This is a genomic window from Sporosarcina sp. P2 (genome assembly GCF_002743255.1).
In the GTDB taxonomy this organism is placed as follows: domain Bacteria; phylum Bacillota; class Bacilli; order Bacillales_A; family Planococcaceae; genus Sporosarcina.
Genome location: NZ_PDYY01000008.1, coordinates 114,917 through 162,414, shown reverse-complemented (window position 1 = coordinate 162,414; position 47,498 = coordinate 114,917). Strand labels below are relative to the sequence as shown.

The 47,498-nt window shown below is 40.6% G+C and carries 44 protein-coding genes, 1 riboswitch and 1 other annotated feature (1 of these 46 cut by a window edge); of the genes, 10 read left to right on the top strand and 34 right to left on the bottom strand.

The window, feature by feature from the left end; all coding sequences use genetic code 11:
• Positions 1–180: 180 nt before the first annotated feature.
• Positions 181–2,595, bottom strand: coding sequence for a leucine--tRNA ligase (gene leuS / locus CSV67_RS10320; protein ID WP_099631505.1), 2,415 nt, complete (start codon positions 2,593–2,595; stop codon positions 181–183).
• Between the two features lie 79 nt (positions 2,596–2,674).
• Positions 2,675–2,892 (bottom strand) — a binding site (T-box leader).
• Between the two features lie 146 nt (positions 2,893–3,038).
• Here leuS and mnmL point away from each other — a divergent pair.
• Positions 3,039–3,992 carry a tRNA modification radical SAM protein MnmL/YtqA gene (gene mnmL / locus CSV67_RS10315; protein WP_099631504.1) on the top strand — a complete coding sequence of 318 codons (954 nt, stop codon included), beginning with the start codon at positions 3,039–3,041 and terminating at the stop codon, positions 3,990–3,992.
• 10 nt (positions 3,993–4,002) lie between these two features.
• Entirely contained in the window at positions 4,003–4,602 is a 600-nt protein-coding gene (mnmM, locus tag CSV67_RS10310; RefSeq protein WP_099631514.1) for a tRNA 5-(aminomethyl)-2-thiouridylate-methyltransferase MnmM, read from the top strand.
• Positions 4,603–4,641: 39 nt separating this feature from the next.
• Here mnmM and CSV67_RS10305 read toward each other — a convergent pair whose 3' ends face one another.
• The 6 genes from CSV67_RS10305 to CSV67_RS10285 all read right to left on the bottom strand — a co-directional run bounded on the left by CSV67_RS10305 (position 4,642) and on the right by CSV67_RS10285 (position 10,417).
• Positions 4,642–5,367: an SDR family NAD(P)-dependent oxidoreductase gene (locus CSV67_RS10305; RefSeq protein ID WP_099631503.1), complete on the bottom strand. Its 726-nt coding sequence runs from the start codon at positions 5,365–5,367 to the stop codon at positions 4,642–4,644.
• A gap of 17 nt (positions 5,368–5,384) precedes the next feature.
• Positions 5,385–5,528 (bottom strand): hypothetical protein, encoded by a 144-nt coding sequence (locus CSV67_RS16675; protein WP_158231554.1) that lies wholly within the window; start codon positions 5,526–5,528, stop codon positions 5,385–5,387.
• 109 nt (positions 5,529–5,637) lie between these two features.
• Positions 5,638–6,303: a 3'-5' exonuclease gene (locus CSV67_RS10300; RefSeq protein ID WP_099631502.1), complete on the bottom strand. Its 666-nt coding sequence runs from the start codon at positions 6,301–6,303 to the stop codon at positions 5,638–5,640.
• Positions 6,304–6,371: 68 nt separating this feature from the next.
• On the bottom strand, positions 6,372–8,300 hold the full coding sequence (locus tag CSV67_RS10295) for a DUF294 nucleotidyltransferase-like domain-containing protein (RefSeq protein WP_099631501.1): 1,929 nt from the start codon (positions 8,298–8,300) through the stop codon (positions 6,372–6,374).
• A gap of 229 nt (positions 8,301–8,529) precedes the next feature.
• Positions 8,530–10,077 carry a solute symporter family protein gene (locus CSV67_RS10290; RefSeq protein WP_099631500.1) on the bottom strand — a complete coding sequence of 516 codons (1,548 nt, stop codon included), beginning with the start codon at positions 10,075–10,077 and terminating at the stop codon, positions 8,530–8,532.
• A 13-nt stretch (positions 10,078–10,090) separates the two neighbouring features.
• The gene (locus CSV67_RS10285; RefSeq protein ID WP_099631499.1) at positions 10,091–10,417 is read right to left on the bottom strand and encodes a DUF485 domain-containing protein; all 327 of its coding nucleotides are present in this window, start codon (positions 10,415–10,417) and stop codon (positions 10,091–10,093) included.
• 445 nt (positions 10,418–10,862) lie between these two features.
• On the opposite strand from CSV67_RS10285, the gene CSV67_RS10280 reads away from it, so the two are divergent.
• Positions 10,863–11,528 (top strand): GntR family transcriptional regulator, encoded by a 666-nt coding sequence (locus tag CSV67_RS10280; protein ID WP_099631513.1) that lies wholly within the window; start codon positions 10,863–10,865, stop codon positions 11,526–11,528.
• Positions 11,529–11,578: 50 nt separating this feature from the next.
• On the opposite strand, the gene brnQ is transcribed toward CSV67_RS10280, so the two are convergent.
• The 10 genes from brnQ to CSV67_RS10230 form a co-directional block, all read right to left on the bottom strand.
• Positions 11,579–12,961, bottom strand: coding sequence for a branched-chain amino acid transport system II carrier protein (brnQ, locus tag CSV67_RS10275; RefSeq protein ID WP_099631498.1), 1,383 nt, complete (start codon positions 12,959–12,961; stop codon positions 11,579–11,581).
• A 298-nt stretch (positions 12,962–13,259) separates the two neighbouring features.
• Positions 13,260–16,334 carry an SbcC/MukB-like Walker B domain-containing protein gene (locus CSV67_RS10270; RefSeq protein ID WP_099631497.1) on the bottom strand — a complete coding sequence of 1,025 codons (3,075 nt, stop codon included), beginning with the start codon at positions 16,332–16,334 and terminating at the stop codon, positions 13,260–13,262.
• The gene (locus tag CSV67_RS10265) at positions 16,331–17,485 is read right to left on the bottom strand and encodes an exonuclease SbcCD subunit D (protein WP_099631496.1); all 1,155 of its coding nucleotides are present in this window, start codon (positions 17,483–17,485) and stop codon (positions 16,331–16,333) included. Before CSV67_RS10265 ends, CSV67_RS10270 begins: the two co-directional genes overlap by 4 nt.
• 106 nt (positions 17,486–17,591) lie before the next feature.
• Positions 17,592–18,311 (bottom strand): NAD-dependent deacylase, encoded by a 720-nt coding sequence (locus CSV67_RS10260; protein WP_099631495.1) that lies wholly within the window; start codon positions 18,309–18,311, stop codon positions 17,592–17,594.
• A gap of 126 nt (positions 18,312–18,437) precedes the next feature.
• Positions 18,438–19,442, bottom strand: coding sequence for an aliphatic sulfonate ABC transporter substrate-binding protein (locus CSV67_RS10255; RefSeq protein ID WP_099631494.1), 1,005 nt, complete (start codon positions 19,440–19,442; stop codon positions 18,438–18,440).
• Between the two features lie 27 nt (positions 19,443–19,469).
• Positions 19,470–20,225, bottom strand: coding sequence for an ABC transporter permease (locus CSV67_RS10250; protein WP_099631493.1), 756 nt, complete (start codon positions 20,223–20,225; stop codon positions 19,470–19,472).
• A complete protein-coding gene (locus CSV67_RS10245) occupies positions 20,158–21,000 on the bottom strand; it encodes an ABC transporter ATP-binding protein (RefSeq protein ID WP_099631492.1) in 843 nt (280 codons plus the stop codon). The genes CSV67_RS10250 and CSV67_RS10245 overlap by 68 nt, the downstream gene beginning before the upstream one ends.
• Positions 21,001–21,247: 247 nt before the next feature.
• Positions 21,248–22,174, bottom strand: a complete 927-nt coding sequence (gene cysK, locus CSV67_RS10240) for a cysteine synthase A (protein WP_099631491.1) — start codon at positions 22,172–22,174, stop codon at positions 21,248–21,250.
• Between the two features lie 42 nt (positions 22,175–22,216).
• Positions 22,217–23,428 carry an MFS transporter gene (locus CSV67_RS10235; protein WP_099631490.1) on the bottom strand — a complete coding sequence of 404 codons (1,212 nt, stop codon included), beginning with the start codon at positions 23,426–23,428 and terminating at the stop codon, positions 22,217–22,219.
• A gap of 33 nt (positions 23,429–23,461) precedes the next feature.
• Positions 23,462–23,941 carry a PaaI family thioesterase gene (locus tag CSV67_RS10230; RefSeq protein WP_099631489.1) on the bottom strand — a complete coding sequence of 160 codons (480 nt, stop codon included), beginning with the start codon at positions 23,939–23,941 and terminating at the stop codon, positions 23,462–23,464.
• A 167-nt stretch (positions 23,942–24,108) separates the two neighbouring features.
• Here CSV67_RS10230 and CSV67_RS10225 point away from each other — a divergent pair, with 167 nt between their 5' ends.
• Complete coding sequence (locus CSV67_RS10225) at positions 24,109–24,561, top strand: hypothetical protein (RefSeq protein ID WP_099631488.1); 453 nt, start codon at positions 24,109–24,111, stop codon at positions 24,559–24,561.
• Between the two features lie 80 nt (positions 24,562–24,641).
• On the top strand, positions 24,642–26,453 hold the full coding sequence (pepF, locus tag CSV67_RS10220) for an oligoendopeptidase F (protein ID WP_199173167.1): 1,812 nt from the start codon (positions 24,642–24,644) through the stop codon (positions 26,451–26,453).
• Between the two features lie 54 nt (positions 26,454–26,507).
• Here pepF and CSV67_RS10215 read toward each other — a convergent pair whose 3' ends face one another.
• The 4 genes from CSV67_RS10215 to CSV67_RS10200 form a co-directional block, all read right to left on the bottom strand.
• Positions 26,508–27,524 (bottom strand): LLM class flavin-dependent oxidoreductase, encoded by a 1,017-nt coding sequence (locus CSV67_RS10215; protein WP_369803172.1) that lies wholly within the window; start codon positions 27,522–27,524, stop codon positions 26,508–26,510.
• A gap of 5 nt (positions 27,525–27,529) precedes the next feature.
• Positions 27,530–27,889, bottom strand: coding sequence for a winged helix-turn-helix transcriptional regulator (locus CSV67_RS10210; RefSeq protein ID WP_099631486.1), 360 nt, complete (start codon positions 27,887–27,889; stop codon positions 27,530–27,532).
• 153 nt (positions 27,890–28,042) lie between these two features.
• Positions 28,043–28,870, bottom strand: coding sequence for a bifunctional hydroxymethylpyrimidine kinase/phosphomethylpyrimidine kinase (gene thiD, locus CSV67_RS10205; RefSeq protein WP_099631485.1), 828 nt, complete (start codon positions 28,868–28,870; stop codon positions 28,043–28,045).
• A gap of 186 nt (positions 28,871–29,056) precedes the next feature.
• On the bottom strand, positions 29,057–30,403 hold the full coding sequence (locus CSV67_RS10200) for a dihydrolipoyl dehydrogenase family protein (RefSeq protein ID WP_099631484.1): 1,347 nt from the start codon (positions 30,401–30,403) through the stop codon (positions 29,057–29,059).
• A gap of 142 nt (positions 30,404–30,545) precedes the next feature.
• Between CSV67_RS10200 and CSV67_RS10195 the strand changes: the two genes are divergently transcribed.
• Positions 30,546–31,061, top strand: a complete 516-nt coding sequence (locus tag CSV67_RS10195; RefSeq protein WP_099631483.1) for a cupin domain-containing protein — start codon at positions 30,546–30,548, stop codon at positions 31,059–31,061.
• Between the two features lie 374 nt (positions 31,062–31,435).
• On the opposite strand, the gene CSV67_RS10190 is transcribed toward CSV67_RS10195, so the two are convergent.
• From CSV67_RS10190 to CSV67_RS10160, 7 genes are all read right to left on the bottom strand, one after another.
• Entirely contained in the window at positions 31,436–31,816 is a 381-nt protein-coding gene (locus CSV67_RS10190; RefSeq protein WP_099631482.1) for a DUF3887 domain-containing protein, read from the bottom strand.
• On the bottom strand, positions 31,752–32,408 hold the full coding sequence (locus CSV67_RS10185; protein ID WP_099631481.1) for a class I SAM-dependent methyltransferase: 657 nt from the start codon (positions 32,406–32,408) through the stop codon (positions 31,752–31,754). Before CSV67_RS10185 ends, CSV67_RS10190 begins: the two co-directional genes overlap by 65 nt.
• A 267-nt stretch (positions 32,409–32,675) precedes the next feature.
• Entirely contained in the window at positions 32,676–33,002 is a 327-nt protein-coding gene (locus CSV67_RS10180; protein WP_099631480.1) for a monothiol bacilliredoxin BrxC family protein, read from the bottom strand.
• Positions 33,003–33,166: 164 nt separating this feature from the next.
• A complete protein-coding gene (locus CSV67_RS10175) occupies positions 33,167–33,388 on the bottom strand; it encodes a small, acid-soluble spore protein tlp (RefSeq protein WP_099631479.1) in 222 nt (73 codons plus the stop codon).
• Positions 33,389–33,473: 85 nt separating this feature from the next.
• A complete protein-coding gene (locus tag CSV67_RS10170; protein WP_099631478.1) occupies positions 33,474–35,486 on the bottom strand; it encodes an acyltransferase family protein in 2,013 nt (670 codons plus the stop codon).
• A gap of 239 nt (positions 35,487–35,725) precedes the next feature.
• Complete coding sequence (locus tag CSV67_RS10165; protein WP_099631477.1) at positions 35,726–38,905, bottom strand: hypothetical protein; 3,180 nt, start codon at positions 38,903–38,905, stop codon at positions 35,726–35,728.
• Positions 38,906–39,330: 425 nt separating this feature from the next.
• A complete protein-coding gene (locus CSV67_RS10160; RefSeq protein WP_099631476.1) occupies positions 39,331–39,858 on the bottom strand; it encodes a D-glycero-alpha-D-manno-heptose-1,7-bisphosphate 7-phosphatase in 528 nt (175 codons plus the stop codon).
• Positions 39,859–39,912: 54 nt separating this feature from the next.
• Here CSV67_RS10160 and CSV67_RS17075 point away from each other — a divergent pair, with 54 nt between their 5' ends.
• Entirely contained in the window at positions 39,913–40,317 is a 405-nt protein-coding gene (locus CSV67_RS17075) for an MFS transporter (RefSeq protein WP_099631475.1), read from the top strand.
• A 357-nt stretch (positions 40,318–40,674) separates the two neighbouring features.
• Here CSV67_RS17075 and CSV67_RS10145 read toward each other — a convergent pair whose 3' ends face one another.
• The 3 genes from CSV67_RS10145 to CSV67_RS10135 all read right to left on the bottom strand — a co-directional run bounded on the left by CSV67_RS10145 (position 40,675) and on the right by CSV67_RS10135 (position 42,377).
• A complete protein-coding gene (locus tag CSV67_RS10145; RefSeq protein WP_099631474.1) occupies positions 40,675–41,190 on the bottom strand; it encodes a QueT transporter family protein in 516 nt (171 codons plus the stop codon).
• A gap of 154 nt (positions 41,191–41,344) precedes the next feature.
• Positions 41,345–42,100, bottom strand: coding sequence for a 3-oxoacyl-ACP reductase (locus tag CSV67_RS10140; RefSeq protein ID WP_099631473.1), 756 nt, complete (start codon positions 42,098–42,100; stop codon positions 41,345–41,347).
• 55 nt (positions 42,101–42,155) lie between these two features.
• Complete coding sequence (locus tag CSV67_RS10135) at positions 42,156–42,377, bottom strand: DUF2829 domain-containing protein (RefSeq protein ID WP_099631472.1); 222 nt, start codon at positions 42,375–42,377, stop codon at positions 42,156–42,158.
• Between the two features lie 191 nt (positions 42,378–42,568).
• A riboswitch (purine riboswitch) is annotated at positions 42,569–42,668 on the top strand.
• 51 nt (positions 42,669–42,719) lie between these two features.
• On the opposite strand from CSV67_RS10135, the gene CSV67_RS10130 reads away from it, so the two are divergent.
• Both CSV67_RS10130 and CSV67_RS10125 read left to right on the top strand, forming a co-directional pair.
• On the top strand, positions 42,720–43,883 hold the full coding sequence (locus tag CSV67_RS10130; RefSeq protein WP_099631471.1) for an MFS transporter: 1,164 nt from the start codon (positions 42,720–42,722) through the stop codon (positions 43,881–43,883).
• Between the two features lie 46 nt (positions 43,884–43,929).
• Positions 43,930–44,265 carry a DUF3784 domain-containing protein gene (locus CSV67_RS10125; RefSeq protein ID WP_099631470.1) on the top strand — a complete coding sequence of 112 codons (336 nt, stop codon included), beginning with the start codon at positions 43,930–43,932 and terminating at the stop codon, positions 44,263–44,265.
• 15 nt (positions 44,266–44,280) lie between these two features.
• Here the strand turns inward: CSV67_RS10125 and CSV67_RS10120 are convergent, their stop codons facing one another.
• On the bottom strand, positions 44,281–44,805 hold the full coding sequence (locus tag CSV67_RS10120; protein WP_233192593.1) for a hypothetical protein: 525 nt from the start codon (positions 44,803–44,805) through the stop codon (positions 44,281–44,283).
• Between the two features lie 83 nt (positions 44,806–44,888).
• On the opposite strand from CSV67_RS10120, the gene CSV67_RS17005 reads away from it, so the two are divergent.
• Positions 44,889–45,017, top strand: a complete 129-nt coding sequence (locus tag CSV67_RS17005) for a hypothetical protein (protein ID WP_255397318.1) — start codon at positions 44,889–44,891, stop codon at positions 45,015–45,017.
• Positions 45,018–45,073: 56 nt separating this feature from the next.
• On the opposite strand, the gene CSV67_RS10115 is transcribed toward CSV67_RS17005, so the two are convergent.
• Positions 45,074–45,451: a PH domain-containing protein gene (locus tag CSV67_RS10115; protein ID WP_099631468.1), complete on the bottom strand. Its 378-nt coding sequence runs from the start codon at positions 45,449–45,451 to the stop codon at positions 45,074–45,076.
• A 224-nt stretch (positions 45,452–45,675) separates the two neighbouring features.
• Positions 45,676–47,498, bottom strand: partial view of a PTS fructose transporter subunit IIABC gene (locus tag CSV67_RS10110; RefSeq protein ID WP_099631467.1) — the 3' portion only. The gene runs 85 nt beyond the window's last position; only the last 1,823 of its 1,908 coding nucleotides appear in the window; its start codon lies beyond the right edge, outside the window; its stop codon occupies positions 45,676–45,678.

Sequence of the window (47,498 nt, the reverse complement as noted above, 5' to 3'; positions counted from 1 at the left end):
GACCGGAGGTTTGCCGCTCGCTTCCTTCAGATTCCACGTCACCATGGACACCCTTGCGTTGAGCTAACTGTTACTTCTGCCTTCACAGTTCGGGACTTGCACCCTATAGACTACACCCATGCTGGGCGCACATCGAAAAAGCCGGTTGGAGAAAATCTCCAACCGGCTTTCTACATTTCATTAACCCGCTACAATATTTACAAGGCGTCCAGGAATCGCAATAATCTTCTTCAATTCCTTACCTTCCATCCATTGCTTCACGTCTTCGTTTGCCAAAGCCACTTGCTCTAACTCTTCTTTCGAGCTATCTTTGGCTACAGTAATTTTCGCACGAATCTTACCGTTGATCTGTACCGCTACTTCCACTGTGTCATCCGATAATTTTGCTTCATCAAATGTCGGCCACTGTGCATAGGCAATCGTGTCCGTGTGACCTAGTTTCGACCACAATTCTTCAGCCAAGTGTGGCGTGATAGGTGAAATTAACAGAAGGAATCCTTCAATATAAGCTTTTGGCAACTTCTCTGCTTTATAGCTTTCATTAATAAATACCATCAATTGAGAAATCGCTGTATTATTGCGCATGGCTTCGTAATCTTCTGTAACTTTTTTGACTGTCTGATTATAGACTTTCTCTAGCGGTCCGCCGGTTTCATCCGTCAATTTATCTGTCAATGTATCATCTTCATTGACGAGCAGACGCCAAATGCGATCAAGGAAACGGCGAGATCCGTCTAGTCCATTTGTAGACCATTCTTTTGATGCATCCAGTGGTCCCATGAACATTTCATAAATACGCAATGTGTCTGCACCGTGTGAATGAACGATATCATCCGGATTGATGACGTTACCTAGCGACTTAGACATTTTCACATGTCCTTCACCTAAGATCATCCCTTGGTTGAAGAGCTTTTGGAATGGCTCTTTCGTTTGTACAACTCCAATATCGTACAATACTTTATGCCAGAAACGAGCATACAATAAATGCAGAACTGCGTGCTCCGCTCCCCCTACGTAGATATCAACAGGCAACCAACGTTCAGCCAATTTCGGGTCAATTATCATGTCATCATTATTCGGATCGATATAACGCAAGTAATACCAGCAACTTCCTGCCCATTGTGGCATCGTGTTCGTTTCGCGACGACCTTTCATACCTGTTTCTGGATCGACGACATTGACCCACTCCGTAATATTTGCAAGTGGTGATTCACCTGTTCCGCTTGGCTTAATATTATCGGTCACCGGCAACATCAACGGCAATTCAGATTCATCGACTGTAGTCATCGTGCCATCTTCCCAATGAATGACAGGAATCGGTTCGCCCCAATAACGCTGACGAGAGAATAACCAATCGCGCAGACGATACGTAATTTTGCGTTCGCCCGTACCATTCTCTTCGAACCATTCAATGGACTTTGCAATAGCTTCTTCTTTCCCTAATCCATTTAGGAAATCCGAATTCACGTGTTCGCCTTCTCCTGCATATGCTTCTTCTTCAATGTTTCCGCCCGCAACAACTTCCACAATCGGTAAATCGAATTTTTCCGCAAACTCATAGTCACGCTCATCATGTGCAGGAACCGCCATGATTGCACCTGTGCCATACGTAGCCAATACATAGTCTGCAATCCAGATCGGCATTTTTGCACCGCTTGCAGGGTTGATTGCGTATGCTCCGGTAAATACGCCCGATTTGTCTTTTGCCAAATCTGTACGCTCAAGATCACTTTTTGATTTTACGGATTCAATATATTTTTCTACTGCTTCACGCTGTGCATCGGTAGTGATGGCACTGACTAATTTATGTTCAGGAGCCAACACTGCATACGTCGCACCAAAAATCGTATCCGGACGTGTAGTAAATGCTTCGAATGAATGCTCAGTGTCTGCAATTTCAAACGTTAATTGTGCGCCTTCCGAACGACCGATCCAGTTGCGTTGCATGTCTTTTAGGCTTTCAGGCCAGTCCAAATCTTCCAAGTCTTCTAACAGACGATCTGCGTATTCCGTAATCCGCAACACCCATTGGCGCATTGGACGTCTTTCAACTGGATGATTTCCACGCTCAGACAAACCGTCGATCACTTCTTCATTCGCCAGTACCGTTCCTAGCGCTGGGCACCAGTTAACTGCTACTTCATCAATATACGCCAGACCACGTTTATATAGTTGAATGAAAATCCACTGCGTCCATTTATAATAGCTTGGATCCGTTGTATTGATTTCACGAGACCAATCATAAGAAAATCCAAGATCTTGCATTTGGCGTTTAAATGTTGCAATGTTCTTCGCTGTAAATTCAGCTGGATCATTTCCTGTATCAATCGCATACTGCTCAGCAGGCAATCCGAATGCATCCCATCCCATAGGGTGCAATACGTTATATCCTTGCTTACGTTTGAATGCACTTAAAATATCTGTCGCGATATAGCCAAGTGGATGCCCAACGTGCAGACCCGCGCCTGACGGATAGGGAAACATATCCAATGCGTAAAATTTAGGCTTGGATGGATCGTCAACCATTTTGTATGTATCGTGATCTTTCCAATACTTTTGCCACTTCTCTTCAATTTGCGTGTGCTTATAACTCATGTCAAAAACTCCTCCACTATGATTCGATTTCTTTACTTGTATTGGTGCGTACAGATAAAAAAAGACTCCCGTCCCTCTATAAAGGGACGAGAGTCTATATAGTTTCCCGCGGTACCACCCAAATTGACGGACTACGCCGTCCAACTTGATTCCTTAACGCGGAGTACGGTATTAGTTACAAGTATTCACCAATACAGGCTCAAAGGCGAGTTCGTTCCCCACTACTACAGACTTGCACTAGCCGTCTGCTCTCTAAAAAGTAGCGTAAGAAGTACTATTCCTCATCATTGCCTTCATTATTTTATTCAGTTTACCCGAAACGCACGCTGAATACAAGCCTTCCCTGTTGCTTTTTGTCGTAAACACAATCGTTCCTGCGATTTGTTATGTGATATCACTGTATATTCCATGGTACAATGTCTGATGTAAAGGAGCTGTACAGAATGAATGAAATCAATCTTCCGTTTCCAAGTGAAGGGAAACGATACCATACATGGTCAAGACATTTGAAGGATACATTCGGTTGCAAAATCGCCAAAGTAGCGCTTGACGCAGGGTTTGACTGCCCGAATCGTGACGGTACTGTTGCACATGGTGGCTGTACGTTTTGTAGCGTGGCGGGATCAGGTGATTTTGCAGGAGATCGCGTAGATGCAATTGAAGTTCAATTCGCTGAAATCAAAGAACGTTCCCAGCGTAAATGGAAAGATGCGAAATACATGGCCTATTTCCAAGCCTATACGAATACACACGCCCCTCTTCCTGTTCTAAAAGAAAAGTTTGAAGCGGCGTTGGCACAAGAAGGCGTTGTGGCATTATCAATTGCTACGCGTCCCGACTGTCTACCCGACGACGTAGTCGAGTATTTAGCCGAACTCAATGAACGCACCTATCTATGGGTAGAACTAGGCTTGCAGACCGTACATGAATCGACTGCAAAACTCGTCAACCGAGCGCATGATTTCGAATGCTATAAAGAAGGTGTCGATAAGTTACGTAAACACAATATTAATATTTGTAGCCATATCATCAATGGTTTGCCTGGTGAAACTGAGGGAATGATGATGGAAACCGCTCAAGCAGTTGCTGAACTGGATGTACAAGGAATCAAAATTCATTTACTACATTTATTAAAAGGAACACCTATGGTAAAGCAATACGAAAAAGGCAAACTGGAATTTTTAACGAAAGAAGCGTACATCAATTTGGTAGTTGATCAACTCGAAATCATGCCTCCCGAAATGATCGTGCATCGCATCACAGGTGACGGCCCAATCGATTTATTAATTGGTCCGATGTGGAGCGTCACGAAATGGGAAGTACTGAATGGAATTGATGAAGAACTGGAAATACGTAATAGCTGGCAAGGGAAAAAACATCTGCAAGAGGTGAAATAATGTGACAAACATATTACTGCACCGCGTACTGCCGATTGCGAAACGGCTAATTACTGAACGCGTGCAGCCTGGAGATACAGTCGTCGATGCGACAGCCGGGAATGGCAACGACACACTTTTTTTAGCTAACTTAGTTGGCGATGAAGGGAAAGTTTTCGCATTTGATATTCAGCAGCAAGCACTAGAGACAACGGAGCAACATCTTGGTGAGCTAGCTAATCGCGCTACACTCATTCATGACAGCCACGCGAATGTCCGCCAATACGTGCAGGGCGAGATCAGCGGTGCTATGTTCAACTTAGGATATTTACCATACAGTGAAGATCCTAGTATCATCACGACGCCATCTTCTACAATTGCAGCAATCGATGCGTTACTAAGTTTGCTGAAAAAATCCGGAATCATCACAATCACTGTCTATGATGGACATGAAGGTGGCAGTGAAGAACGTGATGCACTGCTTGATTATGTTTCGACATTGCACCAAGGTGATGTGCATGCGATCCGCTACGAATTGCTAAATCAGAGAAGAAACCCTCCGTTTCTACTTGCACTCGAGAAAATGAAAGATTTTACGGAAGTGCGAAAGTTAGAAGCCGGAGAATCATAAAAACCCGTCGCCACAAGTAAAAGTGGCGACGGGTTTTCATCAATCAAATTGACGAATATCTGCAATAGGGTCGATTTCCAGGAAGTCCACTTCGTTCACAAATCGCACGAGTTTTTCTGCCGTTTCAGAGGCTGAACTTAACTGCCCTTCCCTCTTATATGCCTCGAACCTTTTCAGGTGTGGAAATTGTTGTTCAGATGAGGAACGAATCGTCTCCTGCATACCCGTATCGATAATTCCTGGCGCGATGGAAACAATCCCTGTTGGGTAGTCTGCCATCTTTTGCTCCAATGCAATGACACGTGAAAACTGATCGAGTCCAGCTTTCGTCGTACAATAAATCCCCCATCCTTCATACGCACTGCGGCCTGCTCCGGAAGAGATATTCATGATCTTTTTCGTTCCCTTGAAGTCTTTCAATGAATCGATAAATACATTCATTAATTGAATCGGTGCCGTTAAATTCACTTTAATGGCTTGCTCCACTTTTTGAGTGTCCAATGAACCTACCAAACTAATCGGATCCACAATACCGGCGTTGTTGATCAGCGTGAAAGAACTAGCATCCTCCAGATGTTGACTAACTATGCCCCCAAGAATGGCAGTCGCTTTTTCACAGTCCATGAGATCTACTTCATACATCGTGTGTAGCTGATCTGGATTCGTCCGTGCCAAACCATAGACGGTTGCCCCTGTTTCTGTAAATTGGCTAAGTAATTGTTGACCGATTCCTTTAGATGCACCTGTAATGATGATGATATCCATATGTATCTACTCCCTTTCTATACAATGTAGCTAATTAAAGACCCTATGTATGTCGTTGCTTCTTCCACAGTCTTATTCGGTAATTCAACAAACAATATCCAGCAATACACTGCAATAGCCAATATAATGACGATCAATAAAATCGCTTGACGTTTATTCATAACTCCACGTCCCCCACCCATTGTGCAACTCTGTAATTTCTACTATACCACAACAACGAAATAAGCCCGCCACTCAAGTTTCATTGAATGGCGAAGCCGATAACTGAATTTACGTTTGAGAAACAAATTTTTGTGCTCCACCATTTTTAATTCGTAGTAAATCCGCCAATGTCTTCACGCCTTGACGATCAAGTTTTCTAAGTAGTGCCGTGAATACATATGCCGTTGTCAACGCATCGCCTAATGCACGATGTCGTTCGAACACTTCTGTGCCGAATAGACGTGCATAATCTTCCAAGTCCTGTTGCTCACCTGTAGGATCCAAATAATTAATCAAATGCATCGTATCGAATGATGTAGGGGTTTGAAATGTACATTTCTGACGGCTTAATTCTTTCTTAATCACCATTTCATCAAAACTGACATGATGTCCAACCCAGCCCGCACTTTTATGTTTTTCTATAAAGGCAAAATATTCTTCAATAGCTGGAAGAGGCATAGGGGCATGGTCCACTTGTGACTGCTGTATAGTGGTCAGCTTGCTGATGGTAGGAGGAATATCTCTTGACGGATTCACAAATGTTTGAAATACATGATCCGTAACCTCAAATCCTTCAACTTGTACGGCACCTATCTCAATCATTCGATCGTCTGCACCAATTGCAAAACCAGTAGTCTCTGTATCAAACACTGTGAAATTCATATCTTGCAGCGGCGTATTTAGCTGTATTGATTGTTGTAATTCATACGTTAATTTTTTCTTCTTCCAAAACATGATATCGCCCCCTACCTATATAGTACAATATGCGTGAATTTTGTACAGGGACCTTTATCTATACTTTCTTAAAGTTTTGATAATAAATGTGATTGAAGTGCTCTGACTGTATCTAGCGTTGTACGCAATTCGTTTAACTCCCATCTTCTTAGTTTGCGCAAGTCGATTTCTGTAGAAATTTTCTCATCTCGTAAGTGTTTCTCCCACGACATGGAAATTCTCATACTTAAAGATATTTCATATGCATGACGAATTTCCTCCGCAAAGTCTTTCGTGATTTTTCTCTTTTTCTGCAAAGCGGAGATAATCTCAAGAGGTGTTGCGTTAATGATACCATTGCTGACTCCTAAAATTTGCAAACAATGATGAAGCGGGAATAGAGCATGTTTCTTAATATCAATCACATCTGCTTTACTGCGTCCCCTGAAAATAGTCAAAAAGTTTTGTTGCAATTGTGGTATTGGTTTCTCTTTTTCCTCTTGTGCCATATAGTACATAAAAGTAGCTGATTTTCTCAACAAATCTTGTACCATTAAGATAAAGCGCTCGTTGACAGCCGTTTCACCATAAAGGAATCGGAATGATAGGAAGTTGTATCCGAGCAAGATCTGTTCAGGTGTAGACCGCAGCGCCCATTGGCGAATACGTTCGTGCCAAATTGCCATAGTGCCGCGCCACTGCGATTCACTCGCCATCATGAATCCGATACATCTAGTATAGCCTGCTTGCTCAAGGTGAACGACAATTTCGTTGCCAAGAAGTTCAAAATAGTTCTCGACTTGCTCGGATTCCTCTTTCGATACATCTTCATATACAAGGAAGTGATCTTGATCAGTCAGCATAAACTGCTCTCCACGTGCACCACTGCCCATCTGGTACCAAGCAAATGCTACAGGTGGTGTTCCTTTCCCTTGATCCTCGAGTGATTGAACAGCCAGCATAACGCAATGCTTCGCTAGACGATCATAGAACTTTGTAATGATTTCTAATGTATGGATGGTTGAAATTTCATCCTGAATTAAATTGGATAGGACATCGTAAATTGCTGCTTTAACGACAGGCAAATTTTCAAAGGAAGCTTCTTCTATCGTTTTTAAGATATTCATCGAATTACGATCGCGTTTCGTCATCAACGTAGCAAATGTCACAATACCTACAGGCTTCCCTGCTTTGACTACTGGCAAATGCTTGATTCCATGTTTATAGAATTTAGTCAAGACCTCATAATAATAATCGGTTACTTTGACCGTATGCGGCTTTTTCGTCATGACATCTTTCGCCTTTAGTCCGATTGCGGAACCGCCGCCCGCTATCACTCGTTCGACTAGATCTTTTTCCGTCACGATTCCAAGCAACTTGCCCGACTGATCTGTAACAATAACAGAGCTAATGGAGTGTTTAATCATCAACTCAGCTACTTCCCTCGTTTCTGCCTCCGCATGAATTGTCACGACTGGACTGCTCATGAAATCCTGTACACGACGGACATACGGTTCACTTTCACCATATTCATCCGCCAAACGTACTTGTTCTCCTAACGAGGTATAGACATTCGCCAAACGAATCGACATTTTACGCAAGACGTAATCCCGCACATGTTGATCGTCCATCCGGTGCTTAATCACTTCATACGGAACTTGGAGACAAACGGAGCCTTCGGCCACGACCATATCAATATGATGTTTATCAAGCGGCCGGTCCATTTCCCCTAAGTAGTAAGCAAAATTGGAAAAGCCAATGACTTCATTTTCTTGAATAAATTCTAGTGTGACTGAGCTACCAGCTTGCCCCTCTATTTGAACCTCTGCGGATCCCTTCAACACGATGAGTAAACCTTCCTGAGGTGTTTTGAAATAGTTAGATCTCTCCGCTTCTTCATACATCTTGAGATTACATTCCAGTAATAGCTGATCAAATTCCTTTTCTGACGTGTTCATAAACAACGGATTTCTATGAATTTTATCATACCATTCCTGATCTTTTACCATCTTCAGCATTTCAAAACCTCCTATTCATATTGACCATCACGAGATCTCACTTCATATTATTCAAATCCAAATGTCATCAGCACCTATCTACTTACATTCAATAGTCTTTACGCAAGAACTATCAACAAAAGATCAATGCTTTATCTAACTACACAATTTATCCTTTAAATAAAAAATGATTCCCTCTTCTGTCGTGCTTGTAGAAGAGGGAACCATTGGTTGAATATCAAGCTAATTATTAAAGATCAAGCTCTTTGTAGCCAGTTTCCGCTTTGAAACGAACTTCTGCATAAGAAACTTCATCTTTCTCATGTCGCTTAGAGCTAACAAGTGTACCAATCCAAGCAGCAAGGAAACCTGCTGGTACGGAAACGATAGCCGGGTTAGCATATGGGAAGATTGGATTACCAGTAATAAGAGTAGCTCCCTCAACTGGGTTCATTACTGATGGGCTGATTGCAACAAGAACTAGTGCAACGATTAGACCAGTCAACATTGAAGCAACAGCACCTGTTGTATTGAACCTCTTCCAATAAATAGTTAATAGAATAGTTGGTACGTTTGCGGATGCAGCAACACAGAATGCCAGTGATACTAAGAACGCAACGTTCAGCTTTTCAGAACCAAGTGCAAGAAGGATAGAAGCAACACCAATTGCGATAGAAGCCCAACGAGCAGCTGCAACTTGTTGTTTCTCAGTTACATTACCATTTTTAAAGATTTGTCCGTAAATATCGTGAGCGATTGCAGAAGCACCAGATAGTACAAGTCCTGCAACAACTGCTAGGATTGTCGCAAATGCAACAGCTGCAACGAAGGATTCTAGTGCGTCTCCACCAAGAACTCCAGCCAACATTGGTGCTGCCATGTTCCCTGCAGCGTTTTCTGCGATGATTGCATCCGCTCCAACGAATTTAGCTGCGCCAAATCCAAGGAAGATTGTCAATACATAGAAGATACCAATAATCCATACAGAATAAATAACGGAAGAACGTGCTGTTTTCGCATCTTTAACTGTGAAGAAACGCATTAAGATGTGTGGAAGACCAGCAGTACCTAAAACCAATGCGATTAATACTGAAATAAGTCCAATTGTGTCTTTATACACAACCCCTGAGTGAAGGAACGCTTCACCATGTGGAGTAGCCGTTTTCATGACCTCAAACATACTAATAAAGTTGAAGTTAAACTTCATAAGTACCAAGAAGGAGATAATGATTGTACCCATCATCAGAAGAATTGCCTTAACAATTTGTACCCAGCTTGTCGCAGTCATTCCACCGAATAGAACGTAGATTAACATCATCGTTCCAACGATTAGAACTGCCATCCAATACTCGATACCGAATAATAATTTAATAAGAGCACCCGCACCAACTAATTGTGCAAGCATGTAGAACATTACGATAGTAATTGTGTTCAATGCTGCTGCTCCACGCACTTTCTTAGCGCCGAAACGTGCACCGATCATATCTGCCATCGTAAACTTACCCAAGTTACGTAGTGGTTCAGCAATTAAGAATAAAACAACTAGATAAGCTGTTAACCAGCCAATACTATAGTAGAAACCGTCAAATCCGTTTAGTGAAATTGCACCCGCGATCCCTAGGAAAGATGCTGCGGATAAGTAGTCACCAGCAATCGCCATACCATTTTGCCAACCTGTTAATGAACCACCGGCAGTATAAAAGTCACTTGCTGTAGTCGTCTGCTTTGCCGCCCAATATGTAATGTAGAGTGTCAGCGCGATTACAGCGAAGAATATAACATATGAAATCCAACTCATGAACACAACCCCCTTATTTTAAAACGTTTTTCTCTATAATCTTGTCCACTTCAACATCAAAGTGTTTTGCTTTATTCATGTATATGGACGTGAATACCCATACCATAATGAACATGGAGAATGCATAGACCCAGGTCCATGTCATTGCACCAATTGCAGGTGTTTCTAAAATTTTTGTATAACCAGTTAATAGTGGAAGAATAAAGTACGCTGCGAAGAAGAAAATAACAAAAGGTGTAGCGAAGTTCTTTTTTCTTTTTACAAGACCCTTAAAGTCTTCTGTTTGAACAAGTTTTTCATAATCCATCGTGGATTTCCCACGTGCCACTTGATTAGTCATTAGTTAATCCCCTTTCTATTTTATATAGCGTAGTAAATTAGTTCCTATTCCCCCCATCTCACTGAAACCGCTTTCATCATCAAGTTGAAATGATAATATGTTACAGCGTATTCGGATATAAATTTGTTATAGTACACATGTAAACGATACCAAACATTTACTAGATTTGCAATAACATTTTTAAAGATTCGTAAAATTAAATCTACTGAGAAAGCAAATCATGTATAGACATTAATCTATCAAATATAAGCAGAAACTACAAGAACTTTTTGCATTTATCATACACTTTTAATAATCCAAATCTTATAACAATTCCTAATTATTTCACTACACTGTGCAAAATACTGTTAAACAACAGGAATAAGTTGTAGTATACTGTATATTGGTTATGAGTGAAATAAACATGGTGGGAAGACTACTTTTTGGAGAAAGATGGTGTGTAAAATTGCCTATACCAACTAACCACGCACAACCCATACGAAAGACTGCTAAAGAGAGTGCATTTAGTCAACTGCAGAAATGGATTATCGATGGAACTTTACAGCCCGGCGAAAAACTAAATGACGTTGAATTAGCAGAAGCACTTGGAGTGAGTCGCACGCCTATACGTGAGTCACTACAATTATTAGAAGTTCAAGGATTTGTTCAAATGTTTCCAGGTAAAGCAACACAAGTGACAGACGTAGATCGGGAATCTATTTCGGACTTACTCCCGCCACTCGCAGCGTTGCAAGCATTATCAGCTGAACTTTCCATACCAAACCTAACCGAAAGTATTATTAGGAAATTGCGGGAAACGAATAAGAAATTCGCGCTAGCAGTTGAAAAGGAAGATTATTTTCAAGCTTTGAAAACCGATGAAAAATTTCACCAAATCATTGTGGACACAGCTAATAATCCATATATCTCTTCCATGCTTGTCTCATTACAAGCTCATGTGCGTAGACTTTTCTTTCATAATTCCATTATACTAACGGAAAAATCGATTGAAGAACATGACCAGATCATAGATTTAATGAGTAAGCGTAATGGTGAGCAAGTTACTAAAGTTATGAGGGAAAATTGGTTGCGCGCGATCGAGGAGTTTCGTTCGATTGAAAAAGTTGATTGATAAATAGAGTAGAAAACAGGATTCGACCTAAATCGGATCCTGTTTTAATTTTATGCTTTTTCTTTAGTAAAGATATTTTGGACACCTTGCCCTCTTTTATTGTGTACCACCGCCACAATAGCTGTTACGACAGTCACAATCAATACAGGAACTAACCAGCCGACACCTTCTGTATAATATGGAATGTACGCTGTATATGCCTCCTCTACAGTCTCAAGCCAATTCGGCATGTCCTTCTCTACTAGTGAGTAGAACTTCACAAGCGCTTCAACGAAACTGACGAGAAAAGCCGTTACAGTCGCTGTTCGATATACCAAGCTGGATTGATGGAATAAAGGGCCGGTGAATGTTAGCAGGATTAATACCATGGCCAGTGGATACAGTAGAACCAGTACAGGAATTGAGTAATTGATAATATTCGCTAGACCGAAATTCGCTACGACCAAACAGAATAGTGAAAAGAATACTACAAAAAGTTTATAGCTAACTTTTGGGATGATTGCATGAAAGTACTCGCCACATGCAGTTAAAAGCCCAATAGCTGTTGTTAGACAGGCAAGCATAATCACAACTCCGAGTAACAATAGTCCTGTCGTACCGAATAAATAAGAAGAAGTTTCGCTCAACACGGAACCCCCGCCATCCAGATAGCCAAATAAATCAACCGATGTAGCACCTAAATACGCAATACCTATGTATATAATGGCTAAAAATCCGGCTGCCACAAATCCTGTCTTAGCCGTTGAAGTCAATATTTGTTTTTTACTAGTAATGCCCATCGCACGCAATGCGTTGATGACGATGATTCCAAAAACTAGAGAGGCTAGTGCATCCATCGTATTGTATCCCTTAAGAAAACCTGTAAAGAATGGTGTTTCATTATAAGGGGCTTGCGAAACTTGCGCACTTCCCATTGGATTAAGAAGCGTCATACCAATTAAGCCAATCAATATAATAATGATGAGTGGTGACAAATATTTACCGACTCGATCAACGATCTTTGCAGGATTCAATGATAGCCACATGCTAATACCAAAGAACACGAGTGTAAATAAAAAACGGGCAATATCAATAGGGAAACCATGTAAAAATGGAGCAACACCAATATCAAATGCCACAGCCCCTGTTCGTGGTGCTGCAAAAAACGGCCCAATCGTCAAGTAAAGTATTGCTGTAAATAGAACAGCGTAGACTGGGTGAATTCGACTTGCCAAGTCTTGCAAATCTTTCTTGCCAGAAAAACCAATAGCCAAAATACCTAAAAAAGGCAAACCAACTCCAGTAAATAAAAAGCCAGCCATAGCTTTAAACGTTTGATCTCCAGCCAGCTGTCCAAGCTCGGCAGGAAAAATTAAATTACCTGCACCAAAAAATAAGGCAAATAGCATAACCCCAATAACAAGACTTGATGAAAATGATAGTTTGTTCTCCATATGTATAAAAATCCTCCCAAAGTCAAAATCTTTAATTTGTATGCAATATATTGCGTTCCCTTATATTACTCTTCTCAATTTGGAAAATCAACAGCTGTCAAATCATTTAACTTTTGTCTATATTGTCAACTTACAGACTATTCATCAGGACCCACAATGGATCTTTTAAAAATAGAAAAAACTGACCTCCATAGAGATCAGTTTGGATTGATAAGATGATTAAATGAAAAGTCGTGTATTGGATAGTTTGTGAATTCCATTTCAAAGTCGATTAGCTACGTCTTACTCCCCCCGCTAATCAACTCAGTACAAATTTCGTTTTGCTGTAACCTTCTCTCCATTTAGTTACTTGCAATGTAGCGGGAATAGCCTCTTTCATTTCATCGATATGGGAAATGATACCGATCATTCTCCCTGACTGCTGAAGCGCGATGAGTGTATCTATAGCTTTTACTATAGCCTCTTCATCCAATGCGCCGAATCCTTCATCAATAAACATCGTCTCCATACGTACAGCGCCTTGGAAGCTTTGAATGACATCTGCCATACCCAGTGCCAAACATAAAGAGGCATTAAATTTTTCACCGCCTGATAGCGTTTTAACGTCTCGTGTCTGCCCTGTATATGCGTCATGAACATCTATACCTAAGCCACTTTGTTTCCCTCTAGTTTCTTGACGGTCACTACGGACGAGTTCATATTGTCCATTTGAAAGATCACGCAGGCGAATATTCGCAGCTTGAATGATGCGCTCCAAATACTCGATTTGAATATAGCGCTCAAAGGAAATTTTCAAATGGTTTTGACCACGGATTAGATCGTAGAGATTCACAATTTTTCCATATGTCTTTTCTAACTCGGCTTCCTTAGATTTGCTATTTTTTAATTCATTGTATAGATCCTGCGCTGCTTGTTCCCGTGCTTTTGATTGATTGCACAGAGCAAACGCCTCTTCATATTGTGTTTTCATTGTTTCAACCTCGTGCTCCATCACTGCCATATCCGTTCGCTGTTTGCCATCTACAGACTTCTTGAGTTCTTCTACGGATGATTGTAATGTATGAAGCGTTTGGGCGAACACTTGAAGTTGTTGCTGAATAGCCTGACGCTTTGAAGTCGGCAGTTTCACTTGCCTATAATTCTCTTCCGAGGTAAAGCCTTCTTCTGTCAGCCGTTTTGTAAAGGAAGCTGAACTATGGTCTACCTTTGCTTTCATATCTGCTAAGGACTTCTTCTCCAAAACCTCTCGGGATTCCCATTTTATTTTCTCAGTTGAGGCGTCTTGTAATTTCTGTTGAATTGTTTTCCAAGCACTTTCAAGTTGTTGACTTATTGTTTCTTCAGATGTAATTTGTTGTTGCAATGCGGATAGTTCCTGTAGATTTTCAGGAACCTCCGTTAGTGCATAGTTATAGAGGGCTCGTTTCGTTTCAAGCTCTGCTTTTGATTCATTGCGCTGCTGTTCCAATATATTCAGTTCTTTAGTGAGTTCATCCATGGCCTTCTGCGCTTGGTTTTGTTGGTCTTTCTTTTGTTTCAACGACTCTCGCTTATTTCTAAGGACAGCTACTTTTTCCGTCAAATCAGCCTGTTCTTTTTGATGATCAAGATTCAAATCTACTTGTTGCTCATCCAATTCAGCTTTACTTAATTCAATACGTTGCTTAAGTTGTTGCAATTCCGCCTGCTTAGTATGGAAAGTCTGTACTTTATTCGTTAACTCTAGTTTAGCTGTGTCTAATTGTTGCTTCGATATGTGCTCGGCTTCTGCAACTTCTGCTTTAGCTGGATGGTCGACACTACCACAAACTGGGCAAGACTCTCCGTCATGAAGTGAAGCAACGAGGGCTACCGCCTGATTACTAATCCAACGATTTTCAAGAGCTTGATAGACATCTGTATACTGCTCTACTTGTTGCTTGGCGGTTGTAAAATGTGTCTCCAGTTCGTGTTGTTGTGTTAGCTGTTGCTTGTATAAAGCCACTTGCTTTGCGACGGCTTTGCTAGTTGAAAGTTGATCCACCAACTGTTCGTAGTCTTCTAATAAAGTTTCCAATTCACTAATTTCATTTTTCTGCATGGTCATGGCTTCTTTTTCTTGCTTTGCTGCCAGCTGATTTCTTAGCAAAGATTTCTCTACTTGATCTACCGTGTTCGTAATTTCCTCTAACACTTGACGTTGCTCTGTGAGTCCGGATACGATTGGAAGTAAATTTTTTAGCGTAAGTAAATGTTCTTTCACTTCATTTCGCTCAGATTCCTTAGCTAGTTCCTGTTCATAAGAAGCCTTTGCCGACAATAGCTTTCTCTCCGCATCAGCAAGAAACGTGACAGTTTCAGAATAACTTCGATCTTTTTTCTGCCATTCCATTACATTAGACTTCACTTGTTGTTCTAAATCTTCTAATCTCGCGGCCCGTTCTGCTTGCTGCAATTGCTGTTCGAGACTTTTCATCTCTGATTGTTTCGCCTGCAATCCATCTAATTCTTTTTGGCGTTGCAGCAACTGGGCAAATTGTTCATTAATTAAACGAGCTTCATGTATTTCTTGTTGTTTTTCGTTATGAACTTTATAGAGTCTAGTATATTCTTTATGAGTTTCTTTAGATTGTATCTCATAATAGGCATGTTCTTGTTGAAGACCTACTAGAAGCTGATGGTAGTTGGGGTACTTTGATTGTAATTCTGTAAATAATAAAGAGTCGCGCATGGGTAACTTCGCTGGTATTTGATGAAGAATCGTGTCACCCAATTGTTTTTCACGAAGATATTCCGCATTCGCTTCTTCTTTTTTTACTTTTAACTGTTCTACGATCTTCTGGTACGGTTCCGTTTTAAAGATTTTCCGCATGATGGCTTCCTTATTTGCCGTATCGGATGTTAAGAATTTGCGAAATTCCCCCTGAGGCAACATCATGATTTGACTAAACTGTGCGTGCGTAAAGCCTAGCAACTGTTCGATCTTTTCATTTACCTCCGTAACAATTTGGCGATCTACCGCCGGAACGAATTGCTCGTCCTTTTCTTCAAATAATTCGCAGCGGCCTAACGTATCTGATTTATTCCCTTTTTTTCTGTAAGGAATCTGACGCACGACACGAAATCTCCGCTTATGGATATCAAAAGTTAACTCTACAGTCGTCTGCATGTCATCATGCGCAAACTGACTGCGCAACGCTTTTGTGTCAGTACGATCCTCTCCACTTGCCTGTCCATATAATGCGAAACAGATGCCGTCAAAGATTGTAGTTTTGCCAGCACCTGTTTTTCCGGAAATGACAAATAAACGATGATCTTTCAAATCACGAAAATCAATAACTTCTTTATCTTTATACGGTCCAAATGCTGTCATCGTTAATATAATGGGTTTCATGCACGTTCTTCCTCCTTCATAACGTCAGACAAAACTTCAGCGAATAACTCTTTCGTTTCTTCGTCTACTTCTTCGCCTTGAAGTTCTTTAAAGAAGGAAGCAAACATTGCTTGATCGTCTTCTTTTTTCTCAACATTCACTGTTCCGCCTAGACTGTCTGTAGAAGAAGCAAAAAGTTTACGTTCTACATGCATGGCATTCGGAAAGACAGAACGGATTTTCTCCATCGGTTGTATGACTGGTACCGTATCAAGCAACTTGACGAACACATAATCTTCATTGTGAGACATCATTAATAGATCGTCCATCGTTCCTTTAACCGTTCTCATATCATGAAGAGGAGTGAGTAATCTTTTCTCAATTTCCACTTTGCCATTTCTTCCGAGCTCCACAATGAGATACCCTTTTTGATGATTCTCTTCCGATATTGAATACTTTAATGGTGAACCTGAGTAACGAATCGTTTCATTGCCTACAAAATGCGCCTGATGTAAGTGACCAAGCGCCGTATAATGAAACGGCTCAAACAAATCTGATGAAACATATTCAGCCCCACCAATCGATAAGGGTCGTTCCGCGTCACTTGTATTCTCCTCTTTCTCACCATGCGTAGTGATGAATGCGTGACCAACGAAAACATGTCGAGCATCCTGATCCATAGACTTCTCTATACGCTCGATGATTTTCTTCATAGCTTGTTGATGACTGGAAATCGACTCATCTTCGAGCAAGTGACTAACAACTGAAGGATCCGAATATGGTACTAAATGGAAATAGACATCACCATACGGGTCTTGAAGCTTGACTGGTGACAAGTGCGGGGACAATTCTCCTGTTATGTATAAACCTTGGTCTTTCATGAACGTACTTCCAAAATGAAGACGGCTAGGGCTATCGTGATTTCCTGCAATAGCGATGACAGGTATTTTCAAATCGATAACAATCTCCTGTAGAACTTCATTCAATAAACCTACCGCTTCAGTTGGTGGAATTGCGCGATCATACAGATCTCCCGCTATAATGACCACATCCGGTTGTTCTCTCTTTATCTCTTCTATAAAAGCTTGCAATATATAACGCTGATCCTCTGTCATATAGATTCCTTGGACGAGTTTACCGAGATGCCAGTCTGCGGTATGAAAAATTTTCAAATCGATTCCCCTCTTTTCATCTTTAAAAATAGAGACAAGAAGAACAGCGTAACAAAAGAGTGATATGAAAATCCTCCGTTTACTACGCTCATTCTTCTATCTCAAATTACTTACTATCCACTTTTTGATCCGCCTCATTCAATATTTCTCCGATTTTGCGTTCATTGATAACGAGATCGGCAAAGTGATCCATTTCTGTAGGCTCCATATTGATAATGACTAACTTCGCGCCTTGCTCTTTTGCGATCAGCGGAAATTGATTCGCAGGTGTAACGGTTAATGATGAACCTAAGACAATGAAGAGGTCTGCTTTCTCACTTTCAAATATCGCTTGAATAAATGCTTCTTCTGGCAGCATTTCTCCAAATAAGACAACAGATGGACGCAACTTACCGCCACAATCGCAGTAAAATTCCTCTTGTTCGTAGCGTTCGTTACCGTATACTTTTCCACACGTTTCACAATGGACATGACGAAGTGTCCCATGAAGTTCCATGACGTTTTTTGACCCCGCCATCGTATGGAAACCATCGACGTTTTGCGTAATAATTCCATCGATCAGGCCATCTTTTTCCCACTTAGCTAAAATATCATGTCCTTTATGCGGTCCTGTTTCTTTTGCTGCTATGACGCGTTGTTTATAAAACTGGAAAAACTGTTCTACTTGTTGATTGAGAGCAGTTACGCTCGCCACTTTAGCAGGATCTTCTGTTTCCCACATGCCCGTTTTAGCAGAACGAAAATCTGGTAGCCCGCTTTCTGTCGACATTCCTGCTCCAGTATAGACAATAGTACGTTTTGATTCGTTCAATAAATCTGCCAGCACTGTCCTCATCCTTTCAACTAGCGAAATTATGTTCTACCTACATTCTAGCATATCCTGTTTTATTGCTATTTATCAAACGATACGAAAATAGAAAAACGAGCATCCACAATGGATACTCGCTTAGTATTAGTTTGCTGTAATTTTTTTAATGGCTTCTAGATCAATCAATCCATCGATTTCATTCGTTTTGATATAATCTGCTTCTTGACTGATATCAGCCATCTCTTGCAATACGTCCTCATTTACATCTGTTGTCACTTCGATTCGTGTGAAGGCTGCTTCCAATTCATCACTGGCTATTTCTTTACCAGTCAGATCTTTGATGTGCTTCACCACTAGTTCTTGTGCTTTTTCTGGCTCATCACGAATGAATTGAACTGCTTTTGCGTGAGCTGTCAAGTAAGCAGTCGATAATTTTTCGTTTTTCAAAAATGCATCGCTTGTTGCGACAACTGTGTTCGTAGATTCTTTACCCCAAGCAAAGTCTTCCCAATCGAGAATCAATTTACCATCCGCCTGATTTTGTAAAATATACCCCCAAGGTTCTTGTGTTGCTGCGCCGTCAACTGAATCTTGAATGAATAATGTTGCTGTATCCGCTGGTGCAGATGCGAAAAACTCCACAGTTCCTCCGTTAGCTTTTGCTTTTAGGTCCACGTCTTTCAACGCTTTACGTAGCATTACATCTTGCGTACTGCCGATTACAGGAATTGCAATTCTCTTACCATCAAGATCAGCTAATTCATTAATTCCACTTTTACCGTTGGCTACTAATACCGCACCGCCATTTACTGCTCCAGAAACAATATGATACTTTGGATCTTTTACATAATAGTTGATTACAGGTCCAGGTCCAACTGTTCCGATGTCTATCGAATTAGAAGCCATTGCTTCCATGAATAACCCACCGTTACTAACTGTCTTCGTCGTAATCTTAATGTCTTCACCGAACTCTTCCGCGAAATAATTATTTTCGAGTCCAACGATTGTTGCGATATGTGTTAAGTTCGGGAAATATCCAATCTTTACTTCTTTTTTATCCGCGCTGTCTACCTCTGTTTTCCCACATCCCGACAAAATCCCCACAATTGCTAATACTGAAAGCAATACACCCAATAGTTTCTTATTCATATGATGATCCCCTTTTCTTAGAGCGTGTCACGCCCGAATTCCCCATTTTCTTTCAACACTGCGTTCCAAACGCAAAAATAATACATTATCCATAATAGTTCCAATAACCCCGATGATAATCATGACAGAAATAACTAAATCCATTTGACCAAGTGCGCGTCCTGATTCTAGTAGTTGACCGAGACCGACGCCGGCACCTAGTAATTCCCCTGCCATGAGTGCACGCCATGAGAATGCCCACGCGATGCGTAATCCAGAAATTAATTGTGGTACGGACGCTGGCAAGATCACGGTCCGCAAAAAGTGAAAACCGCTAGATCCTAGTGACTTGGCAACACGCTGATATAATACTGGTACGTTTTTAAAGCCGCTTGTTGCGTTAACGATCATCGTCCAAGTAGCCCCTAATGTAACGATAAATAAAATAGCAAAATCATTGAGACCGAACCAGATAATCGCAAGTGGAAACCAGACAATACTTGGAATAGACTGTAAAGCTGTCACTAGAAAACCAAGTGTGTCTTCCACTATTTTGTATCGCCAAATCAAATAACCAAGCACCAGTCCAAGTACAGAAGCAATCGTGAATCCAATTAACAATCTGCTAAGGCTTGCACCGATTGCAATGAGGATTTGACCGGAGATGAGTCCAGAAATCAAAGTCGACATGACTTGTGTGAAACTCGGAAACATAAAATCGGGTAAATCCGATAGCCTAGATGTGACTTCCCATATCGCCACTAGTATCCCGAGAAACACTATTCGTCTTAAAGCTGTAGTCATCGCCCATCTCCTCCTTCAACACTTTCTCTATTTCTTCTTGAAGTTCAGCCAAAATCTGCTTTTCGAGTTGCAACGTCACGTCATTCGGCATGACGCCATCTTTTGTATCATTGGATTTGAAGGTCGCTTTAATTTTCCCAGGACGTGTCGCAAACACGACAATCTTTTGTGAAAGTAATACCGCTTCACGAATATTATGTGTAATGAAGAGAACGGTTACTTTCGTTTTTCTCCAAATATCCAATAACTCTTTATGAAGTACCATTCGCGTTTGTTCATCCAATGCCGCGAATGGTTCATCCATTAATAGGATATCCGGCTCCATTACAAGCGCACGCGCGATGGATACGCGTTGCTTCATTCCCCCTGATAATTCATGCGGATAGGAATTAATGTAATTCCCCAAGTGGACTATTTTCAACATTTCAATAGCTTTTTGTTCCGCTTCTTTCTTCGACATCTTCTTTAAAAGTAAACCGTATGTAACGTTATCGAGTACTGTCAGCCAGGGGAACAGCCCCGCTTCTTGGAAAACGACCACTCGATCTGAATCCGACCCTTTTACTTCTTTTCCGTTAATACTAATTTTCCCTTGCTCCGCTTTTTCGAGTCCCGCAATTAAATACAACATAGTGGACTTTCCGCAACCTGACGGACCTACTATAGAAACAAACTGTCCTTTTTCTATTTCAAGGTTGATGTGATCTAGTACTTTGACCGTTCCCTTTTCTTTGTGGGGAAAGCTCTTTTCAATGCCTTCAATTTTCAAATACATGTTGATTCCCCCTCATAAATATTTTTGTGTCATTCCGTTTTTTAATTCCTACTAACTTTATATGTTTTGTATATATATAATCTACCATTTACGTAGGTTTTGTCAATAGGATTTCTGATTATTTTTTCAATCTATTTAAAAACATGTGATTAAATGCTATAGGTAATAGCTTTCTATCATTTTTATTCCGAAATTCTACGTTAAAAAACCTCTACCCGACATGGGAAGAGGTTTTTGCTTGTGGATATTATTGAAATAAATCACTCGATAAATATCTTTCACCAGAATCGGGCGCAATACAAACGACTGTATCTTCAGGAGTTAAACGTTTCGCCACTTGCAATGCTGCATACAGTGATGCGCCACCTGACGGCCCGAGCAAAACTCCTTCTTGTCTTGCGAATTGTCTGACGGTAGTATATGCGTCGTCATCTTCAATTCGGAAAATCTCATCGTATACATGGGTATTTAATACAGTTGGAATAAATCCAGGACTGGTACCTACCAGTTTATGTTTGCCTGGTTTGCCACCTGATAATACCGGTGACCCTGCAGGTTCAACCACATGCACTGTAATAGCCGGGTCATGCTCTTTTAATGATTCACCTGTACCTGTTACCGTACCACCTGTTCCTGATGTACAGACAAATGCTGTTAATTTACGATTGATGGATTGAATGGCTTCTATAATTTCTACAGCCGTCGTATGGCGATGACTATCAGGGTTCGCTTCATTTTCAAACTGCATCGGAATAAAACTATTCTCAATGGACTGTGAAATTTCATTCGCTTTAGAGATCGCACCTGGCATACGCTCTGCGCTAGGTGTCAATACAACTTTCGCTCCATAGGCTTTCATTAAGTTAATACGTTCAATCGTAGAGTTATCCGGCATAACAAAAATGGCTGGGTATCCTTTTGCTGCAGCATTCATGGCCAAGCCAATTCCCGTGTTTCCTGACGTCGGCTCAATAATCGTGGCACCGGGTTTTAGTACCCCCGTTTTCTCGGCTTCTACAAGCATTTGATAAGCCGCGCGATCTTTTACACTACGGCTTGGATTGAAATACTCCAATTTCACATACACCTCAGCGCCAGTAGTTTCACCGAGCGTTCGTACTTTTACAAGCGGAGTCTCTCCGATTAATTCCGCCATATTATTGACTATTTTCATTCTGTACACCTTCTCTTCATGATGATAACACTAATAACCTGATTATGTAGCTGATGTAATCTTTTGATCACTAGGTAAAGCTAATCCGACTAGACCAATGAACGGCAAGAATGACGTGATGATCATCGTTTGATAAATACCGATCGAGTCGATAAGTGTTCCAATGGCAACTGCACCGATTGCCCCCATTCCGAACGCTAATCCTACTGTTAGTCCCGCCATGGTACCAATTTTGGAAGGTACGAGTTCTTGGGCATAGATTACCGTGACGGAAAAACTAAGCATAATAAAGAATCCGATTGCTAATAATAATAAAATGATTCCAGGTACAGGTGCATACGGCAGCAACAAACTAAGTGGTAAAGGCACAATAAGCGATAAGACGATCACTTTTTTTCGTCCTATTCTGTCAGCCATGGGTCCACCGAAAAATGTCCCGACAGCACCCAGGGCCAAGAATAAGAAAATGTACAACTGGCCATGCTGAATCGTCATGCCATAGTATTCTATCAAATAGAAAATATAGAAGCTCGTAATATTCGTCACATAGAATGAACGCGCAAATATAATAATCATTAATAAAGTCAGCGCGATCGTGATTTGTCTTTTTGACAAACTTTCCAATGTCGTTAATAATACTTTCTTCCGCGTACCTAAACGCTCTTCATTCAGCTGTTTCTTATACCAGATCGAGATTCGAGTTAGTAAAGCAATCCCAGCAGCAGCTACTAATACAAAAACAGCTGCTCCTATTTGACCGAGAGGAACGAGGACGAAAGCGCTGATCAAAGGTGCGAGTGCTTGTCCCGAGTTACCTCCTACTTGATAGATAGACTGTGAAAGTCCACGCTTGTCTCCCGCCGCCAAAAATGACACGCGAGAACCTTCAGGGTGAAAAATGGCTGACCCCAATCCTAGCAGCATAACAGATACAATGATCAGCCAATAGCTTGGTGCTAATGCTAGCCCTACCATTCCAATTAAAGAACATGTCATGCCAATCGGCAACGCAAATGGCTTGGGTTTGCGATCACTTAAATATCCTACAACTGGTTGAAGTATAGAAGCTACAATATTTAGAGCAAAAACAATATACCCTAATTGTTTATAACTAAATTGATATTCTTTTTCCAGAATTGGCAACATAGCTGGAATCACTGCCTGTAGCGTGTCGTTAAATAAATGACAGACCGCAATCGCAATCATGATGGGAAATACCGGATTCGCTACGGCAGTTTGTGAAAATTTACTCATACTTTCTGTTCACACCTCATCTAGTTGTCTATTTTACTTGGTGAATGTAGTAGGCATTACAACTCCAATCACTTCCCCAGAAGCGCATAATTCATCCTCAGCGTAAATTTCTATAGCTACTTTCCACTTCTTCGGATGAATTTCCGTAACGTTTCCAATCGCTTTCAATACTTTTCCTTGAGGAGTCGGTTTACTGTAGGTAATCTGCAAGGAAGCTGTCACAAAACGCGGCGGTACAGTCCCGTCACTAGGTTCATGACCGTTCTTTCGATGTAGGGCAAGTGCACAAGATCCTGTGCCGTGGCAATCCATAAATGAAGCAAGAAATCCACCATACACAAATCCCGGAATTGCCGTATATTTTTCAGGTGGTAATGAATACGTAACGGTTTGCTCTCCTTCCCAACCAGTTCGGAAATGGTTCCCTTCCTCGTTGAGCCGTCCGCAACCATAACACCATGAAAAGGCATCCGCATAATTATCCTGAATAGCATGTGTCACATATTCTTTCATATTGATCGCCTCCCTTTCAGATGAATACCCTCTATTATACATTCTGAATATTAAAATATCGACCTAAAACAAAATATCGTTTAGAGTATGGACAGTTCTATGCGTATCTTCTTGATTACATTCATATACTAGTGAGAAACGATACTTTATGGAAGGAGGGGGATCGTATGAAGATACGTGGAGTTATCTTGGCATTATTAGTGGCTGGAGGATTTTATGTCATGATTCAGTCAATCGACGAAGCTGCCTCCCATCCCTTTGAGCGATTGCAAGAACATCAACTGAACGGTTTATCTCCCTATTCATTCATTACTTTTCGGCAACCTGGTCTGCAAAACCAGCAAGCCGTTACGTGGCGAGTAGATCAAGGTGAAGAAGTTGACCGCCTACTTCAATTTCTCCAAACATATGATTATGAGCGGATAGATCCGGATACATTACAATTGTTTGATGACCAACCGCTCTTCACAATCGATCTACACGATGAAGAAGGAAATCGTATGACTATATTGATTGAGGAAGGGATATTAATCCACAATGACCGTCTGTATTATAAGGTTGTCAATGGCCCCTTACAGGTTGATTGGCTAACGGAATTTATACTTTCCAATAAACCATAATTTTGTACTGTGAACATTCATTGTATTATACTGTTATTTAATTCGACAACCGAATAATCGATTTGAAGGAGAGATTCACATTGGTGAAAAGCTTACCTAAACGTGCACAAGTTAACGAACAAGAAACCTGGAATTTACAAACCTTATTTGAAAATGAACAGGACTACGAGAACGCAGTAAAAGATACTGAAACGGAAGCAACTGCTTTTCTGAAAAACTATAAAGGTACGATTATAGATTCAACTTCAGCTATTCAAGCGTTGGATGCCTATCGTAGCTTACAAGAGAAACTGGTCAAGATCGCTAGTTATGCTGAGCTGACGGCAAGTGTTGATTTAACAAATGATGCTGCCCAAATGAGAGAGAGCAGATTTGGTTCAATCGCTGCCAAAATCGGTAGTCAAACTTCATTCATGATGAGTGAATTGACTGCGCTTTCCGAGGAGACTTTACAACAAGCAAGTAAACAGTCTCGGGAGTATGCAACTGTATTCGATAAAATCATTCGGGAAAAACCGCATCAATTACATCCTGAAGTGGAGAAGACACTCGCTGCATTCTCTGCTTCTTTCCAAGCACCCTATTCGATGTATAATACAACGAAAATGGCAGATATCGACTTCCCTGACTTCATTACAGATGGAAAAACCTATCCACTGAGCTATGTTTCATTTGAAGGTAAATGGGAGTCTGAACCAAAAACATCGGTTAGACGTGCAGCGTTTCAAACATTCAGCGATACGTTGCGTAAATATCAACACACAACAGCCAAAACATATGACATGCATGTACAAATGGAGAAAACGATCTCTGACTTACGTGGGTATGACTCCGTTATTGACTATTTATTGATGGAACAAGATGTAGATCGTTCTATGTACAATCGCCAAATCGATGTGATTATGGAAGAACTCGCACCACATATGCGAAAGTACGCAAAACTTCTTCAGAAAATATATAGTCTCGACGAAATAACGTTCGCGGACTTAAAAATGCCAATCGATCCGTTATATGAGCCTTCCATTACAGTGGAGGAGTCGAAGAAATATATGAATGATGCGCTTGCTGTTATGGGCGATCACTATCTTGACATGGTGAACCGTGCCTATTCGGAACGCTGGATTGATTTTGCTCAAAATGAAGGTAAATCAACAGGTGCATTTTGTGCAAGTCCTTATGGTCAAGGCTCATTTATCTTGATTTCTTGGACAGGTAGCATGGAAGATGTCTTTGTCTTAGCGCATGAATTAGGTCATGCCGGACATTTCAACTATGCCCATGAGGCGCAAAACCTGTTCAATTCGGAATCGTCACTGTACTTCATTGAAGCGCCTTCTACGATGAATGAGATGCTGATGGCCAATCACTTATTGAAAAATTCCGCTGACCCTAAATTTAAGCGTTGGGTACTATCTTCCATCGTCGCACGAACGTATTACCATAACTTCGTGACGCATTTACTTGAAGCAGAGTTCCAGCGCAAAGTGTACGAACGAGTAGATGCAGGTGGCCATGTCAATGCGACTATTTTAAACGATTTGAAGCGCGGTGTACTCGAAGAATTCTGGGGCGATAGCGTGAAGATGAATGATGGCGCAGAATTGACATGGATGCGTCAACCACACTATTACATGGGCTTATATCCATACACATATAGTGCTGGATTAACCATTTCTACTGAAATGGCAAAACGCGTATTGAACGAAGGAAAACCAGCCGTTGAAGATTGGCTCAATACTCTTCGCGCAGGTGGTTCAAAAAAACCAGCCGCTCTCGCGAAAATGGCAGGAATCGATATCACAACAGACAAACCGTTGCGTGATACGATCTCCTATATCGGTGAGCTAATCGATGAAATTGAAAGACTGACTGAAGAGATTGATACACAGTAAGAACAAAAAACATCCGCCAAGCAGTTTCTTCCTGCAAGGCGGATGCTTTTTCTTTTACTTCATTATTTCACTTAGGATTTCATATGAACGAAGTCGCTCTTCATGATTAAAGATTCCTGAACTGATGATCAGCTCATCTGCTTTCGTCATTTCCACGAACTCTTCTAGCTCCCGTTTCACGGTTTCTGGACTTCCAATGATGACAGACGGTGCTTGGCTTTGCTGTGCAACCGCTTCTTGCTCAAATGGTGACCATGCCGCATGAATATCTTCAATTGGAGGAGTAAATTGCGTCATCTTACCTTGTCGGATATTTAGAAACTGCTGCTGCATGGATGTAGCTAAGTATTGTGCCTTTTCATCCGTATCCGCTGCAATTAAATTAACTCCCATCATTACATAGGGCTTCTGAAGATCTTTCGACGGTCGGAAACTTTGATGATAAATTTGCAGAGCCTGCATCATAAACTGCGGTGCAAAGTGACTGGCGAACGAAAACGGTAAGCCGAGTTCCGCAGATAACTGCGCACTAAAGCCGCTTGAACCAAGCAACCAAATCGGAACGTCCTGTCCTGCTCCAGGAAATGCTCGAACACGATCAGTCGGATTGCCCGCAAAATACATACGTAATTCTTCTAGTTGTTGTGGGAAATCTTCTCCACCGCTTTGTAATGTCCGGCGAAGTGCATACGCTGTCGCCTGGTCACTTCCAGGTGCACGGCCTAGCCCTAAGTCAATACGACCTGGATACATAGCATCGAGTGTACCGAACTGTTCCGCAATAACTAGCGGTGCGTGGTTTGGCAACATGACACCGCCAGAGCCCACTCGAATATCTTTCGTCATCTGCGCTACATGTCCAATGATGATAGATGTCGCGGAACTCGCAACACCGGGCATATTATGATGCTCCGCCAGCCAGTAGCGATTGAAACCCCAATCTTCTGCATGCTGTGCAAGATCTACACTATTCTTAAATGACTGACCCGCATGACTTCCTTCATTGATCATTGCTAAGTCTAATATCGATAACGGAATTCCGCTAAAATGTTTTGCCTGTTCTCTTATCAATGCATTCACTCCTCATAACAACAACCATTTTTCTTTACCCACTCAAAAATGGCCTGAATAATGTCTTCCAATTCTTTCCCTTTCGGCGTAAGTTCGTACTCGACTTTTCTGATCTTTGGATCGGACTGATTTTTAATGACCAAGCCATGTGCTTCTAAATCACGCAATCTCTCCGTTAAAAGACGATCTGATATCCCTTCGATCTCCGACGATAATTCAAAGAACCTTTTCGGTCCGTCTAATAAATGATAAATGATAATTCCCATCCAACGCTTACCGATAAACTCGATCGTGTTGTGGAAACTATCGCAACTTTTTTGACCTTTAGGATTTACTGATTGAACAAACTCTTCATTTTTCTTCATTAGCAAAACCCCAATCCTCTACTTTTTTTACTTTATCATACCTAAGTTTGATAAACAAGCTTACTAATAGTAACCTTATAAAGAACTCACTTTTAGTAGGTTACGCAAAAGAGGATGTCTTAGGAGTGTTACTCCTTCTAAGACATCCTTTCTTCATGCTTGCTCAATAGTTACTTTACAGCTCACTTCATCGTACTTACCATACGCCGCGTGATAGATTGGCCCCACACCTTGTTTGAAGGTCAATGAACGTCGAATGCCTGCTGTGATGAACTTCTTCGCTTCCACCACGGCATCTTGTACCGTTTGTCCTTTTGCCAAGCCTGCCGCGATAGCAGCAGAGTAACTACAACCCGCACCATTCGTATTCAACGTGTCCATTCTGGGAGCTTCAAGTAGATAAAACTGTTCACCATCATACAGCACATCTACTGCCGGCCCTTCCAATCTTCCACCTTTCACTAATACGAACTTCGGTCCAAATTCAAACAAACGACGTGCAGCTTCCTTTAAATCCCCTACAGATCTCAAGTCCATACCGCCCAATAAGTAAGATGCTTCAGGCATGTTCGGCGTAATGACTGTCGCAAGAGGAATCAATTGCTTTTGCATCGCCTCCATTGCATCGTCTTTCAATAACGCAGAGCCCATCTTTCCGATCATCACGGGATCTACTACAATATTTTGAACGTCAGACTGCTGAATCCATTTCGTTACGTTGACAATAATTTCTTTTGTAAACAACATGCCAGTCTTCATGGCATCGATACCGATATCTTCTTCTATCGTCACCAATTGCGCTTCAATCGCTTCCCAAGACTGAGGGTATATACCTTGTCCAGTACGTGGATTTCTTGCAACAATCGCTGTGACCGCTGTGGTGCCAAACACATCAAATTCTTGGAATGTTTTCAAATCTGCTTGGATTCCTGCTCCCCCACGTGCAGCGGAACCGGCGATAGTTAATGCTCGCTTGATCATCGTCTCTTTTCCTCCTATTTACTATGTACTTCATCGGATTCTTTACACTATAATAGCCTCATTCTTCAGGATAACGTAGCGAGGTTTGAAGAGTCAATTTCATAGTAGTGTACAGAATACTCTCCTTTTTACTAGTAACTAAAAACTCTCTATCCACTTACAGGATAGAGAGTTGCAATGATTTTTTTACACCATATAAGAAATATCGGAAGCTATCGTTGGATACGCGAATGGCATTTTCTTTAATTCTATAAGAGGAATTTGGAATCGAATAGCCATCGCAAATAGATTAATCAGTTCATCGGCTCCACCACCCAAGAAATGAGCACCAAGTACGACGTCTTTCTCTTGGTCGATAATTACTTTAAATGCCGCGGCCCCTTGATTTGTCTGTTTATATGTGAACCACTCGGTGATATCTTGTGATTTTACATATATTTTTAAACCGGAGTTTTTTGCCTCTTGTTCGCTCATTCCAACGGATGATAATTTAGGAACGGTGTATACAACAGATGGAATGACTGGATAATCTGCCGTTTTGTTATTCCCTTTTAGAAGATTAGAAACGACAACATGTGATTCAGTTGTTGCGACGGGTGTCAATGGAGGCGCGTCACTTGAAGCGACATCTCCAGCTGCATATACATGTGGATTACTTACGCTTTGCATGTATTCATTGACACATACGCCTTGCTTATCACGCTGTACATTTCCTTTTTCCAAATCAATATCCAATGCCGGTGTGCGTCCTGCTCCATGTACAACGAGATCCGCTTTCCATTCTACTTGGCGATCCTCTTGTTCCCCTTTGACCACAAATGAATGGCCACATTTTTCAATTCCATTTACTGGTGTGTTCAACTGCACATGAACACCCATTTCTTCCGTACGTTTAATCAGCATTTTCACTAAATCTTGCTCAAAATTCTTTAGGGCGTTTTCACTTCTATGCAAAATATGCACTTCTGAGCCTGCCCTCGCGGCAAGATGCGCGAATTCGAATGAAATAAATCCGCCACCTATAAAGATAATCTTTTTTGGTAGTGACTCCAATTCCATGAAGTCATCACTGTGCGTCAAATATTCTTCACCTTCGATACCCATTTTTATAGGTTCTGCACCTGAAGCAATTAAAATATATTTCCCTTTCAATACCTCCGAGCAGACTTTCAATTCGTTTTCACTTTGGAAGACTGCCTTGCCATGATACATATCAATTCCTAATTTCTCAAATTTCTCTTCGGTATCTTCAGGTATCGACTGAGTAAATGTGCGTTTGAATTCCATTAATGTAGGCCAATCGATTTTGCTGTCTCCTTCAATCCCTTTTCCTTGCATCCGCTCATTCCAATCAATCAGTTCAGCAGCCTCTACCAATACTTTCTTCGGATCGCACCCCCGTTGAGAACATGTCCCACCCAATGGTCGATCATCGATAATTGCGACACTCCAGCCTTCTTTCCTACATTTTGTTGCTGTAATGGAACCTGCACTGCCTGTTCCAATCACAAGTAAATCATATTCTTTGACCATACTTTATCTCCTCCACCTATTCTTGCTCATTCTATATCCATTACCCTTTATTGACCTTTATCACACTTGGAGACCAGTATACAATTCAATTCACGTTACGTTCCTACGTACATACTATATAACAGCAAACAGGAAAGGTCGGATGAAAATGATTTCAAATAATCCCGATTACGCAGCGGATTTGAATATTAGTCCCTTTTTCAAGAAAAATGAAAAGAACTTTATTAATATTCTAAGCAACAAGCAACTAAACACATTGGATGATTTGTCGATGTTGGATATCTTCCTCAGTAAAGATCACATCATTGAACCTCATTATCATCCAAATGCTTCCGAGCTGACCTACTGCGTTTCAGGCTCTGCTACTATTTCTATTATGAATATTGACACGAAACTTTTTCAACATTATACGATTAAAGTAGGTCAAGTCGTTAATATTCCTCAAGGATGGTGGCATTACCAAATTGCACATACCGATGATACGCATCTGCAAGGTATATTTAACGCAAATACTCCAGAGGTCGTCTTAGGTTCCGATATTCTGACTGCTACACCAACTGACGTTTTTGCCTACTCGTATGGAATAAATGAACAACAATGGGCAACCGCTGTGAATGATATTTCCCCTACGCAATTAATAGGCCCACCAACAGAGTAAGCATTTACAAAAGCGACGGTAGCATTCCGTCGCCTATCCCTTCATCATTCCACTGGTTCTTTCCAAGTAGACATACCTTCCGAAACATTGATCACTTTGTACCTTTTTTCATACAAAACCCGCATCTTTTGTTGCTTCTTTTAACTGATCCGTATAAGAAAGTAATGCAGAGCTTTCTCATTTTCTAGCTCATCAATCTCCATCTCTTTTAACCAGACAATCATTAGACGTTTTAAGTTATTCTATGCATATCGCAAAGCTTATTAATAAATATCAATAGAATTTTTAATTTACACCCTTCATCCTTGGCACCATGAAAGAGAAAAACCCTAACTAGAAGTGACCCATTTCCGTTAGAGCTTCAATTATTGTACTTATTTCACGAAAAATCCTGCGACTCGTTGCTGTTCATCCAATGTAATAGTGTATACTCTATTGTCCTCTATGTATTTCGCAGCAATTGTTGCAACAAAGTATTGCTCTTTTTTGGTAACAGACTCTTTTTCAAAACTGACGAAATCGCCGGATTCCTTTACAATATCGGCTACTTCTTGTAATTGCTCTACAGATAACGCATCTTTCATCGTTGCATCAAACATTGTACGCATTTCATCAAATTTCTCTTCGTTGAATAGCGTAATCGCCTCTTTCGATTTCTTAATATACTCTTTAGCAGCAGATTCGTCGACCTTATTTTTCCCGCATGCAGCGAGTAGGAAAACCGTTGCCAAGGCTAGTATAATTAGTTTTTTCATGCTCTAACTTCCTTCCGATGATAGATAAAAACAAGCCTCCATAGAGTGGTTCAATCTCTTCTACACATATACCTGAATTGATGATAAGTGAAAGAGTGTTTCGGTTTAATTGGCAGCCATCGCAAACCTTTTCCCATATCGGATTTATTAGATCTTGTGCTTTAGCAAAGCCCGGCTGCTCGAGTTTGACGTGTTCGAAAAATAATAGAGTCGCATTCGGCTTGCTAACACGTTGAATTTCTTTTAATGCGCGTAGTGGATTAGGTATTGTACAAAATACTAAAGTCGAGATTACCGTGTCAAATGTATGATCGGCAAATGGTAATGATTCTGCACTTGCCTCATATAAAGTAATGGGAACATGTGCATTCCGTCCTCTTCTCGTAGCTCTGCGACTCATCTCCGGATTCGGTTCGATTGCTGTTACATGTTTTGCCTGCCGATAATATGGAAAATTTATACCAGTACCTGAGCCGATCTCTAATACATTTCCTTGTGCATTACGGATTAATTCTGTTCGAACCTTTTTAAATCGAGTTACTTCTAGTGGCTTCATGGCTATGTCATATATTCTCGGGAACACATTTCCCATTTTAGAAACTCCCTTTACTATTTTCTATTACTAACTGTTCCATTACAGTAATCTGAATACCTGACTATATAGCAGTCCTATATATCACAGGTATGTTCATCGTACAGCTAGCACTCGGTCTGTCGATGTTCTTGTTCAAATTTGTGTGTGGGGTGGCGGCAGTACATTTGCGATTTCCATTCTACTATTTATCGTCCATGTATGTAAAAATGTCCATGCACGTTTCCATATGCCCTAGGAAAGACTCATCCAAAATTTTTCCGTATCTTAGACATACTCTTGTATGGCATCCAATACTATCTGTTCTTTGATTTGATAATGAGTGGCTTGCCAAATAGCTCGCTGATCTTTTAAAATCAAAAGTTGTGGAATTTCGTGAGGAACACCTAGATCTGATTCAATAGCCGTTGAAAGCTTTTTACTCACCTGTGTAATAACGATGTAAATAGGCAATTCCGTACGAAGTCCATCCAATTCTTTTTTAGCTGCCAAACTACTAATAGATGTCATGCTTGATTTAAACAACAGAAATGGTTGCTCATCTGACTTTTCAAGTAATTCCCGCCACTCGTCGATCTTTTTTATTCGTTTCACTTTATATTCTCTCCTTGTATACAAAAATCTTGAAATATATTAGATCCTTCTATTCTATACAGCGCACTGAACTGATTCCTCTTTTTTGCTTATATATCCCTCATTCAACAGCAAAAACCCTCACTTCTATAAGTGAGGGCCAACCTTTTTTCGTAGCAAATTATTTATAAATAACCATTGATCCGTGACTTGTCTTCTTCAATAATTTCTTCTTTTAAATCCTCGATACTTTCTGCCCTACGTTCATTTTTCTTCTTAATCTGTTCGAACTCCTTGCCCTCCGCAAACTTCATCGCATCTTCTGCTGCCTCCATATTACTGATTGTCTTCTTCAGTCGTACTTTGTTATCAGCAGAATCATTCGGTTTCGGATAGTTTTTCGCCATCATATACACTCCTTTTTGAAGTTTTCTTTCTATATAATAGCTTTCCCGTATCTAAATGAACTATACAACGTTCAAGTCAAACCAATCACTCATCATTGCGTATGTTTTTACCTAAGCTATCAAATGCTTGCTGCAACGGTACTTTTAATGCGGGTGCTAACGTTTTTGCATATTGTGCAGTAATATGGTTATCATCCCGATAGACAATGATATTTCCGATAACAGGATAACAAGTTGTCTCATCACAAAATGAGTCTGTTAAGTCTGCAAAAAACACATTCGATGGAATTCCTTCTGTCACTTTCCACGGAGTTTCCTTTGCAATAGCTTGATCTCTTGGTACTGAACAGTCCAATGGATCCTCTGACTGTTCAAGGCAGACTGGAATGTTTTCTTGCATACGTGGATTATCCCGTATCGCAAAAATGGTAGTAATGCCTTCAAGCTTTTTCCACTGATTAATAAATCCTCGAGGTACTTTTGGATGTTTATTCACTGTCGCTGTTGTGAAAACCAAATCAGGTGGATCTTCTAGTAACGTATCAATTAAATTGCTATTCCAAGGAATACAAGCTTTCGTTAAGTGTCCTTTAGGATCTTCGTTAGTAAATCGGCAACCATCATGACTATATAAATCGATTTTAAAATTCATTTCTTCCGCCAATTCTATTAAAGCCGGGAACCAATGACCTGAATGCGAACCACCAACGAGCGCTAACGTGAAGTCAAAGTCCTTCAATACACCATAAGAACATTTTCTAACTTCAGTTAGGTTTGCTGACTGGCATTCCAAATCATTGTAAAATGCCGGAAGATCTGTTTTGATTTCTGAAGGTGCTGGGATCAGGTCTGTATAAGAGACGGTTTTCATATCATACTCTTCTGATTGAGCACCAGGGTACTCTTGTTCATCGACAATATTCGAACTAGCGGTTGCCACTTCAATATAAGCCGAAATAGAAAATATTGAACTACATGCAAGTACTAACATAGAAGACAATACGACAAGTAGTTTCACTTTCTTATGATTTCGATCTATTTTTTGAACAGGTTTTTCTAATAACTTAGTAGAAATTATGGACAACACAAAGGTCGCCATCAATAGTAAAATCCCATCTTCTATAGGCACGGTTTCTGTTTTCATATAAGATCGATAGAAAATCAGCAACGGCCAATGCCATAAATACACACCATATGTAAGACTACCGAGATAGATCAGAGGCTTTGTCGCTAAAAATCGATTGACACCATATATCGTTATACTTTCAGAGGCGATTAATATAAGTATTACTCCGCTAATAGGAATCAAAGCCAAATATCCAGGAAACACAGTAGATACTGGGAACAAAAATCCAGTAAATCCAATAATCGCAAGGCCTAGCCACCCTAAAATCACACTCCATCTTTTATTGAAAAACAGGTATGGCGATAGTAAAGCAAAAATTCCACCGATACTAAATTCCCATATCCTCGTAAATGTATTGAAGTATGCAAAAGGCTGGTTGACATCTGTTTGATAGACGGAAAAAGCAAGTGAACCTATACATACTATGATAAGCGAACCGAGTAAGGTCTTATATACAGGTGTTTTCAAAAGCTTTCTTGCAATATAATAAATAGATGCTAGCAAAATAGGCCAGATGAGATAAAATTGACCTTGCACACTGAGTGACCAAAAATGTTGAAACGGACTAGGTAAATTATCTTGCGCCAAATAGTCGACAGAATCTAATGCTAACCGCCAGTTTTCAAAATAAAACGTGGAAGCTATCATATGCCTGATGATTTCTCCCCATTCGAACTTCGGCAAAAGAATCACTGCAAAAATTCCTGTGAATATTAACACTACTGTAGCTTGAGGTAATAGCCTTCTCGTTAAACTCAGAAAATATTCGACAAAATTCACTGATCCCGTTCGTTCTATTCGCGTGATAATGGATAACGTCATCAAATAGCCTGAAATAACGAAGAACACATCGATTCCACCAGACACCCTACCAAACCATATATGATAAATGGCGATCAATAACGTTGCGACCGTCCGTACCCCTTCTATTTCGGGTCTAAATCTTTTAGTAGGTAATTTTAGATCCGACATAATTTCCTCCATTAATATGCTGTTTTAAATTTAAATGCATTCCATACTATATCATAAAACTATGGAAACGTTCATTTATTTTCAGTTCATATTATGTAATTTTGATAAGTAATAATGTAGGTGTTTTAAATATTTCAATTAAAAATACTTACATCTTCCTGGTAATCAAATTTCACTATACGAAAAAGAACAGAAGACCACATATGGACTTCTGTTCTTTATTTATATGAATCTTTCCATCACTTCGCTTTAAATGCATCTTGCAAATAATAATAAGATTTCTTCAATCGTTCTTCATACATCGGAACTTGCCAATTATCCCATGTATAACTTTTCATTGAATCCAACTTCATGTCATGAAGCGCAGGAAATGACTCTAGTACTTTGCCATCTTTTGATGTTAATACCGCTCCAATAAATAGTTCCTCAATGTGAATGCTTGTTTTGGTACCATCCGCCAACAGATTCTCGATAAACTCTTTTGTACTTGGATCTTTTGCCTGTAACAACATCCATGGAATACGTAGCTCCAGCATGCCATCACGCATATGATAATCTGCTAACGAGTCATAATCAGTCGCATCGGGATCTCCATTTCCTTCCCGAAGTTTTCCGGTTTCATAGGAACTGAATGGAATCGTGCGTTTTTCATTTGCGACAAAATATTCTTTATTTAACGCATACTGCATAGGAATCAATTGATTCGTTCGATTTTTCATTTCTTTTTTCGGAATATATCCTACATCTTTACCGTAATCATGGTGGAACAGATCATAATGAGGATCAATCAACATTCGTGATTTGGCACCGTTAATTTTAGCAATGAACTCCAGTCCATTAGTAAATTGTATACCCTCTATTCTACTAGCGCGTGTAATTCCACGTCCTGGTATCGTGTCAAAGAGAATATTTACGACGTCCGTTGCACCTATTTTGGATTCATCATAATCTATCCGAATGTACAAAAAGGTCTCGTCATGATCTACATACATTTTCTCAAGCGTACCTTGCTTGTTCTTGTACATCGGTTCTCTTGTCCATTCCTCTTCATATCCTGCCACTTTTATTTTCAACGGATCAAAGCTCAGCAGACCGAATTTTTGTTCATTCGTTTGTGTGTTAGACCAGTAAGGACGACGATCTGGATTATCATATTCTGCTGTGTTCCATGTTCGTTTAAACCACTCATCTTGCCATGAAAACACTAGTCCACCCATTAAATTTTCATGCAATATATCTTCATATAAATGCGTCAATATTTCACCTTGTTGGTCTTCCGATATAAAACCTTGGTTCCAACCAAATGGATTTTCATGTGCTTTTCCTCTCGAGGCAGGAATCCCAAATTCTGAAATCAGAATCGGTATTCGATGTGCTTCATGTAAATCTTTTAAATAGCCAGCGTAGTTATTCTTCTGGCCTCTGAAATCAATAAATTCATGATATTTTTTCTCGTAGTTCAAAAAATCTGGATAATATGGATATACATGATATGAAGCAAATTGACCCGCCTTATCCATCTCGCCTTTAGTGTAGAGTAGATTTGGATTAACGGATACGAGATCTTCCTGACTAGATGAAACGGAAGGGTGTGTCAACATATCTGTTGTAACCCAGTTGACGAAGCTCATCGGTCGAATTTGCTGGTAGTTACTCACTTCATGCGAGACTAGGATATCCATTTGTTCCGCCAGCCAATATTCAAATGCAGCAGCACCTTTTGTTTCAAAATACTTTCCATTATATTCTCCTAAATCAGGATATAACTTATTCGTGTTTTCCACCATGAATGGATACCATTCGATTCCAATCATCCATGCTGTGACCCATTGGGAAATATCCGCATCGTACACACCAGATGCATGACCAGGACGTGGCGGTACAGTAGCATTTCCGTGAATGACATCGACAAGTTGAACCATTTCATTTTGGAAGTCTTTCAAATTCTCTTTTTCAAAAGCATCCAAGGATTCTTCCAGTTTTTCTTCATTAATCCATACACCATGCATGACATATATAGGTGTATCGTGTACATCGTTATACGCTTTTAATGCGTGATAAAAGTCAGGTGGATGAAGCGTGTAGACGCGTATAGTATTGGCGTTCATCTCGCCAATAGCTTCGAACCATCTGTAATATTCTTCTTCTGTGATAGCAGCTTCTCCAGGAAATGCTCCCGGTTTCCCCATTCCAATATTTACACCTTTCACGCTCATCGGAGTCCATTTCCCTTCTGAAAGAACCTCCAAATACTTTCCATTCATTCGTGATGTCATCTGTACTCCGTCATGCTTCGATTCTTTAACATCCTTTGCCTCCACCTGACCGAACTTTGCTAGGACCCCTTGCATCATAGGTACATAAGCTGACCAGAAGAATGTTTTCTCAGGGGATCTTTGAATCGTTGCATAGACTTTTGCTATTCCTTTTACTTGATATATAGAAGGGACATTTTCCACACTGCTGAAATCGCCAGAAAAATACATGCTCTCCGAAACACCGGATGTGTGACGAATCACTGCATCGAATTGAGTAGGGATTCCTTTTTCATCTAACAGCTTTTTTCCTTTTCCAGTAAGATTCCACTCATACACCGCTAATGATTCACCTTGCTCCGCTGTAACGATATCGAACCAGGAATGAAAGCGATGCGAACCTGTGACGTTTAATCGTTCCGTACCGATGTCCGTAAATGTGAGCTGAATACCTTCGTTTGAAAATTCTTCACTTTTTTTCAATGCAAGAACTTCCCCTGTAGTATTATTCATTAACAGAAAACCAGGCCCACTATATGTCCACTCTGCTAATTGTTCGGAAAGAATGCTTTGCAACTCTGCATTTTTTTGTGGATCAAGTTCTTCCATATAACGACCTTGCCAACCAGAAAACTTTAATCCCATTCGATCTTCAACATGTGTACGTACTTTTTCTGAAGTGGGGGCAGAAAACGAATTATACTCCGCTATAAACAACGAAGGCTTTTTTGAATTAAGTCTTTTCACTATTCGTTGCCATTCTACTTCTTGTAGTCCGCCATGATCATCCTCGTAGGCTGCAAGCACAGGATCTTTCGTTTCTACTGTACGTTCATCGATACTGTCTGTATTTGCCAAGTAAATGATATCTTTCTCCACATAATCTTGTGGTAATGGATTCAACTCTGAAATACCCTTTCCTTCTACTGCTGTGAATCCGCCATAATAGTCCCGCGCAGGATCAAATGGTTTGTTATGCGAAGCTTTTACTTTTGCATAATTCAATACCCAACTAACCCCAAGATGTTTTGTATGTAAATTTTCCACTGCTGATTTATCTATAATGGCTACTTTCATCGGTTGATTGTCTTTCAAAAACCATAATCCTACAGGTACAATGAGTAAAAATATCAAAATCATCACAATCACTATTAACCTCTTCATACGCAGCCCCCGTCCACTAGTACACATGTATTCTATTGTCTCTAAAGTAGTTCTAATCAATTATGTACTTTGTACAAAAACAAGAGTAATTAGCACCACCTTTTTATCATTTCCAACAATTATAGCATATTATAATACTTTATCACTAGTACTTTTCAATAGAGTGATCATAACAAATGCTTGAACGTTGACGCAGAATTTATCTATGCTGATGTGTGAATAAGGCAATGATGCAAGCAAATGAAATGCCCCAAATGTCTATATCTTTGGGGCATTTACTACCAGTATCAGGAGTTAGTGCAATCGAAGTCAGTTGGATCTTGAAGTGATTGGGTAGATTATACTGGGATTCATCCCTCTACCAATTGACTGAATAAACATGTGAAGCGGTATCTACTAGTGATGAAGTATCCCCCCTTTACTATTCACTTTTTCATATCGTCGATAATCCAAGGAACCGCATGAAGCAGATCGGGATATACTGCATCGGCTAGTGGATCTGTTGTGCCTAGGAAGACGGTTTTAGTACCTGCTCTCTTTCCCGCAATAATGTCTGTATCTGTATCGCCTATCATATATGACGCGGACAAGTTTACGTCATATCTCATAGCGAGATTTTCTATTAGTTTACTGTGCGGCTTTCGGCAATCACAACCAGACTTCGGCTTATGCGGACAATAAGCGACTTCGTCAACTACCGCACCTTCCTTTGCGAGCTCTGCTATCATATGATCATGAATGGATTTCAATGTAGATTCTTTCATGTAACCAAGACCGACACCGCCTTGATTTGTTACAACAAATATATAATCAAACCATTGATTCAATTGTTTAATCGCCTCTGCTACTCCCGGCAAAAAATATAATTGGCTAGGTTCATTCACAAATTTCACTCGATTCGTTAACACTTCATTAATCACACCATCTCGATCTAGAAATACAGCTTTTTTCATGTTGGCTTTCCCCCTCAAGAAATGGTCGTATTACCTTCATATTGTCCCCATTACATGTTTTTAAACGTAGTGTACTGGCTCCATGCAAATATTTTGATTTCATTAATTGTCGGAGCAATTTCACTTACATATTTAGCTATATTGAACACCGTAAGAATGTTGGGCATTGCGATGATTATGATGGCCTCCACTACACTAGGTCTAAATCAGCTACCGAATCATTTGATTTCTCATGGTACAGCAATAAATAATACATTCCGACAAATTTCAGGATCTCTTGGAACTGCCGCACTTGTTACAGTCATGATCACATCCGATCTAGATAACGGAACAGCTGCTGGACAAATCCATGGCGTTAACACGGATTTCCTAGTTTCAGGTTGTATATCCATTGTCGGTCTACTATTGGCACTTATGATTAAGAATCCACAACAACAGAATAGGAAAGCATCAGAATAATTATATGAAAAGGATGTCTCAAGAAGTGATATTGCTTCTCGAAACATCCTTTTACATAGTTCTAGATCTAGATTACAACTTGAATACCTGCGTTTTTTATCTAAATGAATGTATAGCCGACTAGACATTTTGTAAAGTTTATTATACCTCTGTACTAGACGAGCTGATGAGTTACGTGATCAAAAATCGAGTAAAAGAATTGCGTGCACGAATGGATATAACACAAGGAACATTTGCAGGACAAGTAGGAGTCACACGACTAACGATTGTGGCATTAGAAAAAGGTAGTTATACTAAGCATATTTTGAGTAAAATAGAAAAAGAGCATATTCACAAAATCTGCGAATATGCTCTCTTTTATTTGGACAAATCTATTTTTTTATTCAACGTATATATAATAACTCCGCCAATTGTCATAGATAATAACTCACCGATTCCCGCTGTCAGCCAAGTAGCCCAAAATGGGAAACCAAGCAAAATTGTCAATTGAGCAGCAATTGCGCACATAGACAATGCAAACACAATAGCAGTGATCACCATTTTCACGATATCATTTTTAATTTTCTTTGTCAGCGCACGACATATTAATAATGCGATTAACGTAGCCATAGAGCCAATCGGCACATCCAATATCCAAGTGGGTGACATGAAGTTTGCGAACATGACACCTAGCGTGACACCGATCACGTATCGTTTATTATACAAAGCCAGATAATTGAACATCTCTGACAAACGCAGTTGGATTGCGCCAAAACTGATAACTGCAAACACGAACGTCACCGCCACATACAAGGCTGCGACAAGAGCTGTTTTGGTCAGTTCATTCACCGTACTCTTACTCTTAGGTGAATCTTTTACATAAGACATACTCATTTTATTTTCTCCTTTATGAAACAGCCTAATTGCTATTCCAGTAATAACTACGACCAAAGGAAGAAAGAGCCTATCGCTCGATCAAAAGTGTCGTAGTGCAAACAGAATTTGCTTGCTTCGGTATTATAACAGAGTTCCCTATAATACAAAAGCTTTATTTTGCTGTCCATCCTCCATCAATCGGAACAACCGTCCCATGAATATAATCAGCCGCTGAACTAGATAAGTATAAAGTTAAGCTCGCGACTTCACTCGGCTGTGCCCAGCGCCCCGCAGGTGTTTCTTCTGCTACCCACTTTGCCATTTTACCGTCTCCTGCGAAATCCGCTTGGTTCATCGGCGTCTGAATGGCGCCCGGTGCAATCGCGTTCGCACGAATTCCCTCACGGCAGTAATCCATGTCCAATTGCTTTGTATAACCGATAATGGCATGTTTTGATGCCGTATAGGCTGCCCCGCCACCACCGGCTACAAGACCTGCAATGGATGCCATATTGACAATGATACCTGACTTGCGCGCGATCATATGTGGCAATATTTCATTCGTCATAAAATATGTACCTTTAATATTCGTATCCATGATTTTATCCCATAATGCTTCGTCAGTATCCAAAGTTTTCGCAAAACCGTCCAGTACACCTGCTGTGTTTAATAAAATGTCTATTTTACCAAATACTTTACATGCTTCCTTCACCACATGTGCTACATCATTCTTTACACTGACACTGCCAATCGTATAGGCAAACTGTAACGGATACTCTTGTTGTAATTTCGGGAGACCCCCTTCATTTATATCAAACGCAAAAACCTTCGCTCCGTTTTCCAAAAATGCTATAGCTTGTGCTTGACCAATACCTGAAGCTGCACCAGTCACTAGAACTGTCTTCCCTGTAAATTCTTCAAATTTCATAATATCCTCCTATGTAAAAAAGCCCATGATGGCTCATGGGCTTCGATTCATTGTATTATTTTACGATTACCCAATCTTCCGCAAGCAAGTCACAAACAGTTGGTGTGAACATGGTGTATCCTTCACCCGTAACGTCAATCACGAAATAAGGATTTAACTTCTTGCCGTCCTGTTCGCTCTCTCCTACTAGTTTCACATATAACTCTGCTCCACCCCAGTTGCTACGGATTACTTTCTCTCCAGCTTTCAAACGTGGCAATATTTCTTCAAATGTCATGTATATCCATCCTTTATCACTGTAATAATTCGGACAAGTTTATCGGGAAAAGTATACTTGATTATAATCATTTTTACAACTTGAGACCATTGCAACTATCCTATTGAGCAGAATGAATGTACCTTTTACTTTAGATTACTAACTGTCTAACTTGCCATATCTCACATTCCATGATAAATTGAACAATAGAAAATTTCATTACGGAATCAACATGTATAACCTCGATAATATGGTTCGAGGGTCTCTACCAGGAACCGTTAAATCCTGATTACAAAATCATTTTTGTAATCGGGATTTTTCTATTCAAAAAACTGTGTTGAGACACTAGTAGGAGGAATTGTTTTGGATTTACGTGTTTTATTATTGGCAGTGTCCGCTATTACTGTTGGGCTAGTAGAATTGGTGGTCGGTGGGATTTTGCCCGTCATTGCTGATGATTTAAATGTTTCAATTGCAACAGCCGGACAACTAATTACAGTATTCGCTCTCGTGTACGCGGTAGCAGGACCTGTGTTATTATCACTAACCGCGAAAGTAGAGCGCAAGAAATTATATTTACTCACGCTTTTTGTATTTTTATTAGGAAACATTCTGACATATTTTAGTCCAACGTTCGGTTTAATGATGGCAGCCCGTGTTTTAACAGCTGCAAGTGCGGCACTCGTCATTGTGCTGTCGCTAACGATTACAGCGCGTATGGTCGAGCCTAGGGTCCGGGCAAAGTCACTTGGCTATATTTATATGGGAATCAGTTCTTCACTTGTGCTCGGTGTACCGATTGGGATTGTTATAACAAATGCTTTTGGATGGCGAACTGTATTCCTAGGCATTTCACTTTTGACAGTCGGTTCAATTGTATTGATTTCCAAGTTTCTAGAGAAGATTCCTACTGGCGAAGTACAGCCTCTTTCCGTTCAAATTAAAGCATTGGCGAATAAAAAGATTTTCTTTGCTCATATGGCAACGATGTTCATGCTCGCAGGTCATTACACCGTGTATGCATATTTTACACCGTTCCTAGAGACCACGATGCAATTGAGTCCATATTGGATTAGTGTATTCTACTTCTTATTTGGACTAGCGGCTGTAGCAGGTGGAGCATTTGGCGGCGGACTGGCAACCCGTCTTGGTTCCAAGAAAAGTATTTTACTCATTCTTGGTGCATTTGCGATTAGTTTATTCGTCCTGCCTTACTCTACATTCTCGATTCCACTATTCATCATCTTCATGATGGTTTGGGGCGGATTGAGCTGGGCGTTGGCACCAGCACAACAGGATTACATTATTCAAAGTGATCCGGTTACTTCTGATGTACACCAGAGTTTCAATAACTCGGCCTTGCAAGTCGGAATCGCGCTTGGTTCTGGTGTCGGTGGCATCGTGTACAGCCAGACGGGCACGGTGACGAATATGCCCGCTGTTGGTGGCGTACTTGTCATCATCGCATTCATCTGTGCAGCTATCTCGTTATCGATGACTAGAAAGACTCGTCAGGCTACCGGTTAATCAGGTAGAATAGAGTGAACTCGTTACAGAGTTCACTCTATTTTTTATGAAACGAGGGATGATTATGGTCGGCTTGCTACTGGATATCGTCATTCTACTTGCATTTATTGTGTACGGTATCGCACTTTGGCAAGGGAAAGGTGCATCACTGCTTTCGGGCTACAATACGATGCCAATGGAGAAAAAGATGCAGATCAATGAACGTACGTTATGCAAATTCATGGCAAAGATTATGTTCTCTTTAAGTTTTTGTGTCGGTTTGTTCGCAGTTAGTGAACTGCTCGAGAATGATCTATATTTCATAGTGGGGCTATCACTTTTCGTGGCAGTACTCGGCTTTGCATTGATTTATGTGAACACTGGAAATCGATTTAAAAAATAAAATGAAGCGCTTTTTCTAACGTTTTGACACCTCACCAATTTGCTCCATCATGTCCAGTACACTTTTTAGGAATGCGTCGATTTCACCCATATGTTCTTCAGTTAATTTTGGTTTGAAATGAATATTGATCCGGTTCATGAAACCTGGTTCTGTTTGTTCATGGCGGAAGCTGAGCGTTTGTGTATAACTGACATCGTTTTCCCATACGTTACGAAGAATACACGCAATCTCTTCACATTCTTTATCTACATCTTGAATACATGTGCGGACGAGCAATGTAAGCAGGCAGCCTGGATCCGTGCCTTTAATTTCAAGTATTTCATCCGCCAAATCCTTGAGTGAGGAATGTAACGTAAGATCGACGAGGACAGTCGGAAAGCCAACTTTTGAAAAACGAATGGTACACTCCCTAGCCATCATCGCTAAATCCAATTGATCACTACGATGTAAAATATGGACTGCTTGTTCCAAGTTGTCCAAGTCATACAGATGATTCTCAAATGCAACTTTTAAGTTTTCAAATACGGTTGGATCGTACATGTCATGGCCTCCTAATTTCTCGTATGTATAGGTTGAAACGATTTAGCCACTATAGATGTAAACTAGGAAAGGAAGGTATGTAGATGACAAATAAAGACGCGACGCTTGCGGAATTGAGCACCGATGATTTACATGCGCTGAATCGCTTGGAAGATAAATTAGGTGTGACACTTATTGCGTATGAAAACGTTACATCACCAAAAATGAAGTAAGGATGAAGTGGCACTTTCTATTACAGAAAGTACCGCTTCATTAAGTGTAATGTAGTTTAAACACAAACCGTTGCTAATATTTTTTGAATATTATAAATAGCTTTATCTTTTCTAAACTGCTTTTCAATATGTGGAGTCAGTGAGCTTGATATCCAGATTTTCAATTCTGCATCCATATCAAATGTACCCGCAGTTTCTACACTATAATGGGAGATGCTTTTAAATGGCACCGAATGGTATTCCACTTTCTTTCCTGTGATTCCTTGCTTATCAACTAGTATTAATCGCGTTTTCGTAAATACAATTAAATCGCGCACTATCTTAAACGCAGCTTCCACTTCTTCACCTTCCGCCAGGATCAATTCCAGTTCTTTCTCCACTTCTTCATTGTTTACGACAGAAGCATTCCCTAAGAGTCCATCAAACAATCCCATGTAGCTATTCCCCTTTTCGATAGTGTTTTGTCCTCAACGTTCCCACATAGTTAAAAATTCCTTCATACTTTATATTGTAAAATTTCCCCGACCCATACAAATATATGCATCTTACATAGTTTACCATGTTGCGGTAAGATTGGATATAAAGAGTAAAAAGCTGGCCACGCTATGTCAACTAATGACATAGCGCGGCCAGCCGTTACTAGTTATATCATTTGATATCAAACAGGCTTCTTTCGTAACAAGCCGGCAATTAGGCCTGTAATGACCGAACCAATAATTATTGCGGATGCATACAGTAGAATCTTACTGATTCCACCTTCAACGAGTCCCATGACAAAGATTCCTCCGTGAGGTGCACGTAAAGCGATATCAAATGCCATCGTTAATGCACCTGCAGTCGCAGCCCCAACTACTGAAGCCGGAATAACTCGCAATGGATCAGCAGCGGCAAACGGAATGACACCTTCCGTTATGAAGCATGCCCCGAGCACATACGCCGTTTTCCCTGCTTCACGCTCAGTCTTTGTATAGCGATTTTTAAATAATGTAGTCGCGATCGCCATACCAAGCGGTGGCACCATTCCGCCAGCCATTACTGCAGCGATAAATTGGAAGTTCTGTGCGTCAAGCATGGCAATTCCAAATGTGTATGCCGCTTTATTGACCGGACCTCCCATATCGACAGCCATCATTCCTCCGATGACTAACCCTACCAAAATTTGATTCGTACCGCCCATCCCTTCAAGGAAAGCGGAAAATCCTGTGTATAGCTTGGCCAATTGTGGATTGATAAGCAACATAATTAATCCTGTCGCTGCAATACTAAAAACGGGATAAAATAGCACGGGTTTTAATCCCTCTAGTGAATTAGGTAAACGAGCAAATAGTTTCTTAACGAGTAAAGTAATATACCCTGCTAAAAACCCTGCAATAAGACCGCCTAAAAATCCTGAACCACCGCCTACTCCATCTACGCCTGAAACGGTGATGGCTATCAGACCCCCGATCATACCGGGAGCAAAACCAGGACGATCGGCTATGCTTGAGGCTATGAAGCCAGCCAATACAGGGACCATAAGGAAGAATGCTTTTCCGCCACCAATAGTATTAAGCATAGCAGCAAAGGCATTGTATTCAGGACTGTCTGGATTAGAAGATTCGATTCCCCAGAAGAAAGAGAGCGCTATCAAAATTCCTCCACCAACGACGAACGGAAGCATATTTGATACACCATTCATCAAATGTTTATAAAATCCATTCTTCTTGTCACTCGATGAGGTATCTTCCTGACCTTTTTCTAGCTGATAAATCGGTGCATCTTTTTTAATCGCTCTGTCGAGTAATGTATCCGTTTCATAGATAGCATCTCCAACTTTCGTCTGGATCACATGTTTCCCAGCGAATCGTGCCATCTCCACTTTCGTATCTGCTGCCACAATAATGGCATCCGCTTCTGCTATTTCTGCATCCGTTAATCTATTCTTCACACCCGATGAACCGTTTGTTTCTACCTTTAATGAAAGACCACGTTCTTTTGCTCTCTCATTCAATTTTTCGGCAGCCATATACGTATGCGCTATTCCAGTCGGACAAGCCGTAACCGCTAGCAAACGTACCGCTGATTTCTCTTCTTGCTTGGTTTGTACATCTTCTGTTACCTCTTCATCTAACTCCGACTCTTTATCATTAACCGCTTGCAATACGTCCGCTGCTGTTTGTGCAGACAATATTTTATCGCGAAATGAAGTATCCATCAAAAATGTCGCTAATCTAGACAGTGCATCTAAATGGTCGTCGTTCGCCCCTTCACTCGCTGCAATCATGAAAAACAAATGTGCCGGTTGGCTATCGAGCGAATCAAAGTCCACACCTTCTAAAGAACGGCCAAATGCGATAGCAGGCGTCTGAACAGCAGCTGACTTCGCGTGTGGAATAGCGATTCCTTCACCAATACCCGTTGTGCTCTGACTTTCGCGATGCAGAATATCATTCGTGAACTGTTCTTTGTCACGTAACTTCCCTGCATCATATAACTGCTGAA

Excerpts from the sequence above, each read along its gene's own strand:
- thiD (WP_099631485.1), bottom strand. The coding sequence starts at position 28,870 with ATGATCAAGCGAGCATTAACTATCGCCGGTTCCGCTGCACGTGGGGGA.
- CSV67_RS10170 (WP_099631478.1), bottom strand. The coding sequence starts at position 35,486 with ATGTCGGATCTAAAATTACCTACTAAAAGATTTAGACCCGAAATAGAA.
- brnQ (WP_099631498.1), bottom strand. The coding sequence starts at position 12,961 with ATGGAGAACAAACTATCATTTTCATCAAGTCTTGTTATTGGGGTTATG.
- CSV67_RS10235 (WP_099631490.1), bottom strand. The coding sequence starts at position 23,428 with ATGAGTAAATTTTCACAAACTGCCGTAGCGAATCCGGTATTTCCCATC.
- CSV67_RS10225 (WP_099631488.1), top strand. The coding sequence starts at position 24,109 with ATGAAGATACGTGGAGTTATCTTGGCATTATTAGTGGCTGGAGGATTT.
- CSV67_RS10255 (WP_099631494.1), bottom strand. The coding sequence starts at position 19,442 with ATGAATAAGAAACTATTGGGTGTATTGCTTTCAGTATTAGCAATTGTG.
- cysK (WP_099631491.1), bottom strand. The coding sequence starts at position 22,174 with ATGAAAATAGTCAATAATATGGCGGAATTAATCGGAGAGACTCCGCTT.
- CSV67_RS10195 (WP_099631483.1), top strand. The coding sequence starts at position 30,546 with ATGAAAATGATTTCAAATAATCCCGATTACGCAGCGGATTTGAATATT.
- CSV67_RS10270 (WP_099631497.1), bottom strand. The coding sequence starts at position 16,334 with ATGAAACCCATTATATTAACGATGACAGCATTTGGACCGTATAAAGAT.
- CSV67_RS10285 (WP_099631499.1), bottom strand. The coding sequence starts at position 10,417 with ATGACTAATCAAGTGGCACGTGGGAAATCCACGATGGATTATGAAAAA.
- CSV67_RS10185 (WP_099631481.1), bottom strand. The coding sequence starts at position 32,408 with ATGGGAAATGTGTTCCCGAGAATATATGACATAGCCATGAAGCCACTA.
- CSV67_RS10120 (WP_233192593.1), bottom strand. The coding sequence starts at position 44,805 with ATGTACGATCCAACCGTATTTGAAAACTTAAAAGTTGCATTTGAGAAT.
- CSV67_RS10210 (WP_099631486.1), bottom strand. The coding sequence starts at position 27,889 with ATGAAGAAAAATGAAGAGTTTGTTCAATCAGTAAATCCTAAAGGTCAA.
- CSV67_RS17005 (WP_255397318.1), top strand. The coding sequence starts at position 44,889 with ATGACAAATAAAGACGCGACGCTTGCGGAATTGAGCACCGATGATTTA.
- CSV67_RS10200 (WP_099631484.1), bottom strand. The coding sequence starts at position 30,403 with ATGGTCAAAGAATATGATTTACTTGTGATTGGAACAGGCAGTGCAGGT.
- CSV67_RS17075 (WP_099631475.1), top strand. The coding sequence starts at position 39,913 with ATGTTTTTAAACGTAGTGTACTGGCTCCATGCAAATATTTTGATTTCA.
- CSV67_RS10115 (WP_099631468.1), bottom strand. The coding sequence starts at position 45,451 with ATGGGATTGTTTGATGGACTCTTAGGGAATGCTTCTGTCGTAAACAAT.
- CSV67_RS10305 (WP_099631503.1), bottom strand. The coding sequence starts at position 5,367 with ATGGATATCATCATCATTACAGGTGCATCTAAAGGAATCGGTCAACAA.
- CSV67_RS10300 (WP_099631502.1), bottom strand. The coding sequence starts at position 6,303 with ATGTTTTGGAAGAAGAAAAAATTAACGTATGAATTACAACAATCAATA.
- CSV67_RS10125 (WP_099631470.1), top strand. The coding sequence starts at position 43,930 with ATGAAACGAGGGATGATTATGGTCGGCTTGCTACTGGATATCGTCATT.
- CSV67_RS10175 (WP_099631479.1), bottom strand. The coding sequence starts at position 33,388 with ATGGCGAAAAACTATCCGAAACCGAATGATTCTGCTGATAACAAAGTA.
- leuS (WP_099631505.1), bottom strand. The coding sequence starts at position 2,595 with ATGAGTTATAAGCACACGCAAATTGAAGAGAAGTGGCAAAAGTATTGG.
- CSV67_RS10140 (WP_099631473.1), bottom strand. The coding sequence starts at position 42,100 with ATGAAATTTGAAGAATTTACAGGGAAGACAGTTCTAGTGACTGGTGCA.
- CSV67_RS10135 (WP_099631472.1), bottom strand. The coding sequence starts at position 42,377 with ATGACATTTGAAGAAATATTGCCACGTTTGAAAGCTGGAGAGAAAGTA.
- CSV67_RS10295 (WP_099631501.1), bottom strand. The coding sequence starts at position 8,300 with ATGCTGAAGATGGTAAAAGATCAGGAATGGTATGATAAAATTCATAGA.
- CSV67_RS10290 (WP_099631500.1), bottom strand. The coding sequence starts at position 10,077 with ATGAGTTGGATTTCATATGTTATATTCTTCGCTGTAATCGCGCTGACA.
- CSV67_RS10230 (WP_099631489.1), bottom strand. The coding sequence starts at position 23,941 with ATGAAAGAATATGTGACACATGCTATTCAGGATAATTATGCGGATGCC.
- CSV67_RS10245 (WP_099631492.1), bottom strand. The coding sequence starts at position 21,000 with ATGTATTTGAAAATTGAAGGCATTGAAAAGAGCTTTCCCCACAAAGAA.
- CSV67_RS10160 (WP_099631476.1), bottom strand. The coding sequence starts at position 39,858 with ATGAAAAAAGCTGTATTTCTAGATCGAGATGGTGTGATTAATGAAGTG.
- CSV67_RS10190 (WP_099631482.1), bottom strand. The coding sequence starts at position 31,816 with ATGAAAAAACTAATTATACTAGCCTTGGCAACGGTTTTCCTACTCGCT.
- CSV67_RS10165 (WP_099631477.1), bottom strand. The coding sequence starts at position 38,905 with ATGAAGAGGTTAATAGTGATTGTGATGATTTTGATATTTTTACTCATT.
- mnmL (WP_099631504.1), top strand. The coding sequence starts at position 3,039 with ATGAATGAAATCAATCTTCCGTTTCCAAGTGAAGGGAAACGATACCAT.
- CSV67_RS10250 (WP_099631493.1), bottom strand. The coding sequence starts at position 20,225 with ATGACTACAGCTTTAAGACGAATAGTGTTTCTCGGGATACTAGTGGCG.
- CSV67_RS10145 (WP_099631474.1), bottom strand. The coding sequence starts at position 41,190 with ATGAGTATGTCTTATGTAAAAGATTCACCTAAGAGTAAGAGTACGGTG.
- CSV67_RS16675 (WP_158231554.1), bottom strand. The coding sequence starts at position 5,528 with ATGAATAAACGTCAAGCGATTTTATTGATCGTCATTATATTGGCTATT.